This window comes from Pseudomonas sp. PDM10 (assembly GCF_014852295.1).
Lineage (GTDB): Bacteria > Pseudomonadota > Gammaproteobacteria > Pseudomonadales > Pseudomonadaceae > Aquipseudomonas.
On record NZ_JACVBJ010000009.1, the window covers coordinates 170,678 to 226,647 of the forward strand.

Genomic DNA, 55,970 nt, shown 5'->3' on the forward strand with positions numbered 1-55,970 from the left:
CTTCTGGCGATACGTGGTGACGCAGGTGAATTTCACCGGTGGTTTTTTCTACAGACAGAGTGCTTGCCGTCAGGGCGTCGTGCGAACGACGCATGTCACGGGCAGAGCGGGATTTTTTGTTCTGCTGAACAGCCATAATTGATTAACTCCTAAACGTTTGGGTCACGCTTTAACTGCGCCAATACACTGAACGGGTTGGACCGCGTTACCTCGTCCTCGCTCGGTTCGGGCTCATCGAGACCCGCCGGCTGCTGGCATTCTTCCGGATGATGAGCAGGCACAATGGGCAAGGCGAGCAGAAGCTCCTCCTCGATCAGTGACTGCAGATCCAATGGATCTTCGCCCAGTTCCAGCACGTCATAACCTTTCGGCAACGACTGGGTATTCGCACCCTCCTTCACCACAGCATAACTGCATTCGCTATGGATCGGCAGGGTGACCAGCTCAAGACAACGCTGGCAAACCATTTTGACTTCGGTGTCGATAAAACTGTGGATTACCACAGACTTACGTTCATCTCGTTCAAAAACGAATTTAGCCTGCACCGTACCGACAGTGTCGGAAAGCGGGTCGCAGAGTCTCTCCAAATCGGCCAGCAGCATTTCACCTTGAAGGGTGGTGCCACGATCAGCCAATTTGCGCGGGTCAACGTGAGGTGGAATCGGGTCATTCAACATAGGCGCAGCATTATAGGGATGCCCCCAGCCATGTCAAAGGAAATTCAGCCCTGTCCGTCACTTGCAAGCCTCCGCTAGAATTCGCCCCTGCCTTTTGGAGATGCGCATGCTGCCTTTATTACTCGCTTCTAGCTCGGTTTATCGCCGGGAATTGCTGGCCCGCTTGCAGCTGCCGTTTACCTGCAGCTCGCCGGATATCGACGAAAGCCACCGATCGGGCGAGTCTGCCGTCGTGCTGGTAAAGCGCCTCGCCGAGGAAAAAGCACGCGCGCTGGCCAGCAGCCACCCCGCTCACCTGATTATCGGCTCCGACCAGGTCGCGGTACTTGGCGATCGGATTATCGGCAAACCGCACACCTTAGAAAAAGCCCGCGAACAATTGCTGGCTTCGAGCGGCGCCAGTGTGACCTTCCTTACCGGCCTGGCGCTGCTCAACAGCCAGACGGGTGAATGCCAGGTCGACTGCGTGCCGTTCACCGTGCACATGCGCACGCTCGATGAGGCGCGCATCGAACGCTACCTGCGCGCTGAGCAGCCCTACGACTGCGCTGGCAGCTTCAAAGCCGAAGGCTTGGGGGTGAGCCTGTTTCAAAGCACCGAAGGCCCTGACGCCACCAGCCTGATCGGCCTGCCATTGATTCGCCTGGTGGACATGTTACTGGCCGAAGGTGTGCAGATACCTTAAAGATCTTTTGACTTAAAAAAACCGGCAAAAGCCGGTTTTTTTATGCAGCCAGAAAATCAGCGCAACGAAGGCCCCTGAAAGCCCATCCACATCGCCAGATGTTCAGCCACGCTGGCACCGAGTTTTTTCGAGAAGCGGTCGAAGGGCGATTCCTGAACGGTGAAATCCACCAACTCTTTCTCGCCGATCACATCACGCGCCACCGAACTGGCATTCCCCAGACCATCGATCAGGCCCAGCGGCAACGCCTGCTCGCCCGACCAGACCAACCCTGAGAACAACTCCGGATGTTCCTTGTCCTTGAGGCGGTCGCCACGACCTTTCTTGACGCTGCTGATGAACTGCTGATGAGTGGTATCGAGCACGCCCTGCCAGAACAGAGTTTCTTCAGGCTTCTGCGGCTGGAACGGATCGAGGAACGATTTATGCTCGCCGGAGGTGTAAGTGCGACGCTCGACACCCAGCTTCTCCATCGTCCCGACAAAGCCATAACCGGCCGCCGTCACACCAATGGAACCCACCAGGCTCGCCTTGTCGGCGTAGATCTGATCCGCCGCACTAGCGATGTAATAAGCGCCGGAAGCACCCAAATCCGAGATCACCGCGTAAAGTTTGGTGTCTGGATGCAGGCCGCGCAAACGGCGGATCTCGTCATAGACGTAGCCCGACTGCACCGGACTGCCGCCCGGACTGTTGATTCGCAGGATGACACCCTTGACCTTTTCGTCCTCGAACGCTGCACGCAGACTGCCGACAATGTTGTCAGCGCTGGCAGGCTCCTTGTCGGCGATCATGCCGGTCACGTCGATCAGCGCCGTGTAGTTGCCACTGCGGGTGGCAGCTTTTTCCATGTCCATCAAAGGCGAGAACAGGATCAACAAGCCAAACAGGTACACAAAGGTCAACAGCTTGAAGAATACCCCCCAGCGACGGGACCGGCGCTGCTCCTGCACGCTGGCCAGCAAGGTTTTTTCCAGCAGCTTCCAGCTTTTCTCGTCACCGCTCTCTGCGCTCGCCTTGGCGGGCGCTGTCCATTCGTCGGTCATGACATTTTCCCCAACAAAAACCTATTAAGCCCGCTGACTCAGCCAGGCACGCAATTCTGAAAAACGATTAATAGCCAGTACCGGCTCGAATAATTTCAACGCTTCGATCGATTGCGCACCATAGCTGACGGCCACCGAATCCATGCCAGCATTACGTGCCATCTGCAAGTCAAAGGACGAATCGCCCACCATCAGCGCCTGCTCCGGGCGAACCTCGCAGTGAGCGAGGATCTGCTCAAGCATTAACGGATGGGGTTTGCTGGCGGTTTCGTCGGCCGCGCGGGTGATATCGAAATAATCCTCCCAGCCGTGAGACTTCAGCACCCTATCCAGACCGCGACGAGCCTTGCCGGTCGCGACCGCCAAGTGATAACCCTCGGCACGAAACGCCTCCATCGACTCGACCACACCTTCGAACAACGGCGAAGGCACGGCTTCCGAGGCGATGTAGTGATCAGCATAGTACTGACGGAAGGCCACCAGTTCGTCGTCACCAATTTCCGGATACAACGTGCGAATCGCTTCCGGCAAGCCAAGACCGATGATGCCCTTGACGGAAAAATCATCGCGCAACTGAAAACCGGAGCGCTCGGACGCGATATGCATCGACTCGACAATCCGACCAATGGAGTCGGCGAGCGTGCCGTCCCAATCGAAAATCAGCAGCTTGTAATCAGATGGGTGCACTCAGGCGCTCCACGGTTTTAGCCCACATCTCGTCGACCGGCGCCTGCAACTTCAACTCACCGCCATCAGGCAGCGGCACGGTCAGCAGGTAGGCGTGCAGGAACAGGCGCTTTCCGCCCAGGTCACGAATTTCTTTGCTGAAGCCTTCATCGCCGTACTTGGTGTCACCGGCGATGCAATGCCCGGCGTGCAGGGTGTGGACGCGGATCTGGTGAGTCCGGCCAGTAATCGGCTTGGCTTCGATCAGGGTGGCAAAGTCGCCGAAACGACGCAGGACCTTGAACACGGTCACCGACTCCTTGCCCTCCTCCTCGTCGACCTCGACCATACGCTCGCCGGAGCGCAGATTGCTTTTGCCGAGCGACGCCCGGACTTGCTTGATCGAGGCCGCCCAGTTGCCGCGAACCAGCGCCATGTAGCGCTTGTCGACGCCATCGCCGCGCAATGCCGTGTGCAAGTGACGCAGCATGCTGCGCTTCTTGGCGATCATCAGCAGGCCGGAGGTGTCACGGTCGAGACGGTGAACCAGCTCGAGCTCCTTGCAATCGGGACGCAACTGACGAAAGGCTTCGATCACCCCGTAAGTCAAGCCGCTGCCGCCGTGAACCGCGATACCGCAAGGCTTGTTGATCACGATCAACGCCTTGTCCTCGAACACAATCGAGGCTTCGAGGCGCTGCAGCAGGCCTTGGGCCAGTGGCACCGGCTCGTCACGCTCAGGCACGCGAACCGGCGGCACGCGCACGATATCGCCCGCCTGCAGCTTGTATTCGGGCTTGATCCGACCTTTGTTCACTCGCACTTCGCCTTTGCGCAAAATGCGGTAAATCAAGGTCTTGGGCACGCCTTTGAGCCGAGCGAGAAGGAAGTTATCAATACGTTGGCCGGCATATTCCGGCGAGACCTCCAGCAGTTGTACGGCTGGGGTCGAAGGGGCAGTAGTCGTCATGGTGCGGATGATAACAATTTTTTATGGAATTGAAGCACTTAATCATTGCTGCTATAGTCGCGAACGCCGCCAAAAGTGGCCTGGACAGCGGACTAACGGTCAAAAACCGGCCCTGACCAACGCAATTCACGAGGACGAGAGGCCGTCCTACGGGGCTTTCGCTACGAAACGGTAGAGTTTGCAGTTGTAACGAGCGCAGGTGACATGAGGCCTGAAGCATGCCGCAAAGCAGAGTTTTCACTCGCCTTGCGAGCAAATATTCACGGCCAGTTCACAAAGTGCAGTCAGCTACGAACAACCCCGAGCGAACGCTTCGGAAACAACGCCTAAATTAGCCATGATGCGTGACCTCCCCTTTCGGAGCTCACGGTAAATGCCAACCCGCTGCGGATTCTGCGCGCGGCAGCACCCGAATTATCAGGGATACGTGTAGGGTGGAGATGCACAACCGCTGGACTGTGTAGCAATAGGCTTTATCAAGACGCTTCATCTCGTCCACAGCCGCTGGTTGATTCCTCCTCCTGACTGAGTGCTTAAGTAGCCACAGCAAGCAGGACGCGTACGTCGCGACGCCGGCCCACATTGGCCGCCATCGCTAGACACTGGAGTGTCCAACCACTCCTGACGCACCTGACACCGACCATGAGAAGTCGTGTGTGCCGAACGCCGTTTCCGGCAGCCCGGAAACCGACGGTACTACATGAAAAGAATGCTGATTAACGCAACTCAACCCGAAGAGTTGCGTGTTGCACTGGTAGATGGCCAACGCCTCTACGACCTGGACATCGAATCCGGTGCACGCGAGCAGAAAAAGGCCAACATCTATAAAGGCCGGATTACTCGCATCGAACCAAGCCTTGAGGCTGCCTTTGTCGATTTCGGCTCTGAGCGCCACGGCTTCCTGCCCCTCAAAGAAATCTCCCGCGAATACTTCAAGAAAGCCCCCGAAGGCCGCGTCAATATCAAGGACGTCCTGAGCGAAGGCCAGGAAGTCATCGTTCAGGTCGAAAAAGAAGAACGTGGCAACAAGGGCGCAGCCCTGACCACCTTCATCAGCCTGGCCGGTCGTTACCTGGTTCTGATGCCGAACAACCCGCGTGCCGGCGGTATTTCCCGTCGCATCGAAGGTGAAGAGCGCAACGAACTGCGTGAAGCCCTGAACGGCCTGGTTGCTCCAGCCGACATGGGCCTGATCGTTCGCACTGCCGGCCTGGGCCGCAGCAGCGAAGAAATGCAGTGGGACCTCGACTACCTGCTGCAACTCTGGACCGCCATCAAAGAAGCCTCGCTGGATCGCTCCGCGCCGTTCCTGATCTACCAGGAAAGCAACGTGATCATCCGCGCCATCCGCGATTACCTGCGCCAGGACATCGGCGAAGTGCTGATCGACAGCGTTGAAGCCCAGGACGAAGCCCTGACCTTCATCCGCCAGGTGATGCCGCAGTACGCCAGCAAGATCAAGCTCTACGAAGACAGCGTTCCGCTGTTCAACCGTTTCCAGATCGAAAGCCAGATCGAGACCGCTTTCCAGCGCGTCGTTGAACTGCCTTCCGGTGGCTCCATCGTTATCGATCCGACCGAAGCCCTGGTGTCCATCGACATCAACTCGGCGCGCGCCACCAAAGGCAGCGACATCGAAGAAACCGCTCTGCAGACCAACCTTGAAGCCGCCGAAGAAATCGCCCGTCAGTTGCGCTTGCGCGACATCGGCGGCCTGATCGTCATCGACTTCATCGACATGACCCCTGCCAAGAACCAGCGCGCCGTGGAAGAGAAAGTCCGCGAATGCTTGGAAGCCGACCGCGCTCGCGTGCAAGTCGGTCGCATCTCGCGCTTCGGCCTGTTGGAAATGTCCCGTCAGCGCCTGCGTCCATCGCTGGGCGAAAGCAGCGGCATCGTTTGCCCGCGTTGCAACGGCACCGGCATCATCCGTGACGTTGAATCGCTGTCGCTGGCGATTCTGCGCCTGATCGAAGAAGAAGCCCTGAAAGACCGCACTGCCGAAGTTCGTGCCCAAGTGCCGATCCCGGTCGCCGCGTTCCTGCTCAACGAAAAACGCAACTCGATCACCAAGATCGAACTGCGCACCCGTGCCCGCATCGTCATTCTGCCGAACGATCACCTCGAAACGCCGCACTTCGAAGTGCAGCGTTTGCGCGATGACAGCCCGGAAGCCGCAGTCGGCCAGTCCAGCTACGAAATCGCTGCTGCCGCTGCCGAAGTCGAAGAAGTCCAGCCAGCCGCTGCGACCCGCACCCTGGTACGCCAGGAAGCCGCGGTCAAGACAGCTCCGGCCCGCGCCAACGCTCCGGTTCCGACCGAAGTCGTCGCTGCCGCTCCTGTTGCCGCACCGGTCGCCGCGCCGGAGCCAAGCCTGTTCAAAGGCCTGGTGAAGTCGCTGGTCAGCCTGTTCGCGACCAAGGAAGAGCCTGCTGCTCCGGTGGTGGTTGAAAAACCGGCAACCACCGAGCGTCCGGCCCGCAACGAAGAGCGTCGCAATGGTCGTCAGCAGAGCCGCAACCGTAACGGTCGCCGCGATGAAGAACGCAAGCCTCGCGAGGAACGTGCACCGCGTGAAGAGCGCGCACCACGTGAGCCACGCGAAGCCCGCGAGGAAACGCCAGCAGTAGCAGTCGCCCGCGAAGAACGCGCTCCACGTGAAGAGCGCGCACCACGTGAAGAGCGCGCACCACGCGCACCTCGTGAAGAACGTGCACCGCGCGCTCCTCGCGAAGATCGCAAGCCACGTGGCGATCGTGAAGAGCGTCCGGTTCGTGAACTGCGCGAGCCTCTGGATGCCGCTCCGGCCGCCGCTGCTACCGCTGCTGCCGTTGAAGAGCGTCCAGCTCGTCAGCCACGTGAAGAACGTGCTCCACGCCCACCGCGTGAAGAACGTCAGCCACGTGCCGAGCAAGCCCAAGCCGCTGCCGCTGTAGCTGAAGAAGAACTGGTTACCAACGAAGAGCAACTGCAGGAAGACGGTCAGGACGGCGCCGAAGGCGATCGCCCACGCCGCCGTTCCCGTGGCCAGCGTCGTCGCAGCAACCGTCGCGAGCGTCAGCGCGATGCCAACGGTAACGTGATCGAAGGTTCGGAAGAATCCGAGTCCGCCGAAGGTAACGAAGCTGCCGAAACCAGCCAAGCGCCAAGCGCAGCCGATCTGGCCGCCGGCCTGGCTGTTACCGCAGCCGTTGCCAGCACCGTGATCAGCGCTCCAGCCGAAGCACAGGCTAACGAGCAAGCCGAACGCGCAACTGCCGCCACCCTGGAAACGGCTCCAGTGGAAGCGCCAGTGGTTGAAGCAACGACTCCGGTCGAAGCCACCGCCGCTCCGGAAATCGAAGTGGCCCCGGTTCGTGAAGCACAGCCTGTATTCGAAGCTGCCGCTGAGCCAGTAGTTGCCGCAGAACCGGCAGCCGAAACAGCCAGCGAAACAGTCACCGAAGCTGTCCGTGAAGTTCGCGAAGAGCAAACGGCGTTCAACTGGGTTGCCGAGCCACCTGTCGCCGAAGCGCCAGAAGCCGAGGCCATGGTGTCCGAGCCAGTGGTTGCTGCTGCCGAGCCTGCTCCGGTGGTTGAAGCGCCGGTTGTTGCCGAAGTGGCCGCACCGCAAGTCGAAGCCGCCCCTGTCAGCGCCCTGACGCCAAGTGGCCGTGCGCCGAACGACCCACGTGAAGTGCGTCGTCGCAAGCGTGAAGAGGAGCGTCTGCAGAAGGAAGCCGAACTGGCTGCCGCTGCTGCTCCGGCGGCTGTCGAACCAGCACCGGTTGTCGCTGAAGTCATCGAGGCAGCACCTGCCCCGGCTGCTGAAATCGCTGCTGCCGAACCCGCTGAATCAGTGATCGAAGAAGCACCGCGCTCCGTTCAGGAAGCGGTAGAGCAACACGAGCAAGCCCTGGAAAAAGAACACGAGCCTAAACCTCTCGTCTGATTCCATCGGCCACTAAAAAGCCCCGCCTGGTGATCCAGGCGGGGCTTTTTTTATGCCCGTGTCCATTGCACCTTCCTGATGAGAAGCCAGAAGGTGTAAACCTTATTCAGGACTAGACACCGCAAATATCACCCTCTGTGGGAGCGAGCCTGCTCGCGATGGCGGTTTAACATTCGATACTTATGCAAGCTGATCGAACGCTATCGCGAGCAGGCTCGCTCCCACAGGGGATCTATGTCGAGGCTACTGGAAGGTCAATTTCTCCGGCACATCCACATCCCACAACACCCCAGGATCGTCCACGACCACCTCGACTACTCTCGCCTGCGCGAACAACGCCTTGGCCCCTCGATCGCCGGACAACGCCATTAACGCCGGACCAAAGCTGCGCCCAAATCCCACCGGATGCCCGAACTCGCCTTCATGCACCGGAACACTGACGGCGTCATCAGCAATCTCCGCCACCACACGCTCAATACTCGACGGAAGGATGAACGGCATATCCCCCAGCACAATCAGCCAGCCACCGAGCTGCGGACACGCCGCCACCCCGGCCGCGATGCTGTCGCCCATGCCGGTCGATTCAATCAGCACAATTTCGCAACCATAAGCCTTGGCCATGCGGATCACTTGCGGTCGATCCACCGTGGTCACCAGGACGCGCTTCTCAAGAGACGCTGGCAAATTCACCAGCACTTGCTCGATCATCGAATGCACAGCGCCGTCGCGCCCCGTGCAATCCGCCACCAGCTTGTCCCGCTCGGCACCGGCCTCCTGTCGAAACCGACGGCCCTGCCCCGCTGCCAGCACAATGACGCCGATGGATTCGCTCATACGCCCTCCTGCAACAGCTTCTTCTGCTTGAGCTCGACACCGTTCTTGATCGCGACAATTTCAGCCAGCAGCGACAAAGCGATTTCCGCCGGTGTGTGGCTGCCAATGTGCAAACCGATCGGACCGTGCAGCCGAGCGATAGCCTCTTGTGACAAGCCTAGCTGAGCCAGATTGTCCCGGCGCTTCAAGCTGTTGACCCGCGACCCCAGGGCACCGACATAAAACGCCCTGGAGTCCAGCGCCGTCAGCAGCGCCATGTCATCGAGTCGAGGATCGTGGGTCAGTGCGACGATGGCCGTACGCTCGTCAGTCTGGATGCTGAGTACCGCGTCATCGGGCATACCCGAAACAAATCGCCCGTGCTGCTCTTCCCAGCCGTAAACGAACTCGGTGCGCGGATCGCAGATCAGCACTTCGAAATCCAGCAGCCGTGCCATTTCGGCGACATACCGGGACAACTGCCCCGCACCGATCAGCAACAGCCGCCAACGCGGGCCGTAAATGGCCCGTAGCGTCTTGCCATCGAACGTCAGGACATCCGTCTTGTCAGCCGCTTGCAGCGTGACTTCACCCGTCTCGACACTGAGCGAGCGAGCCACGATTTCATGTTCCTCGCAGCGCGCCAGCAACTCGGCGACCCAAGCCGGATCGCCGACCCGCTCCTCGGTCAGGCGCAAGGTGCCGCCGCACGGCAAACCGAAGCGTGCCGCCTCCTCACGGGTGACGCCGTAAGTGATCAACTGCACCGGCGGCCCATCGGCGGGAATCCGACCGTCATGCAGCCGGGCAATCAAATCGTCTTCGACACAACCACCAGACACCGAGCCAATCACCACACCATCTTCACGCAACGCCAGCATGGCGCCAGGTGCCCGCGGCGCGGTGCCCCAGGTCTGGACCACGCTGTACAACACCACCCGCTGACCGGTGCGGCGCCATTCGAGCACGCTGCGCAGGACGTTCAGATCGACGCTGTCCATCAGGCTTGTGCCTTCTGCCAACCTTGCAGCTGATAGCGAACCGGCAAGTTGCGGATGCGCTTGCCGGTGGCGGCAAAGATTGCGTTGCACAGTGCTGGCGCAATCGGTGGCACGCCCGGTTCACCGACACCGCCCAGTGGCACATTGCCTGGCGGCGTGACCAGATGAACCGCGACTTCCTTCGGCGCCAGGGACATGCGCGCCACTTCGTACATGTGGAAGTTGTCCTGCTGGACCTTACCGTCCTTGAAGCTGATTTCCCCCAGCACCGCGTTGCCCAGCCCCATGACACAGGCGCCTTCGAACTGCGAGCGAATCCGCTCGGGGTTGATCTGCGGACCGCAATCCACTGCGATGTCGGCCTTGTGCACGATCAGCGTGCCGTCGTCTTTGACTTCAACCTCGATCACCGCCGCCACATAAGTCACGAAGCTGTAATGCACCGCCAGCCCCAGACCTCGGCCCTTGGGTAACTCACGACCCCAACCGGCGGCTTTGGCAGCGGTTTCCAGCACCGTGCGCATCCGCGCGGTATCGATCGGATAACGCTCGGGGGATTCGCCGTAGTTCCACTCTTCACTCAAGGTGCGCGGATCGATCTGCCGGTCCGGGCCCAGCAATTTGATCTGGTACTTGAGCGGGTCCTGGCCGGCCTTGTGCGCCAGTTCATCGACAAAGCTCTGAATCGCAAAACCGTGAGGAATGTTCGACACCGAGCGATACCAGCCGACCCGGGTGTGAATCGCCGCTTCCGGGTTTTCCAGGCGCACGTTGGGGATCGCGTAAGCCATGTTGGTGAAACCCATGCCCAGTTCGAAGGCTGCCTCGTGGTTCATGCCCGGCGCAAACAACGCGGTGATGCTCGGCGCCACGGTGCGGTGCAACCAGCCGGACGGCAGGCCGTCCTTGTTCAGGCTGGCTTTCAGGTACTCGGCCGACACCGTGTGGAAATAGGAGCAGTGGATGTCGTCTTCACGGGTCCATTGCACCCGCACGGCCTTGCCGGGGAATTCCTTGGCGAGGATGGCCGCTTCGATGATGAAGTCCGGTTTGGATTTACGCCCGAAACCGCCGCCCAGCAAAGTGACGTTAAAGGTGACGTTATCGAACGCAATGCCGAGGCGTTCACCAATGCGTTCGCGGGTGACTTGGGGGGCCTGGCTTGGGGCCCAGGCTTCGCACACACCGTCCTTGAAGCGGGCGATGGCGACCATCGGTTCCATGGGGGCTTGCGTCAGGTGCGGCAGGTAATAGGACGCTTCAAGCGTGCTGTCGGCGCTGCCCATTGCTTCGTCGATGCTGCCGGTATTGCGCACCACTTTGCCGGGTTTGAGGGAGGCTGCCTCAATTTCCTTGCGGTAGGCGATCGAGTCGTAACTGGCGTTAGGGCCATCATCCCACTCGATTTTCAGCGCTTCGCGGCCCTTGATCGCCGCCCAGGTATTATTGGCGACCACGGCCACGCCGCCCAATGGCTGAAACTCCGACGGCAGCGGATGACCTTCGATCTGCACGACCTTGATCACGCCCGGGACTTTCATCGCGGCACTGGAATCGACGGACTTGACCTTGCCGCCGTACACCGCAGGGCGTGCAATGGTGGCGTAGAGCATGCCGTCGAAATGAACGTCTGCGCCGTAAATGGCGCGGCCATTGACGATGTCGGCACCGTCGATGGCCTTGGTGCCTTCCTTGCCAATGTAGCGGAACTCCGACGGCTGCTTGAGCCGCAGGCTGTCACGCGCCGGCACTGCCAACGCACCGGCCGCGGCGGCCAAGGCGCCGTAACCCAGCTCACGACCGCTCGGTTTATGGATGACTTTATGCAATTGCGCATGGCATTCGCTGACCGGCACTTTCCACTGTTCGGCAGCGGCTTGTTCAAGCATGGTCCGCGCGGCAGCACCGCAGCGACGCATCGGCTCGTACCAGTGGCGCATGCTGCGCGAGCCATCGGTGTCCTGGTTGCCGAAGCGCACTTCGTCGCCCGGCGCCTGTTGCACCTTCATCATCGCCCAGTCGGCGTCCAGTTCATCGGCCACCACCATCGTCAGACTGGTGCGCACACCCTGGCCCATTTCCGAACGGTTGCAGACCACGGTCACCCTGCCGTCAGCGGCAATGCTGACGTAAACCTTTGGATCGTCGATCCAGCCGTTGGGCATGCCATCGGCGCCGAATTTCTTGTCTTTCTCCGCAGCCAAAGCATCTTGCCAGCCCCAACTCGCCACCAAAACCAACGCACCGGTGGCGCCAACGCCTTTGAGGAAACCGCGACGACTGAGGTTGCTCAGCGCGAAATCATTCGGTAACTGGCTCATGCCTTGGCCTCCTTCAGGTGAGTGGATGCCTGGCGGATGGCGGTCTTGATGCGGTTGTACGTGCCGCAGCGGCAAATGTTGCCGACCATCGCCTCTTCGATCTGTTCGTCGCTGGGGTTCGGGTTGGTCTTGAGCAACGCCGTGGCGGACATGATCTGCCCGCCCTGGCAGAAACCACACTGGGCCACGGCGGTGTCGAGCCAGGCTTGCTGGACGACTTGCCCGACCGGGTCGGCGTGCAGGTTATCGATGGTGGTGACGTTCTGGCCGACCACTGAACCGATCGGCGTGATGCAACAGCGCGCCGGGGCGCCGTCGATATGGATGGTGCAGGCGCCGCACAGGCCCATGCCGCAGCCGAATTTGGTGCCGTTGTAACCGGCCACGTCGCGGATCGCCCAGAGCAGCGGCATGTCCTCGGTGACATCGAGTTGATGGTCTTGACCATTGAGCTTCAGGGTAATCATGGGCACGCCCGCATATTATTGGTTATGGGGTCGAGCAATCTGCCGCCCAGGGTTGGCGGTTGGTATCACGCAGATCGGCTCAGGCTAAATGGGCTCTCTTATACGGACGGTAGCGTCTGCATCGGGCCTTTGGTGGAGCAAACGTTTGCATCGTTAGGTGGCTAAGTTAACCCAGCATTAACAAAAAAGCCCTGCACCGTTAAACGTGTGCAGGGCTTTTAGATCATTCTTGAAAGCGTAGCCTCAATACCGATTGGGCTCCATTTCCAGGTCGACATGAAAACGTTCTGAAATGTCTTTCTGGATGCGTTGCGCCAGGTTCAGCAATTGCAGACCGGTCGCGTTGCCGTAGTTGACCAGCACCAATGCCTGCAATTTATGCACGCCGGCATCGGCTTCACGGAAACCTTTCCAGCCGGCCCGCTCGATCAGCCACCCCGCCGCCAGTTTCATCTGCCCGTCGGGTTGCGCGTAGGCCACCAGATCCGGGTATTCACCTTTGAGTTGCGCGACGAGCGCCGCTGGCACCAACGGATTCTTGAAGAAGCTGCCGGCATTGCCGAGCACTGCCGGGTCCGGAAGCTTTTCGTTGCGAATGCTGCAAATCGCCTGGCTGACATCGGTGGCGGTCGGGTGATCGATACCTTGCTCGGTCAGGCGCTGACGCACCGGGCCGTACTCCAGATGCAGGTGCGCGGCGCGGTCCAGGATGAAACGTACCCGCAGGATCAACCAACGCCCCGGTTCCTGTTTGAACAGGCTGTCGCGGTAGGCGAAGTTGCATTCTTCCAGGGTGAAATCCCGCAAGTCACCGGTCTGGCGATCCAGCGCGGTCAGGCCGGCGAACACGTCCTTGATCTCCACACCATAGGCGCCGATGTTCTGCATCGGTGCCGCACCGACGGTGCCGGGAATCAGGCTGAGGTTCTCCAGTCCCGACAACCCCTGCGCCAGGGTGTGCTGCACGAACGGATGCCAAGGCTCACCGGCCTCGGCTTCGATCACGACTTTGCTGCCGTCATCGCTCAGGATGCGAATCCCACGGGTGGCCATGCGCAGCACCAACGACTGGATATCGGCCGTCAGCAGCAGGTTGCTGCCACCGCCAATCACCAGCAGCGGCACGTCATGTTCCACCGCATAAGCCAGGGCTTCACGCACGTCGGCATCGTTATGGGCCTCGGCAAACAGCCGGGCCTGAACATCGACGCCAAAGGTGTTGAACGGCTTGAGCGAAACCCGGGGTTGGACCTGCAAACTCATAACCGTCCCTTCAATTCGATCACCAGCAAATCACTGGCGCGCTCGATCAGGTCCAGTACCTGCTCAAAGCCTTGGTCGCCGTCGTAGTACGGATCCGGCACTTCATCGATTTCCGACTGATAGCGACGCAGGAACAGGTCCAGCTCGGCTTTGCCCTTGGCCGGTTGCAAGGCCTCGAGGTTGCGCAGGTTGCTGTGGTCCATCGCCAGAATCAGGTCGTAGGTGGCGAAATCGGCGCGGGACACTTGCTGGGCGCGCTGGGCGGACAGGTCATAACCGCGCAGCTTGGCCGCCGCCTGGCTGCGCTTGTCCGGGGCCTTGCCGACGTGCCAGTCACCGGTACCCGCGGAGGCGACTTCGATTTGATCGGCCAGCCCCGCTTCGCGCAGTTTATGTCGCAACACGCCTTCGGCCGTGGGGGAACGGCAGATGTTGCCCAGGCAGACAAACAAAACCCGCATCAGGCCTCCAGCAGGCGACGAACGCGCTCAAGGTCTTCGACGGTGTCGACGCCGGTCGGCGGTGCGATCAGCGCGTCGGCGACGTGAATCCGCACGCCGTGCCACAGGGCGCGTAGCTGTTCCAGGGATTCGGTATTTTCCAGCCAGCACGGGCCCCAGCTGACGAAGTCATGCAGGAAACCGGCGCGGTAGGCATAGATGCCAATGTGCCGACGATACGGCACGCCTTCCGGCAATTGCTCGCGGCTTTTGGCGAACGCGTCCCGGGCCCACGGCAAGGTGGCACGACTGAAGGTCAGCGCCAGGCCATTAAGGTCGCTGACAACCTTGACCACGTTGGGATTGAACAGGGTTTCCACGTCTTCGATCGGCTCGGCCAGCGTGGCCATGCGCGCTTCGGTGTGGGCGGCCAGGTTGGCGGCCACCTGATCGATCACGCTCGGCGGGATCAACGGTTCGTCACCCTGGACGTTGACCACAATGGCGTCGGGCGCCAGGCCCAGTTTCGCGGCGACTTCAGCCAAACGGTCGGTGCCGGAATTGTGATCTTCGCGGGTCAGCACCACTTCAGCGCCAAACCCTTTGCAGGCCTCGACGATGCGCGCATCGTCAGTGGCAACCACCACGCGCTGAGCACTGCTTTTGCTCGCCTGTTCCCAGACGTGCTGGATCATCGGCTTGCCGGCGATCAGCAGCAGCGGCTTGCCCGGCAAGCGGGTGGAGGCGTAACGCGATGGAATGACAACGGTAAAGGCTGTGGTCATTTATCCAGACGCTCGTCGGTGGTCAGGGTGCGGGCTTCGGTTTCGAGCATCACCGGGATGCCGTCACGAATCGGGTAAGCCAGGCCTGCGCCTTTGCTGATCAGCTCGGTTTTGTCGGCGCTGAGCTTGAGCGGGCCTTTGCAGACCGGGCAAGCGAGGATATCGAGCAATTTGGTGTCCATGAGCATTCCCTGGATAAATGGATTTAAGGCAAAAGACGAGCCGGCAACAGGCGCATCAGCTGCGTATCGAACCAGGCCACGAAAGCCGGTGATGGCGCAGCATCGACCGCCAGGTACCACCAATCGGCGGCGGCGAAGGCACGGCACTTCACCGCGTCCTTTTCGGTCATCACCAACGGCAATGACGGTGTGAAATTCAAGGCCTGCACGCTGTATTCGGCGTGGTCGGCAAACGCATGCGGCACTGGCTGCCAGTGTAACGTTTCGAGGGTTGTGAAGAAACGCTGCGGATTGCCGATCCCGGCCACGGCGTGCAGGGCCTGGCCAGCGGGAAAGTGGTCGAGGGGACGCCGCTCGCCGCTGTGCAGATTGATCAATTCGGTGGGTTGAAGCTGGAAAGCAAAACCGCCGTCGCGATCGGCATCGGCACCGTTGTAGAGCACCGCGTCGACACTTTGCAGACGCTCGACCGGTTCACGCAACGGCCCGGCTGGCAGGCAACGCTGATTGCCCAGGCCGCGGGCGGCATCGATCAGCACCAGTTCAAGGTCGCGGGCCAGTCGGTAATGCTGCATGCCGTCGTCGGACAGGATCAAGTCCAGTGGTTCACTCGCCAGCAGGGCTTTGACGGCGCTGCTGCGGTCCGGGTCGATCATCAACGGAACGCCGGTGCGCTGGACGATCAACAGCGGTTCGTCGCCCGCGATCTCGGCGCTTTGATCCGCCTCAACCCGCCACGGCAGTTGTGGCGGCTTGGCGCCATAACCCCGACTGACCACGCCGACCCGCAAACCGCTGCGCTGGCAGTGCTGGATCATCCACAGAATCAGCGGCGTCTTGCCGGTGCCGCCGACGGTGATATTACCCACGACGATCAGCGGCACCGGCGGTTGATAGATCTCGCCCTCACCCGCCAGAAAACGCTTGCGCTTGTTAATGACCACGCGCCGATACAACCACTCCAGCGGCTGCAACAGCTTCAGGGCCGGATGACCTTGGTACCACGCGGCGAGCAAGCGATCGGACATGGCCATCAGGGCGCGGGCGGCGCCGCCTCGACAGTGGTCATGCGCAGGTGACTGAAACCGAGTTTGCCGGCGGCGTCCATGGCGGTAATGACGGACTGATGCTGGGTCTTGCCGTCGGCGCTGATGGACAGCGGCAGGTTGGTGTCGCCACTGGATTCTTTCTGCAGTGCGTCCATCAGGGTCGCCAGGTCGTTCTTGGGCAATACCTGATTATTCACCGAGAAGGCACCTTCGGCACTGATGGCAACGTCCAGGTGTTTGACCTGCTGGTCTTCGGCAGGGGAACCACTGACCGCTTCCGGCAGATCCACGCGCAACTGGGTTTCACGGGTAAACGTGGTGGTGACCACGAAAAACAGCAGCAGGATAAACACCACGTCAATCAGCGACGCGAGGTTGATGTCTACCGTTTCCCGCGGTTTACGGCGGAATTTCACGCTTTGCCCCCATTCAGGTCGACATCACGGTCACCCTGTACCACCTCGACCAGTTTGATCGCTTCCTGCTCCATGCCGACCACCAGTTCATCGATCCGGCGTTGCAGGAATCGGTGGAAGAAGACCGCCGGGATACCGACCATCAGGCCTGCGGCCGTGGTGATCAGCGCTTTGGAAATACCGCCAGCCAGCACCGCAGCATTGGTACCCATGCCCGTGCCCATGAACGCGCTGAAAATGTCGATCATGCCCAGCACCGTACCCAACAGACCCAGCAACGGGGCCATGGCGGCGATGGTGCCCAACGCGTTGATGTAACGTTCGAGCTCGTGAATGACCCGTGCCGCAGCCTCTTCGATGCACTCTTTCATGATCTCGCGACCATGCCTGGAGTTGGCCAGGCCAGCCGCGAGGATTTCGCCCAACGGCGAGTTGGCGCGCAATTCCTTGAGTTTTTCTTTATTGAGTTGCTTGTCCTTGATCCACACCCAGACTTGCCCGAGCAAATGCTCCGGGGTCACACGGCTGGCTCGCAGGGTCCAGAGACGCTCGGCGACGATTGCCATGGCCGCGATGGAACTCAAAATGATCGGCAGCATCATCCAGCCGCCGGATTTGACCAATTCCCACACAGTGACAGCCCCCTCGAAAAAGTGCGCCACTCTAACATAGGGGGTGAGCGCACCGAAGACCGTGATGTCGCATCCAGTCGGTGTTTAATCACTCCGGGTTACTGTGCAGAGCGCCAGAAACGCCGTTCTTGACGCATCGTCCATGGCGGCTTGAAGCGTCCCAGTTGCAGACGGATGGCACCCTGCTCGGCACTGTCATGGATCGAAATGCCTCGCTTTCGATAGCGCGCCATGATTGTGGGATGGGGATGACCGAATGAATTTCCCTGGCCACGAGAGATCAACACCGCCTTGGGCTGCAACGCGGCAAGCAACGCCATCGATGACGAACTGCGACTGCCGTGGTGCGGCGCCTGCAACCAATCAGTGGTGACGGCCAGTGGACTGTCGAGCAGCGCCCGCTCGGCTGCGGCGTCTATATCGCCGGTCAGTAACAGACGCTCACCGTTGGCTTCTATCTGCAGGACGCAGGATTTTTGATTGCTGTCGCTGGCCGAAGACCATTGCCAGAGCTGGAACCTCACATCATCCCAGACCCATTGCTTGCCGCTCTCGCAGCCTTCGGCCTGCAACTCGGGCCGCAGCGCCTGGGGATCGCCACTGACCACCCGTTTCACCGGCAGACCATTGGCAACGGCCCGGGCGCCGCCCGCATGATCGGCGTCGGCATGGCTGATCAACATCAAATCGAGCCCCTCCACACCCAGTTTGCGTAATGCCGGCAGCACCACACGCTCGCCCAGGTCGAAATCGCCGAAACGTGGCCCGGTGTCATACAACAGTGCGTGATGTCGGGTACGCACCAGGATGGCCAAACCCTGGCCGACATCCAGCTGCCAGACTTCGGCAATGCCTTCAGGCAAGCGCTCCCGGGGCGGAAAAACCAGCAACAGCAGCATCGGCCAACCCAACGTGCGAAACGGCACACCTCGAGGCATTAATAGTAGAAAGGCACCGAGTGTGCCGAGTGCCCATACCCACAACGGGACGGCCACCGGCACCCACGCGGGCAAGTACCCGGCCATCAGCGTCAGGCCCTTGAACAAAAGGTCGATCAAACCTCCTGCCAACCACAACAACCCTTCGCCCACGTAAGGAAGGGGTAAAAACAGCGTGCCCAGCAATGCCGGGGGCAGCACGACCACGCTGATCCACGGCACCGCGAGCAAATTGGCCACCGGCCCGCTGAGACTGATCGGCAACCCGAGCACCAGCAGCAACGGGCACAGGCCAATCGCGATCAGCCATTGGGCGCGGGTCCAGGTTTGCCACCAGCGCCAGGGGCCCAGCCGACCACCGAAAGTGAAGATCAACACCGCCACCGCCGCGAACGACAGCCAGAAACCCGGTTGCAGACTCGCCAGCGGATCCAGTAGCAAAACACCGTCGAGCGCCAGCAACAGCGGCCACCAGGCGCCGAGGTGACGAAATCGCAGGCGCCACAACAGCACCAGGCCGATCATCACGCAGGCCCGCCGCACCGGCACCTCGAAACCGGCCAGCAGCCCATAACCGAGAGCGGCCGCGAACGCGAGTCCACAGGCCCACGGCAGCCAAGGCAAGCGTTTGGGCCACAGGCCATAACGGGCCAGCCCGGCGATCAACAGATACACCAGCCCCGCCAACAACCCGATGTGTTGTCCGGAAATCACCAACAGATGGACGGTGCCGGTGTCTTGCAGCACCTGCCAGTCTTCGCGACTCAGTCCGGCGCCATCCCCCAGCACCAACGCCGTCAGCGCTCCCGTTCGCCCCTGGGCATCCACGGACTGCAAGCGCTGACGGATGCCGTCGCGCCAGGCCCATTGGGCTTCCTTGAGCTGCTCGCCAGCCTTGACCGTCCCGGTCGCGCCGATGCGTTGCGCCAACAGCCAGGCGTCGTAATCGAAGGCATGGGGGTTGAGCAGCCCCGCAGGACGCTTCAACTTGACCGCCAGTCGCCACTGTTCGCCGCTGTTGACCGGCGGCCCGTCATACCAGGCCAGGCGCATCAGTTGCGGCACCTTGCCGTGTCGCGACCGGGCGTCGGCCAACTCGAAACGCACGACGGCCTCATTGTTCTGTGGCAATCCCGTCACCCGACCTTCGACCCAACGGGTTTCGCCATCGAGGCTCATCGGCAGCCGATCATCCAGCGCCCACTGCGCATTCGCGCCTGCCCAACTGAAGCCGAACAGCAAAAATGCCAGTGGATAGCTGCGAAACGGCAGCAACATCAAACCGATGACCGGCAGCAACATCCATAACCAGACCGGCGGTAATACCGGTAAAAAACGCAGGATCAACAGACCCAACGCCAGCGCCATCATCCCTGTGCGCATACGCCCGTCCTTGAGAGTTCCCTCCTAGGCATAGCCGGCTAATCGCACAGGCATCGTTATTAATTGTCACAAAGTCTGAATGGGCAGCTCATAGAATCCAGACATACTTGCCGCCTTAACCGACCGAGAAGCCTTATGCCCCGGCGCTTATTCAAACGTTACATGCCAGACCCGATCAGCATCAGGGAACACAAGTCCTTACGCTTTCTCGGCACCCTGCTGCATGACCCGAACCTCTGGCACCTCAACCGCCATTCCGTCGCACGGGCCATGGCGGTGGGTCTGTTCGCGGCGTTCCTGCCGATTCCGTTGCAGATGCTGGTCGCGGCCATTCTCGCCATCATGGTGCGCGGCAACCTGCCGATTGCGGTCAGCCTGGTCTGGCTGACCAATCCGATCACCATGCCGGCGGTGTTCTTCTGCACTTACCAGACCGGAGCCTGGCTGATGGACGTTCCCACCCGCCATTTGCCGGACGAGCTGACCTGGGAATGGATCAGCGGCGAACTCTCGACGCTTTGGCAGCCGTTTTTACTCGGCTCGGTGGTGACGGGACTGGTGCTCGGCGCGCTCGCCTATTGCCTGACCATGATGTATTGGCGCTGGTGGGTAGGACGGCAGTGGCGGCGGCGCCAGAAACGACGGATGCAGTAAACGCAAAACGGCCTCCATTTTTTAGAGGCCGTTTTTTTGTGGTGTCTGGGCTGACGCCTTCGCGAGCAAGCTTTGCTCCTGTAGGAGCAAGGCTTGCCCGCGATGAAAGCGACTCGGTCTTCCTCAGGTACGCATCCCGCGACCACTGACCAGCAGCCGTGCGCAACCGATGTACAACACCACGGTCGCCACCAGCATGAAGGTGATCGCCACGCTGATCCTGATGTCCGAAACGCCAAGAATGCCGTAACGGAAGGCGTTGACCATGTGCAGCACCGGGTTGGCCAGGGACACGGTCTGCCAGAACGGCGGCAGCAAGGAGATCGAGTAGAACACCCCGCCCAGGTAAGTCAGCGGTGTCAGCACAAATGTCGGGATGATCGAGATGTCATCGAAGTTGCGCGCAAACACGGCGTTGATGAAGCCCAGCAGCGAGAAGATCGTCGCCGTCAGCACCACCACCAGAATGGTCACGCCCAGGTGATGCACCTGCAATTGGGTGAAGAACAGCGACAGCAGGGTCACAATGACCCCAACCATCAAGCCACGCAGTACGCCGCCCAGGGTGTAACCGATCAGAATCGTATGCGGCGACACCGGCGACACCATCAATTCTTCGATGGAACGCTGGAACTTGCTGCCGAAGAAACTCGAGACCACGTTGCCGTAGGAGTTGGTGATCACCGACATCATGATCAGCCCCGGCACGATGTACTCCATGTAGGTGAAACCACCCATGTCACCGATCTGCCGGCCGATCAGATTGCCGAAGATCACGAAGTACAGAACCATGGTGATGGCCGGCGGCAGCAACGTCTGCGGCCAGATCCGGGTAAAGCGCCTGACCTCTCGGTAAACGATGGTGTTGAGGGCAACGAGATTGGGTTGCAGCTCGGAACTCATACCGCCACCTTCGACAGATTTTTCTCCACCAGGGACACGAACAACTCCTCGAGGCGATTGGTTTTGTTACGCAGGCTCAACACTTCGATGTTCTGTTGCGCCAATTGGGTGAACAGCGCGGTGATGCCCATGGCCTTGTCGACTTGAACTTCAAGGGTGTGGCTGTCGAGCAGCTTGGTCGGGTAACCAAGCAACTGCGGCGCGGTTTGCACTGTGTTTTTGAGGTCGAGCAGGAACGTTTCCACATGCAGTTGGCTGAGCAACTGTTTCATGCTGGTGTTCTCGACGATGGTGCCGTGATCGATGATGCCGATGTTGCGGCACAACTGCTCAGCCTCTTCCAGGTAGTGGGTGGTGAGGATGATGGTGATGCCTTTCTTGTTCAGCTCAGTGAGGAACGTCCACATCGAGCGACGCAGTTCGATGTCCACACCCGCCGTCGGTTCGTCGAGGATCAGCAGGCGTGGTTCGTGAACCAGCGCACGGGCGATCATCAGTCGACGCTTCATGCCGCCGGACAGTGAACGTGACGGGACATCGCGCTTGTCCCACAGGCCCAACTGGGTGAGGTACTGCTCGGCACGTTCCTTGGCGATTTTCGGCGGGATGCCGTAATAACCGGCCTGGGTCACGACGATGTCGAAGGTTTTTTCGAACTGGTTGAAGTTGAATTCCTGGGGCACGACGCCGATGCAGCGCTTGAGCTGCGCAGGATTCTTGTCCAGATCGTGACCGAAAACATTCACCGTCCCGCTGGTCTTGTTCACCAGGGTCGAGAGAATGCCGATGGTCGTGGATTTGCCGGCGCCATTGGGGCCGAGCAAGGCGAAAAAGTCACCTTCGGCGACGTCCAGATCGATACCACTCAAGGCCTGGAAACCGTTGCCGTAGGTTTTGGTTAGCTGCCGGATGGACAGAGCGGAACTCATATCGGATTTACGCACCAAGAAGGGAAGAAAGGGACAAATAAGGGTGGGCGGCGACGAATACAACCGCGGCGCACGAGCGCAATGGTGCTTGCCGCCGCCACACAAGTACAGTCAAGCGTGTCGATAGTGAGTATTAAGTCAACGCGGTCATAACCGCTTTCTGATACGCCGGACGCTGTTTCAGGCGTGCATACCAGGCTTGCAGATGAGGCTGCGGTGCGCGCTCGATCGGCATCTCGAACCAGGCATAAATGAAACTGCCCAGAGGAATGTCGCCCATGCCGATCTCATCACCGGACAGGTAGGGTTGGGTCGCCAGCGCCTGGTTGGCCATGGACAGCAGGCCATCGCACTCCTTGATCGCGGCGTTGATTGCAGGCCAGTCCTGCTGGTCTTCCGGGGTACGCAATACGCCCCAGAACACCGTGCGGAACGGTCCGGCAAAACTTGAAGTGGTCCAGTCCATCCACTTGTCGGCAGAAGCCCGGGACTGCAGATCCTCTGGATACCAGGCCGTGCCGCTGGCGTGGCGAGCCATCAGGTAACGCACGATGGCGTTGGATTCCCACAACACGAAACCTTCGTCTTCAATCACCGGCACGCGGCCATTGGGGTTCATCGCGCGGTACTGCGGCGTATCGACGACACCAAAGGCGCCGCCGGCATCGATGGCTTCATAGGCCAGGCCCAGCTCCTCGGCGGCCCACAAAGGTTTTCTGACATTCGACGAGTTTTTCCGACCCCAGATCTTCAACATGACCGCCTCTTTATGGATGAATGCGCAGGCAGCATACGCCGGATCAGGCGCGACTCAAATCGCTCTGCATGTCACCCGGCAGCACGGGCGATTGGTCGCTGAACAGATGCGGATAGCACTTCTCCAGGTGCTCGAAAAAGAACGCTTCAGGCACGTCGGTGAACTGGCCGTGGTCGATCAGGTATTCCATCAATTGCTCGCCGTCGCGATTGAACGGATGGAAAACGCTGTCGTTGATGCCGTCGAATTCCAGCGGTGCGACATTGAACAATTCACACAAGCCCTGATTGAACGCTGGCGTGGCTTTGACCCAGCGGCCGTTCAGGTGAAGCTCTGTATAACCGTGCATGGCGAACACGTCGCTCTTGAGCAACTCGAGCAACCGCGGCGTCGACAAATGATTGCGCACATCCGCCAGCCCGATCCGCGCGGGAATCCCGCAATGCCGGGCGGCACCGGCCAGCAGCGTGGCTTTGGGTACGCAATAACTCTCCCCCGCTGCCAGCGCATAACTGCCGCGCAAGGTATTCGGGTCGAGACTGAAGGTGTAAGGGTTGTAACGCACGGCTTCGCGCACGGCGTAATAGAGATTGATCGCCTGCTCTAGAGGGTCACGACTGTTGCCGCGATGTTTTTCGGCGAACTCCACCACCGACGAGTGGTCACTATCGATGAAGCGGCCGGGACTCAGATACGCGTGCATGAGAACAATCTCCTGGGGAAGCCACGAGTCTAGCGACACGTTCAGCACAGAGATAACGACGTTTCGGCCAAACATGGGCGCTTTGCCGCCCGCCCAACGAACGATTTCCGCGGCCTGTTGCCCACCGGGCCTACAAAACTCATCGAAGGTTTCCCACGATTTCAATCACATCGCTCTGACCACCCTGTTTTGCGGATGCCGTCTAAGCTCTGAAAGTTGGTTTTGCCCTGGTTTCACGGAGGATTAAATATGCTGCTGTTGTGGATACTGGTTCTGGTTGTCGGGATTGCTTATTTAGCCCACCGTCGTGTCGCCCCGCTGCCCGCCCTGTGCGTCGTTGCCGTTTACGTGGTGGCGATGGGCGCTTTCAGCCGCGCGCCAGGCTGGTTGCTGCTGGTTCTCTGGGTGTTGATCGCGGCTGTGGCTGCGCCCTTGTTGTTGCCCGACCTGCGCCGCAAATTTTTCAGCGCGCCGCTGTTCAGCTGGTTCCAGAAAACCCTGCCACCGATGTCGCAAACCGAACGCGATGCAATCGATGCCGGCACGGTCTGGTGGGATGGCGAACTGTTCAGCGGTCGCCCGGACTGGAACAAACTGCTGGCCTATCCAAAAGCGCAGCTGAGCGAAGAGGAACAGGCCTTCATCGACGGCCCGACCGAAGAACTCTGCGCCATGGTCAGCGACTGGCAGATCGGTCAAACCATGGACCTGCCTCCCGAAGCCTGGACCTACATCAAGGAAAACGGCTTCTTCGCCCTGATCATTCCCAAGGAGTTCGGCGGCAAGGGTTTCTCCGCCTATGCCCACTCCCAGGTGGCGATGAAACTGGCGACCCGCAGCGGCGACCTTGCCTCTACCGTGATGGTCCCCAACTCCCTCGGCCCGGCCGAACTGCTGTTGCATTACGGCACCGACGAGCAACGCAACCACTACCTGCCACGACTGGCGCGCGGCGATGACATCCCGTGCTTCGCACTGACCGGGCCACTGGCCGGCTCTGATGCGGGCTCCATGCCCGACACCGGGGTGATCTGCAAAGGTGAATGGGAAGGCAAGGAAACCCTGGGCCTGCGCCTGAACTGGGAAAAGCGTTACATCACTCTGGGTCCTGTCGCCACCCTGCTCGGCCTCGCGTTCAAGGCCTACGACCCGGATCACTTGCTGGGTGAGGAGGAAGACCTGGGGATCAGCCTGGCATTGATCCCGACCGATACCGCCGGTGTCGAAATCGGCCGCCGCCACTTGCCGTTGGGCGCGTCATTCATGAACGGCCCGAACTCCGGCAAAGATGTGTTCGTACCGTTGGAGTTCCTCATCGGCGGCCAGGAAATGCTCGGCAAAGGCTGGATGATGCTGATGAACTGCCTGTCGGTCGGGCGTTCGATTTCGTTGCCAGCGGTCGGCACCGGCGCCGCCAAGTTCACCAGCCTGGTGACTGGCCAGTACGCTCAGGTCCGTGAACAATTCAACGTTCCTTTGTCGGCTTTCGAAGGTATTCAGGAAGCGATGGCCCGTATCGGCGGCAACGCCTGGATGATGGATGCCGCGCGGATGCTCACCGCCAATGCGGTGGATTTGGGCGAGAAGCCATCGGTGCTGTCGGCGATTCTCAAGTATCACCTCACCGAACGCGGCCGCGAGTGCATCAGCCACGCCATGGATGTTCATGGCGGCAAGGCAATTATCATGGGGCCGAACAACTACCTCGGTCGCAGCTGGAACGGCGCGCCGATTTTCATCACGGTGGAAGGCGCGAACATTCTCTCGCGTAACTTGATGATCTTCGGCCAGGGTGCGATTCGCTGCCATCCCTTCGTGCTTAAGGAAATGGCCCTCGCCGGTCGTGAAGACAAGGATCAGGCACTCACTGAATTTGATGGCCTGCTGCTCAAACACATCGGTTTCGCCGTGAGTAACGCCGCCAGCACGCTGGTGCTGAACCTTGGTTTCGGTCACTTCGAACACGCGCCAGGCGACAAGCTCAGCCAGGGTTACTTCCGCGCCCTCAATCGCCAGGCGGCTGCGTTCGCCCTGCTCGCCGACCTGAGCATGATGCTGCTGGGCGGCGAATTAAAACGACGCGAACGTCTTTCGGCACGTCTGGGGGATGTGCTCAGCAACATGTACCTTGCCTCCGCCGCGCTCAAGCGTTACCACGACCTCGATTCACCGGGGCACATGGCACCGCTGTTTACCTGGGCCATGGAAGAAAGCCTGGGGCAGTCGGAACGAGCACTGGATGAGCTGCTGACCAACTTCCCGAACAGAGTGTTGGGTTGCCTGTTGCGGGTGATCGTGTTCCCGTTCGGTCGTCGTCACAAAGGGCCATCGGACAAACTCGGCGCCGAAGTGGCGGCGGTGATCGGCCGCGCCAAGGGCGATCCGACCCTGGAAGAGTTGCTCGGCGGTTGCTACCGGCCGCAATCCACTGATGACCCGGTTGGCGCCCTGCAACATGCGTGTAACCTGCTGAGTGCCGCGCAACCGCTGCGCAAAAAGCTTCATGTCGCGCTCAAAAGTGGCCAGGTCAAACCGGTCGCTGGGGAGCACGTCATCGACGCAGCGCTTGAAGCTGGCGTGTTGCAGCCCAGGGAAGCGCAGACCCTGCGTGACGCCGAAGCGGCGCGACGCAAGGTAATTGATGTCGATGATTTCGACAAAAAGGAACTGGCGCTGGGCAAAGGAAAGGTCCGCTGATCCAGCAAGTCATGTAAAAAGGGGCGCGGGCGCTTTATACTCCCGCGCCCGTTTTGCTCTTGAGGACTTATCTCGTGTCCAATGTCGTTGCCGATCATCTTGTCTTGCTCGACCACCTGCGCAGCATCCTGGTCGCCGTAGGTGAGGCCGAACAGGTTCCCGAAGAAAGCCATGCCTTGTTCCTGGAGCGCTTCGACGAACTGCGTGCGTTGCTGCCGGTCGACCCGATCGAAAGCCAATACCTGGGCCAGGACATTCTGTGCCAGGTGATTACCCGCTACCCGCAAATCGCCCACCTGGTCCCGCGCGACCTGCTGTGGTACTTCGCCGGTGACTGCCTGCATTACATGCCCGACGATGAAATCGACTTGTATCAGGCACTGGAAGAACGTCGTTTCGAAGCTGAACAAAACGACGAACCGTTCGACTGGAACCAGGAAAAACAGCTGCTGGCGATGTCGAAAGACGACAGCAAGCACTGATCCTCGGTCAGAAATGCAAAAGGCCCGCATGGTGATTCATGCGGGCCTTTTTTGTGCCTTGCTTCAAGTGATGCAGTGGCTGGTCGGGGCCCTTCGCGGGCAAGTCGAACCGTCGCACCGCCGCTCCCACAGGGGGGCCGTGCCGATCACAAATAATGCGGCATACCTCAATCAACTGTGGGAGCGGCGGTGCGACGGTTCGACTTGCCCGCGAAGGCGTCTGTCAGAGCAATCCATCACTCTCGGGCAACTCATACTCTGCCACGCCCCTGCCCAATGCATTTGGCTTACCCGGCTTGCTCAGCGTTGGTTCCTTCTCCAGGCACTCCACCAGATAGTCGATCAGCACCCGTAACTTCGGTGGCAAATACCGGGTTGGCGAATGCAGCAACCAGGCACCGCCGTGGTAGGACGCCAGAAAGGTCCAGTCCGGCAGCACCTGCACGATCAACCCCTGCTCCAGCGCATAACGCGCGGTGAAGTACGGCAGGCTGCCAATCCCGATGTGCTGCAACACTGCGCCCAACCGCACGCCGGTGTGATTGGCCGCATAACGTCCGCGCACGCCAACGGTGACAGCCTTGGTGCCTTTCTTGAATTTCCAGCGTGCATCGCTCGGCGTTTCGCCCAGATAGATGCAACTGTGGTTGAGCAAGTCGTGGGGATGGGTCGGTGTGCCGTGTTCGGCCAGGTATTGCGGCGTTGCACAGAGCATGTGATCGATGGTGAGCAATTGCCGACCGACCAGCCCAGCAGGTGGCCGATCTGTAATACGAATCGCCAGATCAACGTTGTCGTCGATCAAATCCACCTGGCGGTCCTCAAGCAACAGCTCTACATCCACTTTGGGATAGCGACGCAAAAATTCCGGCATATGCGGATGAATCACGAAACGCCCCACCGCCTTCGGCACACTGACGCGCACCCGTCCTTCGGCTTCATGGGTGAACTGACCGCTGATCTCCATCACCGACTTGGCGGCGCTGACCATATCCTGGCAACGCTTGAACACCTCTTCCCCACCATCACTCAAGCGCAGCTTGCGCGTGGTTCGCTGCAGCAAACGGGTGGCGAGCGCCTTCTCCAGGCGCGAAATGCTGCGACTGACCGCTGAGGGAGAAGAACCCAATTGTCGAGCAGCCTCGGAGAAGCTGCCGGTCTCGACAACCTTGACGAAGATCGCCATTTCACCGAGCAGCGGTAGTGGAAGATTTATGCTCACAGCGCAACAGTCCTTTGATGTTTGAACGGATTATCACGCAATTCCACGCTTCATATAATAAAAATAGAATTGTTAATAAGGGCATGGAATATGACGCTTCGCCTCTTTTTCCATAGTGATGACCTCAAGGCTAATGTGGAAGTCCTGGATTGCACGCCCCACGAGAACGAATTTGCCGTGGTGCTACGCGCCACGTTGTTTCACCCCCAGGGTGGTGGACAGCCCTTTGACACTGGCTGGATCGGCGAAAGCCGTGTCCTGCGGGTTGTTCAGGATCCGGACCGGATCATTCATTTCGTCGACCATCCGGTAAAACCGGGCATGACTCAGATCCGGGTCGACGAACAACGCCGCCAGTTCAATTCACGCATGCATTCCGCCGGCCACCTGATCGGCCACTTCGTCCAGGCCATGGGCTGGATGCCGATCAAGGCTCATCACTGGCCAGGCGAAGGACGCGTGCAATTCAAACCGGCAGAGTCGGCAAAAGAGGTTGATGCCGAGATGATTCAGCACGGCATCGAGCAGTGGATCGCCCATGATCTGCCGCGCCTGACGTCGATGCGTGAAGGCGCCCGGGAAATCAGTTTCGGTGAACTGCCCGCCTACGGCTGTGGCGGCACCCATGTACGCAGCCTGAAGGATTTGGGCACGGTCATGATCGCTTCCCTTTCACTGAAGAAGGGAACGCTGTCAGTCCACTACAGCGTGGATTGAGCATTTGGGCGATGCCGTTCCTGTCATCGCCTGACGCCGGGGGAGCCTGCGGTCGCGGGCTCTGTTGACTATCTGATAGATGGACCTAAGACATGATGCTTGACGTCGAGCGTCTCGATGAGACGTGCATAAAAAAACTGGCCAATGAAGAAGTCCTCGCCGTGCGCGTCAAAGGCTTTCTGCCCCGACCGCTGGCGATTCAGATTGGCGACAAGATCCTCGCCCCTGGCTTCGAGGGTTACATCAACGCGCCGAGTATCGGTCGCATCGGCATGGCGTTTTATGAAGCGGAAAACCAGCCGCTCCTGATCGAAGATTACTTCGAGCGTGCCACCCGCAACATTGCGGAGTTGCGCAGTCGCTGTGCGCCCTACTCGTCCCCGGTCGACACCCTGCGCTGCATGCTCGACGAGTCCTGGCCGGCGGGTGCACACCTGGAAAATCTGTACGGTCGCAAGATGTACGTTGGGCTTTCACGGGTAGTGAAACCCGGTGTGTGCTTTCTGGCCCATCACGACATTTTCGCCAAGGACGCCCCGGACAGTTTCCAGGCGCGAAGTCTGGAGTCGCAGTTCGCCTGCAATGTTTACCTCAACATGCCGATCGAGGGTGGCGCGCTGCAGATGTGGGACGACGATATTTCCCCGGAGCAGTTCGACGACATGCGCGGCGACAGTTACGGCATCGATCCGTCCCTGCTCGGCCCGCCGACCCTGGAGATTCGTCCGGATCCGGGAGATTTCATCATGTTCAATTCACGCCGCATGCACTCGGTGACACCGGGCGTGGCCGATCCGCGCTTAAGCCTTTCATTCTTTGTCGGCTATCGCGGCAATGCATCACCCCTTACCTTCTGGAGTTGAGATGCAGCTTTCCAATTACCTGGGCGAGTTCCTGGCGCTGGCAACTATCCACTTTCTGGCCGTCGTCGCCCCCGGACCGGATTTTGCGGTCACCATCCGCCAGAGCGTGCGTTTCGGTCGATGGGTGGGGATCTGTACCGCGCTGGGCATCGGTGCGGGCATTTCCGTGCATGTGCTTTACACCCTGTTCGGCGTCGGTGCATTGATGCACACCACCCCTTGGCTGTTGACCGTGGCCAAGGTCGTGGGCGGCGCCTACATTCTGTACCTCGGCGTAAGCCTGCTGCGCAGCCAACCCAAATCCATGCCGGAGGGTGAAAAAAATGCAGAAGAACCGATGGTCGAGCAAACACTGCTAAAAGCGTTTACCACCGGGTTTCTGACCAATGCCACCAATCCCAAGGCGACACTGTTTTTCCTGGCAATCTTCACCACCATCATCAGCACCACGACACCACTCAAGATTCAGGCGCTATACGGTCTCTGGATGTGTTTCGTGAACGCACTGTGGTTTGTCATCGTTGCGCTGTTCTTTTCAAGCAACAAGGTGCGGTTGTTGTTCATGCGCCTGGGGCACTGGTTCGAACGGAGCATGGGAGTGATCCTGATCCTGTTTGCCGGTCGGTTGATTTTGTCGATGTAAATACCCGTGAATCGAGCAGGAGGCGGCTTTACAGCCGCCGTCCTCTCACACCACCGTACGTACGGTTCTACGGACTGGCCCCTCAGCATAACCCGTCAATATCAGGCAACGGCACTGCGCTATGACCTTGCCTGCACCGCTCTCCCGCCCGCCTTTCTCCAGTCTTTGCACCCGTGGTTTTTTTTAAAAATCATGGCACTTTGGTTTGATTGAACTAACGTTCAAGCAATAAGAAGTCATAACGGCTCGAGTTTTCACGTTAGCTTCAGTGATCAGATGGTGAATAGGCAAAAGGAGTTACCTCTCTATGATCCTGTCAGGCGTTTTCCGGCTCTGTACCTTCATTGCCGATTACTTTCCGGGGGAGCCACGTCGGCGGACAGTACCGTCCATAGCCGCAAGTTTCGCTCTGGCGAGCAGTCCAGGTAACCGGATCACTAAAAACCGTTTTAGCAAAGGTCGCTCGCTATCCAGCCAGATCAGCGAATTGCGCTCGCTCGTGTGTAGCACGTAAGGAATAACACCAAGACCATGGACAAGTGGTCTGACGCATTGGGGGGGATAGTCCGGTCCCCGTGAAGTGATCCGTGACAAATCAGTCAGCCTAAAGATGGCCTATCCAGTGAGGATGTATTAAATGAGCCTTCGTCCCGTGCCCGCTTTCAAGCGAATCATCCATGGCCTGTTCTGGACAGGCCTCAGCGTGAATGCGGCTCAGGCCGCGCCGAACAATTGTTCGCAACTGGACAGTTGGCCGACAACGTATGAGGTCGGCCAGGGGCTGCAAAGTGAATTGCGCAGCCCCGTTCCGATAACACAACTGGCGGTGGGTGACCCGAAAATTGCCGACGTGCAATCCAGTGCAAACAGTAGCAACAACGCCTTCATACTCACGGGCGTTGCACCGGGGACCACCAGCCTGATGGTCTGGACCGCCTGTTCGAAAACGCCGCGCCAAAGCATGGTGTTCGTCAAGGGTAAGGCCACCGCGGCGCTGACCAGCGTGCCGTCGGTGCCTTCCGACGACCCGCTGCTGCCAAGCCAGGTGCAGACCGATATCCGCTTCGTTGAAGTCAGCCGGACCAAGCTCAAGGAAGCTTCCGCCTCGATTTTCGGCGTCCGGGGCAACTTCCTGTTCGGCTCGCCGAGAACCCTGCCCACCATCAACGGCATTGTCAGGCCGTCGCTGCCCGTGAACAACGACATGTTCAACCTCAGTTTTGCTACCGGCAATACCCTGGTGGCGCTCAACGCGCTGGAGGGTAGTGGTTTCGCCTACACCCTGGCGCGGCCAAGCCTGGTAGCGCTCAGCGGGCAGAGTGCGAGCTTCCTGGCCGGCGGTGAAGTACCGATTCCGGTGCCCAGTTCAGGCAGCGATAACGTGTCCATCGAGTACAAGGAGTTCGGTATCCGCCTGACCCTGACGCCGACCATCGTCGGGAAAAACCGTATCGCGCTGAAGGTGGCGCCGGAAGTCAGTGAACTGGACTTCACCAACGCAGTGAGCATCGCCGGCACGATCGTCCCGGCCCTGACCGTACGCCGTACCGATACCAGCATCTCTCTGGCCGACGGCGAAAGCTTCGTCATCAGCGGCCTGATCAGCACCCACAACGATTCCCGGGTGAACAAGTTTCCGGGGTTGGGCGATATTCCGATTCTGGGCGCGTTTTTCCGCGACAACAGCATCAACCGTGAAGAGCGCGAACTGCTGATGATCGTCACCCCCCACCTGGTCCAGCCACTGGCTGCGAATGCACAACTACCGTCATTGCCTGGCGAGCAACTGCGCAATTACGACCCGAACTTCTACCGCATGTTCTTCCTGGAAAATGGCAACTTCGACAGTCTCAGTGGGCTCTCGCAATGAACCGAAGCCTGAACCAGACGTGCCTCGCCCTCACTCGTAACGGTGATGTTGAACACTTGCCAGGCCAGCTTCATTGCCATTGGCCAGGCGTTCAACGTGTTGTAGCCAGAGGACATTCGATGAAAGCAGTCATTGCAATAGCGGCGACAATAATGCTCGCAGGTTGTGCCAGCAATGGCCTGTCTTCGCGACCGGCGAGCTGTGCCAAGCCCGGCTCTGATCAAGAACTGGCCCTGAACCTGGCCGACAACATGGCCAACGAAGGCCGTTTGTATGCCAGCCTGGCGAATCTGGAAGGATTGCCCGATAACCTGGTCCAGGTTCGCCTGCGCAAGGCTCGAGTGCTGCGCTTGATGGGGCGTAGCGAGGCGGGGCCGTTGTATCAAAGTCTGCTCGGCACCTGTCTGGCTGCTGATGGGGAACATGGTCTGGGCCAGTTGGCCGCAGAAAAAAATGATAACGCCGCCGCTGCCGCTCACCTTGAAAATGCGGTGAAGATGGACCCCACTGACGACAGGATGCGTAATGACCTGGGGGTCGTCTACCTCAATCAGCGACGGATCCCGGAAGCGCGTTTTGAGTTCATGACCGCCATGGAACTCAAGCAGGCAAACACACTGGCGGCACTCAATATGGTGACGTTGCTGATCTACCAGGATAACTGGAAGGCGGCTTCCGAACTCGTGACCCGCGCCGACTTGAGCCCCAAGCAATTCGCAGAAGCTCAAATCCGCGCGGAAAAACTCAAGGCCTCCGCCAACAAGGTGGTGGCTTCCGAGGGGAATCGCCGGACTGAGGTAGCCGATGCCTCTTCCAGTGCGATCAAGTAGAACGTACGAGGAGTCGAGATGAAGACCAAAAGACTATTGATCGTGTGCATGGCGTGCCTGTCCACCACTGCCTGGGCCATTGAGCCGGGCCCCTCTTCGCCGTATCAACAAGGTACCGAACAGTGGATGCAGCTGCAGATTCGCGGTGTGGTTGCCTCCCCTAATCTGCAAACCGCTTCGGCCACCGAACGTGACCTGGCCATGCAGCGCTGGCTGAACAGCTTCAACTACCCGATTCCGGAGTTTTATGACCAGGATACAGCGGGGAAAATTACCTCCGGCAACTGAGGCCTGTCTATGGGTGATCAGCCTCTGGCGTAGTCCAGAGTAGCCTGGCTGCAAAGCCGGGCTTAATGTCGTGTGCAGGAAAGCATTGAAATTATCTAATCCTGGCCGGATTACCCTGGAGCTGGAAGGCTGCGATCCTTTGCTCTTCAGCGGTCCCTCAGCCATAAAAATCAAAAGATCGCAGGCTCCGACGCCTCCCGCGTCGGTGTTCCTTGAAGGGGCGCCTAGCAACCATTGCTTCCGCCTTGACCAGCCTGATCGCAACAATCAGCGCCAGGCCACATCCACCCGTGATTAATAGATGTACGCAATCTCTGGAGCAGCCGAAGGCTGCGATCTTTTGCTTTTTCTGGCAGGCAAACTTATTGCCTCAACAGATCAAAAGTAAAAGATCGCAGCCTTCTGCAGCTCAGGAGAGATGTAGATTTATGGCAGGACGTGCAAATCAGGCTTAGGAGGCAAGGCCATCTGACTCGACAGCACATGCCCCCTGTTCATATCAAAGCTTCCCGAACACTTTGAGTACCCCGATCAGGGCGGGGCCAATGGCAACCAAAAAGAAGCTCGGCCACAGACATAAAATCAGTGGGAATATCAGCTTGGTGCCGATTTTCGCCCCCATCTCTTCGGCGGCCTGCGTACGCCGGTCACGGAACTCATCGGCATAGATGCGCAGGGTATCGGCCACGCTGGTGCCGAAGCGGATACTCTGCGCCAACAGGCTGACCAAACCTTGTACGTCTTCCAGCCCGGTGCGCACAGCCAGCTGTTTCAGGGCCTCGGTACTGGGAATGCCAGCACGAATTTGCGCATTGACTAGCGCCAGTTCCTCAGCCAGCTCAACCTGGCTGACCGCCATTTCCTCAGCCACCCGCTCGATAGTCAGGGGCAAGGCCAGACCTGACTCCACGCAGACCACCATCAGGTCCAGGGCATCCGGAAAGGCGGTACGCAGCCGGAGTTGTCTAGCCTTCTTGCGCTTTTGAACATACAGCGCTGGCACTAGCCACCCGACAGCCGCAGCCATAAACACCAACAACAGCCCCATCGTCAGAGAAAGCCTGGGGATCATCGGCAACAGCAACAGCGCAAGGCCAACCAGTATCAGAGGTAACAGCAAGCGCACCGCCCAGTACATCTGGACCGCCGATGACGAGCGGTAACCGGCATGCATCAACAGGGTTGGGGTAACGGACGCCTTGGCCGCTTCAGTCGCGCCAAAGCGTTGACCGACTCGCTCCAGCAACAATTGCAGATTACTCGGCGCATCCTGTCCGGCTGCGCTCCCTAAATGACCACGCTTGATCAGCGCCAGACGACGCTGCACTGGATCCTGCAGCCCCAACAACAGCAACGCCACGGTGACGACCGCGAGCACCGTACTCAAACCGATCGCACTGACGAACAACAGGCGCGCCAGCACCTCATTACTCGTCACCCGACTGAACAACCCGAGCAAATAGTCCATGACCTGCACCTCCGCGTAGCGAATACCGCTCAAACCTGAATACGGATGATTTGGCGGATCCAGAAAATCCCGAGCAACATGGCGCCGAAAGCCCCGACGATCAGCTTATGACCGACCGGATCATTGAGCAGCAAAGGCATGTAGCTGGGGGTTGTGACCAGGATCACCGCCGCCAGCACGAAGGGAATGGCCACCAGCACCCAGGCCGACATTCGTCCTTCGGCCGACAAGGTCCTGACCTTGCGCTGGAAGCGAAAGCGCCCGCGGATCAAGCGACTCAAACGCTCCAGTACCTCGGTCAGATTGCCGCCGGTCTCGCGATGAATGAGGATCGACGTCACCAGCATCATCACCGTCATACTCGGCACCCGCTCCAGCAGGCCGAGCATGGCCCGGCGCACATCATTGCCATAGTTAATATCGGCAAAGGCCAGTCCGAATTCTTGAGCCACCGGGCCCTTGTGCTCCTCAGCCACCAAACGCAGGGTTTCATTGAACGGGTGCCCGGCGCGCAAGGCCCGGCACATGGCATCCAGCGCATCCGGCAAACCCTCCTCGAACTCGGCGAAGCGTTTACTACGGTCACGAGCGATTTTCATTCGTGGCAACCAGAGCACCCCGAAACCCACCACCAGCGCCATCCACCAGACTGACGAGATCATCCAGATCAAGATGCCCGCCCAGACGCCCAGTGCCAGCCCAAGCAGCAGTACCCGATAAGCCCGGTATTCGTGCCCGGACTGCTCGATCATTTGCGTCAGCGCCTCCATAAAGGGCAACTGCTCAAGCCTGGCCTCCAGCGGCGACAAGCGTGTCAGGTACTTCTGCCTCAGCACGCTCTGCATGTTTGGCAGATTGTTGGCCCTCTCCATGACATGCAAGCGGCTGCGGATACGCTTGCGCATCTTGCCCGCTTCACCGAACACCGGCACCGCCACCCCCTGAGCCAGGAGGAAGACAGCGATAAACACCATACCGAGGAAGATCAGAATGTATTCACCGGAAATATGGCTCATGACTGCCGTGCCTCCATCCACTCAGGCCTGAACATCGTCAGCGGCAACTCGATGCCGCGCTTGGCCAGCACATCGCGGAATGCGGGGATCATGCCGCTGGGCCGAAAATCACCCAGTACTTCGCCGTTTTCGCCTATGCCTTGGCGCACGAAGGAGAAGATTTCGGTCATGGTGATGATTTCGCCCTCCATGCCGTTGATCTCCTGCACACTGACCAGGCGACGCTTGCCGTCCTCCTGGCGTTCCAACTGGATCACCACTCCGATGGCCGAAGCGATCTGTTGGCGCATGGCCTTGATCGGGAAGGTCGCCCCGGTCATCGACACCATGTTCTCGATCCGCCCCAGCGCATCGCGTGCGGTGTTGGCGTGGATCGTGGTCAACGAGCCGTCGTGACCGGTGTTCATCGCTGTCAGCATGTCCAGCGCCTCGGCACCGCGCACTTCGCCGATCACAATGCGGTCCGGACGCATCCGCAAGCTGTTGCGCACCAACTCCCGCTGGCTCACCTCGCCACGCCCCTCGATATTCGAAGGCCGGGTTTCCAGGCGTACCACGTGGGGCTGTTGCAACTGCAGTTCGGCTGAGTCTTCGATGGTAACGATCCGCTCGTTGTGCGGGATGAAACTGGACAACACATTGAGCATGGTGGTCTTGCCGCAGCCAGTACCGCCGGAAATCAGCACGTTCAAGCGCCCACGGACAATCGCCTTGAGCAGCAGGGCAATGGCCGGGGTCAACGCCCCCACCTGGATCAGGCTGTCGGTATTGAGCAGGTCCACGGAAAAACGCCGGATCGACATGCTCGGGCCGTCGATGGCCAGCGGCGGAATAATCGCGTTGACCCGCGAACCGTCCTTGAGCCGCGCATCCACCAACGGCGAAGACTCGTCGATACGCCGACCCAGGCTGGAGACGATGCGGTCAATGATGTTCAGCAAATGCTGATCATTGCGAAAACGCACATCGGTGCGTTGCAGCTTGCCGAAGCGCTCGACATACACTGAGTCATGCCGGTTGACCAAAATGTCGGACACAGTGTGATCGGCCAGCAGCGGTTCCAGAGGCCCCAGACCGAGCACCTCGTCGGTGATCTGCTTGATAATCAATTGCCGGCTGGAAGTACTCACCGGTGCCGAGTGTTCATCGAGCAGACGCAGGCAAATATCTCGAATCTGCCGAGTAGCCTCGGCCTGCTCAAGGGAGTCCAGCAAGGACAGGTCCATGACCTTGAGCAACTGCTGGTAGATCTTTTCCCGCCACTCGGCCTCCACCGGGGTGACCTGACTTCTGGTTTCGTAAAGAACGTCCGGCGCTGCACGCTCCCACGCCATTATTTCCTCTACCGGATCCAACAGGTCGTCGCCCGGTTGGGCAGCGGCGGGTTTACCGGACTGTTTGCGCAAGCGGTTACGAAAGTCGCTGATCATGGGTCATCCCCCGAAAAAACGGTTGAAGGCACGTTTGAGCAAGCCTTTGTTGCCGGCCACCTGTTGACCGACCAGGTCCTCGGTCATGTTGCGCAGTGCAGTAGTGATCGCTGCCCTCGGCGCATGCAGCCCCAACGGCACGCCAGTGTTCTGACTCTGGCTGACCAGATTGAAGTCGTTGGGTAACGTCGACAGATTGGTGCAGCGCAACGCCTCGCCGATATCTTTGAGGCTGACCGCTGCCGCCTTGTCATAGCGGTTGACCACTATCTGCAATTGATCCCCACGCACGCCCAGGTCTTCGCGAAGAATCCGCACCAGGGAGCTGGCATCACGCAGATGGCTGACGCTCTGTTGCACCACCACGTACACCCGATCCACCTGCTCCAGCACAGAGCCGGTGAGGTGATCGATTTGCCGCGGCAGGTCGATCACCACCCAGCCATAGCTGGCGCGGGCCAACTGCAACAGGGTATCCAGTTGCTCGGGCTGGGTATCCTGCGGCAAACACAGCTCACCGGCCCGACCGCCCAGCACATGCAAGGTCGGGCTGAAGTGACCGCAAAAACCGCGTAACGCAACGCTGTCCATGCCGTCGATCTGGTGCAACACCTCCAGGTGGCTGTGCGTCTGCGCCACATCCAGATAATGCGTCACGCTGCCAAATTGCAGGTCCATATCCAGCAACAGGGTGCTGCCACCCTTGATGCTCAGTTGCTGAGCCAGGTTGCAGGCCAGCAGGGTTCCGCCAGAGCCGCCCTTGGCGCTCATCACGGCGATCAATTTTCCTTCTGCCCCGCTGCCGGTCCGAACTTCCGTGACCAGACGATTCAAGGCGGCGACCAGTTCGGTCTCGGCGATGGGCTCCGGCAGCACGTCCCGGGCACCGGCCTGCATCGCCAGGCGCATGGCTTCCTGTTCACTCAGCAGTCCGCACACCAACATCGGCGGACGCTCATGGGCCGGGTGCTGCAACAGTGCCGACAGCTCTTCACGCCACAGGTCGCTAACGCGCAACAGCAACAGATCGGGCATCCGGTCCAGACCGTAGAGCGGGTCGACATGCCCGTTGCTCACCAGGCGAGTACTCACCTCCAGGCTGGGCATGCGTTGGCAGACGCTCTGCAGGTCGCGCAAAGACGTGGCATCACGGCTGCTGATCAGCAACCGCAGCCCGGGTTTGCCGGTCGCAGTGGATAACGGGGCTTCTCTGGTACTCAACATTTCGTGATCTCCCCTGTTGGATTACGCCCGAGGCTTTCGCGTGGCAAGGTCGCCCTGAAGACGGGCAAGGTAATGGGCACGCCAAACCCAGGAATAAACAGATTGAAAATAAAATTTTGCAGGCTCAATTGGACATAACGGATGGCACGAAACCCGGTGGTACCGGGGTTGGCCACCAGAGCACCGTTTGCATCCAGATAGGTCAGCGTCAGGTTGCTGGTGTTCAGATTGCCGATCAGTTGGCTCGCACCCGTGTCGCCCGACGCATTGAAAATCGCCCGTTGCAGGACCACCGGATCGCTGATATTGCACACCGCCGCCAGGCGCGCGCCGCGCCGTACGGCTTCATCGAGGGCATTCATCGTGAAGTACAGGCGGCCCATTTCCAGCACACCGAACAACAGCGTGAACACCAGCAGGCCAACGATGGCGAACTCCACCGAATAAGTGCCGCGCATGCCTTTGCGGTTCATCACAGCGCCCTCATGACAGTGGTGGCAACCAGCGGAATGCTCAGCGCAATCTGATTGCCAAAGAGCGCCGGAATCGCTCCGGTACAATTGCCGCCGCCAATCACCGGGCAGAAGGTATAGGTGATGGTGACCCGCACATGGTCGGGGTGGGCGGGGTCGGTGCCCTCCGGGACGACGGCCACGTCAGTGGTCTTCAACCCTGACACCACTGCAGCCCCGGTGCTGGCAGGCACGCCATACACCGCAACGTTTTGCGTTTGGGTCTTCAGCGTGCTGCTCAGAGTGACAGCGCCGAGCGTCGAGTTCCAGGCCTGGCTGGCGACGAAGCGGCCGGCATCACGGCTGGCCTGTAACAGGCTGTTGTACTGGTAGAGCATGCGGCCGAACTCGCCGAGGGTCAGCAACAGCAACAGCAACAACGGCAGGACGATAGTGAATTCCACTATTGCCATTCCTTGCTGGCCCTTGGGCTGTATAAATGTGTGAAGTCCCATGACGCCTCCTAAGAGTCAGTGCTCGGAGTGCCGCTATTGGTATAGGTTTTGTAGAGCTGAATGATCTGCGGGCCGAAATCGCCCGAAGGATTGGGGCCTGGCACATTGTCACCTTCGCACTGCCTCACGAACTGGCCAAAGATCTGCGATTCCTGCCCACCGCCATCAAGCGGCTGCACCACGAAATAGCAGCCAAATCCCAGGACTGGAATCGAGGTTGAACCGCTATTTTTCCCGGTACAGTCGCCAATCACTACTTTCAGCATCCGGCGCTCGAATACCCCATTGCTCTGACAGCCACTGCCCGCGGCGACACAGGCAGCGGAACTCGCCAACCAGTCGTTGTAGTCCAGCAGCGCCTGGCCGCCAGCGGAGAGATCGCCGTTGCTCGCCGTGACAGGCTGGCCCTTGTACTCCGCCCGCGGCGGTGTGCTCTTGTCGTTCCAGGTGATAGCGGGTGAGCTGGAGGTCGTCACCAGGTCCGACGGATAGTCCGAAGTATTAAGTGGCCCGTTGTAGATGCCGAAGCGAGTATTCATACCTTGAGACGTAGGGCCAGCCTTGTTGCCAGGGGCGGTTTGGACATTGTCCCCCACATTGCGGCATACCTTCCCTCCTCCGGCCAAGTCCTCCCTGACCGTGCTACCGCCCGAACCGAAATCGAGCAATTGAAAATTGCCCGGGCCAATGGGGGAGGAATTACCAGCGGCGGTCTTCAATACCTGCAAATCACCGAAGCTGAAGCCGAACGGGCTGCTTTTGGTCGGGTCGCCACAAATCATCAGCGGCGCGAGATCACAGGGGCTGGTCGGACTGGGTCCAGCGGTGGCGATCGCCGCCACCGCCTTGTTGCCCGGGCCACCAGTGCCGAATGACTGGACGAAGTTCCAGAAAAATCCTGTCAGCCGATAGCTCGGTACCGATACCCGAACGTATTTGGCATTCGTCGGCCCGGGATAGGCGAAAGGTCCACCTATAGTGCTTGCCAGCTCCACCACAGCGAATGTGCCCACGCTGCCGCCGATGGCCGTTGCCAATTCGTTGTTACCCGTGGCATTGGCATTTTGCGTCAGCGTATTCAGCGCGGCCGTGCGCGTTGTGCTGGCAACATTGACCCCCCCTGTCACTTCACTCAGGGTTTTGGCGCCACTCAGGGCCGCAGCGTCCACAGCGTTCTGCAGGCGCGCCTTGTTCAGCAATATGTGACCGCCGTCCAGCGCCAACGCCGCCATCATGAGGATCGCCGCCAACGCAATCACCATCAAAACACTCACCGATCCTTCCTGCCGCCTTGGCGTCGCAGTGAACGGCCGCTGAATACGAATATTCATCATCAAGCCCTCGTTTGCCGATACTGATCCGGATCGGCTCCGCCAATACTTTGGTGCCCAGGCACCCCTACCGCCCTGTCAACGTTTGACGACACTGGCTTGGGTCCCGCGGATAACGGTAATAGACCCGCCACCCTCGCCACTGCTGCGCTGTACCACGCGTTTTGGCACCGCGACGGCGGCCAAAGCCATGGCTGGCGCAACAGGCGCAACGGCCGCGGTTTTCTTCTCGAGGTTCAGTGGGTTACGCAGCGCCAGTTGCAACTTGCCTTCCGTCTGCGCCGTGACCAGGGCTTCCGCCTCAGAGGCCGACATCTCCAGTGTCACTGCGCGCACCACCACCGGTTGGGTCTTGTCGGTACCTGCCGTCTGATCCACCGCCAATACCCGCAAGTTCTCGAGGATGGTCCTGGACACGGCACTGTTACTGCCAGCATTGGTGGTTTTGGTCGCCAGTACATCGACCCGGTTACCCGGCAACAGGAATCCGCCGACACCGACCACATCGTCCACACGTACCGATATGGCGCGTTTGTCGGGGGCAATCAAAGAGGCCAGGGTGCTGCCACCCAGGTGCTCACTCAAACGCGCACCGCGCACAATGTCGCCCCGCAAAATGTCGAACGTAGCGATCTTGCCCACTGCTTTTTCGCTGGAATCGAAGGCATCGTCCGGGATCGTGTCCATGGGCATGCGTACGGTCGTGACCTGCTGGGCCTCGACCATCTGCCCGAATGGAATCTCTACCGTGGCGACCACCACGCTTCGAAGGTGGTCATCCGGGCTGGCATTGAGCCGTGCGCTCAGCCAGGTGTTGGCCATCCATGCAGCACCCAGGCCCAGGACCAGGGAAACACCAATCAGGGTGACAGTACGAGAACTCATGTCTGTATCTCCTACTCAAAGAAAGTCGAGCTGGACGAAGTAGTTGTGCCAGGCCCATTCCAAATCTTGCGGTGACAGCGGTCCGGAACCGCCCATATAACGCTGACGATCGAGCGCCATGTTCAGGAGATCGCGGGGATGGCAAGGCACTAGGGGCATGCCTTCACTTGCATAAAGCCTTTGCAGCACATAACGCAACAGCAGCTGGTCATAAGGCATGCCCAGACGCTCGCTTTCCTGACGCCAGATCTTTTCGTACTCCTCGGGCTTCAGGTAACCGAACTGCAGCTTGTAGCCAATCCGGCGAAGGAAGGCCTCATCGGCCAGTTCCAGAGGATTGAGGTTGGTGGAAAACACCAGAATCAAATCGAACGGCAGTTCGCAATGCCGACCGCCGCCCAGGTTGAGGAAATCGCGTTTCTCTTCCATCGGGACGATCCAGCGATTCAACAGCTCGGCGGGTGCCATGCGCTGGCGCCCCATGTCGTCGATGATGAACAGGCCATTGCTGGCCTTGAGCTGCAAGGCAGCCTGGTATTGACGGGTAGAGGGGTCATAGCGAACGTCCAGTTGCTCCATGCTCAATTCACCGCCGGTAATGACGATCGGACGTTTGCAGCACAGCAGTCGACGGTCGATCCCTTCGTTGAGCATCAGATTGTTCGTTTGACTGTTGTCATTCAGACGCTGATGCACCTGCGGGTCATAGATCTCGATCACAGACTCGTTGATGACGATGGCATGAGGCACCCAGATGGCCTCGGCAAACAGACGAATCAGCCGACTGCTGACATAGGTCTTGCCGGTACCCGCAGGGCCATAAATCATGATCGCGCGCCCGGAGTTCATCGCCACACCCAACTGATCGAGCATTCCCTCCGTGAGCACTACCCCCGCGAGGGCATTGCGCATGTCGTTGGCGTTGATGCGACCATGGTGAATGGTCTGTAGTTTGATCAGAGACCGGTAGGTACTCACCGGGAAGGGTGCCGCACCGATATAGCCGCTGCGCGACAGGGCATCGCGGGCGGCACTGCGACCGCGCTCGGTCAAGCCATAACGCAACATCTGCCCGCCTGTTTGGCTCCCTTGGCCAAGCACTTCGACACGACCATCCTTGCGCAGAAACGCCAGGACCTCTTCAAGTACCGCGCCGGTCAGCGCCAGGCGCTCCACCAGCCGCGACATGTCCAGCACGCCGGCATCAAACAAATGCTTGCACACCAACTCACCGAGAAAACTGTCGGTCAGACCCGTCTCGCGGATTGTGCACGGCTGAGGAGCCAGTCGTTGCACCGCTTCCCGCTCATTGGGGAAGGCATCAGTATCAACCATGACGTGCATGACTAATCTCCCAATCCACCGGCAACGAGTTGCCAGTAGATGCTGCCCAGAGTGCCGAGCAAGATTGCAACAGCGTAAGGAAAGGGCTTGCCGGCTGCCTCATCTGCGGTCGGCGCAAGATAAGCCCGAGCCTTCAGAATCAGCCAATAACGCCCCAGGGTCTGCAATAATTGACCGCGCACCAGCACTATCAGAAAACCGCACAGGCCGCCGGATATCAGGCTGAAGACCCCAGCCCACAACGCGTAATGGGCGGGTAGAAAACTGCCGACTACGGACATCAACTTGACGTCGCCAGCGGCCATGCCGCCCAGGGCATACATGGGCAGGAACAGCGCAAAGCCGATCATTATGCCCAACAGGCCGTCTCCCAACCCACTTACCCCACCTGAGTAAATATGGCCTGCCAATCCCAGGACCAGGCCCACCAGGATCAGCAGGTTGGGAATGCGGTGGTGACGAAGATCACTCACCACCGCTATGCCCAACAGCCCTAGCAGCACGACAATGGCTAACAGACTCTCTGCTGACATTGCTGCATCCCCCCTATGGGGTTTAATTACTGGGGCCCCGCGGGAGTTAACGAGAGTTAACGGCGCCAGTCAGCGCAGTGATATTTGTCTGTACTGCCGTGCCCAATAATTGGAAAGCTCCTACTACAAAAAGAGTAATCAACCCTCCCGCCACCGCATATTCCACAATGGTCAGGCCGTCTTCGTCTTTGATGAACTTCACTACCGAAGCCTTGATTGTTTGCATGATCATTTTGCCCACCTCACTCGAAAGTTGTTTTTTCTGAGGCAGTACGTTCTGCGCTGCCTGATGCAACCTTAGTCAGGGTGAAGGCATAGCCGTTAGGAGGATTTTGCACATCACTAGGACTTTTTTGCGGAGCGGCCAAATAGGGGTCATTGGCCTTGCAGAAGTAACGGGAGGGGGTAAACAAGGCATGACAGGGCAAATGCGATTGTCATTAATTCACAAGCGATAAGCGGTTAAACCCGGGCTCATCGAAAACACACAGGCAAACAGCCGCCCGCGGCTGCTTTCCAGTCAATACATATAGCGAATAGAACTAAAAACCGTCTTTCATATCGAGATTAAATCTGCAAGGTGATGGCACATTGACGATACTGCTTAGCGTAAAGAGTCGCTAAGAATCCAAGAGTAGAGACATGACGTCCAACTTGACCAAAAGGCCAACGCTCCTATGGTTCGATCTGACTCATGATCGATCCACGAAAGAACTCATCGCGCAGTTCGAGGGTACCTGCGACGGCAAACTGGCGAAAAACTCCGTGCTGCCCATCGGGGAACACGCAGACATGATCTGCATCCATTTCGATCGCCCCGACACACAGGGCCTGAGGCTGTTGCTGGAGATCAAACGCAGCGCACCGACCATCCCGATCACCATGTTCACCGTGCAGCACTCGGAAGAACTGGCCGTCTGGGCCATGCGTTCCAGCGTCTGGGAATACATAGTGCTCCCACTCTCGGTCAGTGAGAGGAGTCGCTATCTGACTGCTGTAGTTCAGCTCTGCGAGTTGCGCCGGAATGTTGTTGACCACCGCAAGACACGGCTCATCGATCACTCCCCGACCCTGCCGGACAGCATCCGGCTGACCTCCGGGCACCAAAAACATCAGGCGCTGAGTAGCATCATGCTGTACATCGAGCAGCACTTTCGGGACAGCATTGATCAGAGAGATTTGGCGCAGCGCTGCGGTATGACGACATTTCGCTTCAGCCGCCTGTTCAAGGAAGCCAATGGACTTGGCTTCACGGATTACATTTTGAACAAGCGCATGAACTTCGCCAAAGAACTACTCGACAACAGCCAGATGCCTATTACCAGCATCGGCTATGAGGCCGGCTTCAAGGATCCTTCCTACTTCGCTCGTGCCTTCAAGCAGTTCGCAAACTGCACGCCCAGCGAATACCGCTTGGCACGCCAACTCAGAGCGACTGCCGCTGCGCAAATGGTGCACGATGAAAAAACCACTGAAGCGCTCGAAAGCCTGGTTCAAAGCCTCAGCGGTTGATGCGGTTTTATACGCGCACACAAAAACGCCGCTCATTGAGCGGCGTTTTTGTTAAATATGGAGCGGGAAACGAGACTCGAACTCGCGACCCCGACCTTGGCAAGGTCGTGCTCTACCAACTGAGCTATTCCCGCAAATGGCGTCCCCTAGGGGACTCGAACCCCTGTTACCGCCGTGAAAGGGCGGTGTCCTAGGCCACTAGACGAAGGGGACACGCTAACTGAAACACATGGTGTGTATTTCAGTGCCCAAATCCGCATCCGAAGATGCTGGTTCTGGTTTCACTCAGCCCTGCCCGAAAGCAACGCTGTTTAAAATTGGAGCGGGAAACGAGACTCGAACTCGCGACCCCGACCTTGGCAAGGTCGTGCTCTACCAACTGAGCTATTCCCGCATATGGCGTCCCCTAGGGGACTCGAACCCCTGTTACCGCCGTGAAAGGGCGGTGTCCTAGGCCACTAGACGAAGGGGACACACGTACAACATTCACTTCCTACCGCGTTTCGCTGTGTGCTTTACGCTGTAAGTGGCGCGCATTCTATGGATGGATTGAGGGGTCGTCAACCCCCAGATATAAATTTATTTAAATCAATGACTTCGCCCTGCTTTGAGACACTAATCGGGCTTTTCCGTCGACCGGGGTTTGACGCCTATATTCTGACACCCGCCAAGACGTTATAGTCCACCCACGCCCAAGATGATGGCAATGTGCACCTCGCACGCTATTACTTATATAAGCAGGAACGCGGCCGATACAGGCAGTGCAGTAGCCGATTCAACTTGCCGAGCGGCGCTATGCGTCCCAATGCCAAGCCACTACACTCGCACGCGAACCCCATAAAGAGGTCTTACCGGTGACACCACTCATGATCACCCTGCTAGTCGTAGCCGGGATCGCACTATTGATCGCCATTGGCTACATGAACCATGTGGTGGAAAACAATAAGCTGGAAAAGGCCCGCGCCAAAGTTGAGCTCAACGATCGTCTGCGTCGTTGCGGCGAAATCACCGAGACCTTCCCCGGCCAGTTGATGACACCGGCACTCAAGCTGCTGTTGACCCGCCTGGAATTGAACGTCTGCCAACGCCTGCTTCATCTGGAAAAAACCAGCGCCAACCTCAAGGCACGGATTGGCGAACTGAGCGCCTTGGTCGGCCAGGGCGAATCGATCCCGGTCAACAACCCGCCGGCACCGATCCAGACCGAAGCCAAAGCCAAGGACGTACGCTTCCTGCTCGAAGCCCTGCACGGCCAAATCACCCGCGCCGCACAGGACGGCTTCCTGCCAACCAACGAAGCCAAACGCTGGATCCGCGAAGTTCGCCACATCCTGGTCCTGCTGCACATCGAGTTCTTCAACAACCTCGGCCAGCACGCCCTGCAACAGAACCAGCCCGGCCAGGCCCGCCTGGCGTTCGAACGCGGCGTGCAATACCTGCGCAAACAACAGGAACCCCAGGTCTACGCCGAACAGCTGGAATACCTGGAAAAACTTCTGGCTCGCGCCAACGCACAAGTCATGGACAACATCGCCCCGGTAGAAGGCGAAGTGAACCAGCTGACCGAAGGCCTGAAAGACGTCGAGGCCGATGCGGACTGGAAGAAAAAAGTGATCTACGACTGATCAGAGAAAGCAGAAAAGCCACCTGAACAGGTGGCTTTTTTTTGCGTTGAGTTTGGCGTGTACATCCAGGAAAGACAGGCCGGCTGTCAGGCCGTCATCGCGAGCAGGCTCGCTCCCACAGGGGAATGGTGTACACCTGCGAGTAATTGGTCGGCTGTCAGGCCGCCTTCGCGAGCAAGTCGAGTCGTCGCACCGCCGCTCCCACAGGGGAATGGTGTACACCTGCGAGTAATTGGTCGGCTGTCAGGCCGCCTTCGCGAGCAAGTCGAGTCGTCGCACTGCCGCTCCCACAGGGGAATGGTGTACACCTGCGAGTAATTGGTCGGCTGTAAGGCCGCCATCGCGAGCAAGCCCGGCTCCCACAGTTGATCGGTGTACTCCTCAGAGCCGAAAGTGCCCCACCATCCCCTTCAACTCAACCCCCAACTGCGCCAACTCAATACTGGAAGCCGCATTCCCCTGCATCGCCAACGAAGACTGATCCGCACTGGCCCGAATACTCGTGACACTGCGATTAATCTCCTCAGCCACTGAACTCTGCTCCTCGGCAGCTGCTGCGATCTGCTGGTTCATCTGCTGAATCAAAGACACTGCCGCTGCAATACTCCCCAGCGCGCTCTCAGTCTGCAACGCATCACTCACCGCCAGCTTCACCAGCTCGCCACTGTTCTGAATCTGCTGAACAGAAGACTGAGCCGCAGAACGCAAGGCGCTCACCAGTCGTTCAATCTCCTCGGTCGATTGCTGAGTGCGCTTGGCCAGGGCTCGCACTTCATCGGCTACCACCGCAAAGCCCCTGCCCTGCTCGCCGGCTCGAGCCGCCTCGATCGCGGCGTTGAGGGCCAATAGATTGGTCTGCTCGGCCACACTCTTGATGACGCTCAGCACTGTACCGATGTTCTGGATCTCGGCACTCAAGCTTTCGATGCTTGAACTGGCCGAGGTGGCTGAATCCGCCAACTGTTCGATCCGCGCCATACTCTGGCGCACCACCTGCTGACCACTTTCAACCTTGCCGTCCGCCGTCTGTGCTGCCTGAGCGGCCTCCTCCGCATTACGTGCAACGTCGTGCACCGTGGCGGTCATCTGATTCATCGCGGTAGCGACCTGTTCGGTTTCTTCCTTCTGGCTGCTGACTTCAAGATTGGTCTGCTCGGTCACCGCTGACAGCGACTGCGCTGAACTGGCCAACTGTTCGATACCCGCCTGCAAACCGCTGACAATACTGCTAAGCCCTGCCCCCATCTGCTGCATAGCCTGCATCAACTGCCCGATCTCATCACGACGGGTCACTTCAATCGTCGCACTCAAATCGCCAGAAGCAATCTGTTGAGCAACACGGATCACACTGCGCAGCGGTGCCACGATCAATCGGGTAATCACCCAGGCCGCAATCAGCCCGACCAGCAGCGCCAGCGCCGAGGAACCAATGATCAGCAGCGAATTCTTTTTCAGCTCCGCCTGCATCGATTGGTCTTCGGCGACATAAGCCTGATCCACCCGCTCCACCACCTGAGAAGCGCGCTGATGGAGTTGCTCATAGACGGTTTTTTCCTGCGCCAGCAGGCCGGTGTACTCGGCGAGTTTTTCGCTGAATCCGCCAATGTGCCCGACCACTTCATTGAGGACCGTCTGGTAACCCTCATCCTTGACCGTGGTTTTCAGCTGCTCGGCCTGGGTCAGTGCCTGGTCGGCCTGCTCGATCTTGCCCTGCCCTGCGCTGTCGTCGCCCTTGCGGCTCTGGTCAAGACGCACACGCGCTTCATTCATGGCTTGCAACATCAACCGCGATACCTGGCTGACCTGATTGGCTTGTTCGATGAACTGCCCACCGTCCTTGCCTTCGGATTCCTTCAAGGCATAGGCGCCGTCATCGGCCAGCCCGGCCTGCAACACGTCGAGGTTGTTGGCCACGCTGGACACCGACCAACTGGCCATCTCCAGTGCCAGGTCCTTGGCCTGGCTGAGCGAAACGAACTCGTCGAAGGCCTTGCGATAAGCCCCCAGGGACTGCTCGACGTCATTCATCACCGGCACGTTGGCCGCAGACGCCGCTTTCAGTTGGGTTGCCAGGGCGATCAGGCCGTCAACGCCCTCGCGCAGCGCATCAGCGGTTTTCGGGTTGCCGTGCAAGGCGTATTCCTGCTCGAGCAGTCTCACCTTGAGCAAACCGCTGTTAAGCGACGACATCTGCTTGAGTCCGTCGAAGCGCTGACTGATGGTTTGCAGGGACCATACGCCGATGGCCGCCACCAAGGCGGTCAACAGCAGCACCAGTACAAACCCGACACCCAGTTTTTTCGCCATACCGAGGTTGGCAAAACGTCCTTGCACGGCCGAAATCATTGCACTTAGTCCCCTGACATAGTCTGTTGACGCAGATTCGCAACGGGCCTGTATCAACACAAGTCTCTGGCGTCGGAATAATGGCAAAAAGCTACGCTTGCGTCGTTTTCAGAACGCTTGAGGTCGATCCGGAGCGGTGGCCTGAAAAAACGCCCGGGCTCGCGGATCACAGGCATAGGCCACATTGATACGCTGCCAGTCACTGGCCTCCGCAGTGGGACTGAATGCCGTCGCAGAAGACAACAGGACACCGAAACGCTGGGCTTGTTTGCGCACCAGAGCGTAGTCGGACATCCGCGATCGCGCCCAGATGAACAAGCCACCGACGGGCTTGCCGAACACCTCCCACTCGGCGTCTTCAAGCACTTGCAACGCCGCCTCCCTATCATTGCTCAAACGCTGGCGCTGGCGCTGGACCAGTTTGCGGTAGGCACCGCTGGCTAAAAGGCTTGCCAGCACCGACTCGCAAAACCGTGAAGCACCCATGCTGCTGATCATCTTGACCTCGGCCAGCCGCGAAATGACCTCAGCGCCGGCCACGACAAAACCGACCCGCAACGAACTGCTGAGGGTTTTGGAGTAGCTGCCCACGTAGATCACGTTGTCATCGGTACCCAACGCAGCGAGGCGCGTACCGGGGCCGCTGTGAAAATCCGCATAGACATCGTCTTCGATTACCAGAAGGCCATAGGTTTTGGCCAGTTGCACAACCCGCTGCGCCACCGCCGGCGCCAGGCTGCTGCCAGTGGGATTGTGATAGAAGCTATTGATAAAGATCCCGCAAGGCCTGTACTTAACCAGCAGTGCCTCAAGCGCTTCAATGTCCGGCCCGCGCGGGGTTCGAGGCACCTCGAACATGCTGACCCCGTGCAACCTGAGCAAATCGAACAGCAAGGAATAACCGGGATTCTCCACTACCACGCAATCACCCGGCTTGAACAAGGTCCGCACGATCAGGTCCAGCCCCTGACTGGCCCCGGCCGTTGTCAGGATCCGGCTTTCGTCCACCACGATATCCAGATGTTTCAGGCGTTTGTGGATCTGCTGGCGCAAGGCTGGTAGGCCCAGCGGCGTGCTGTAGTTGAACAGGCCGGTCATGTCGGTGCGACTGACCTGACGGATCGCGTAGCTCAGGTCGTCAGTTTCGCGCCAGCTCTCGGGTAGTCCGCCACACCCCAGTTTGAGTTCGCCCGAGATGCCGCCCTGCTTCACTTCTGCCCCCTCGAACCAGTGGCAATCCTGTTGCCCCTGAGCAGCCAGTGCTGGCATGGCGACAATGAAACCGGCGCCCTGACGCGACGCCAGCACCCCTTGAGCCACCAGGCGCTCACAGGCCTCAGCGACGCTGGCCTGACTGAGCAAATTGATCCGGGCGATTTGCCGCACGGAAGGCAAACGCGTTCCCGGCGGCACCTCGCCACGGCGAAGCCAGCAGGCTAGCGCGTCGACGATTTGCTGTACGACCGGCACCAATGCCTGTCGATCGATTCTCAACTCCATGAGCAAGCAAACTCCTGTCCGTTTTGCGGGAAACAGTTAATCACAGGAGCGGTCGATCTGATGTGCGACAACGCCACCAAAACCCTCAGTTCTAACCATTTGAAACACATTGTCCGGCGCCTTTAAGGAACCGAAAAAAAACCCGCACGAATGCGGGTTTTTTCCTACGTTTAACTGCCTGGTTTCAAAACGCCGTAACACCACCGTCCACCGCAAGCGAATGCCCCGTGGTGAACGCTGCGCCATCGCTGCACAGGTACAGCACCGCACTGGCGATTTCCTCGACCTTGCCGATGCGTCCGACCGGGTGCATGGCATTGGCGAACTCGCCTTTCTTCGGGTCGGCTTCATAGGCACGGCGGAACATGTCGGTGTCGATCACTGCCGGACACACCGCGTTCACCCGAATCTTTTTCTTGGCGTATTCGATGGCCGCCGATTTGGTCAGGCCGATCACCGCATGTTTCGACGCCGCATAAATACTCATCTTCGGCGCAGCCCCGAGGCCGGCTACCGATGCGGTGTTGACGATTGCACCGCCGCCCTGAGCCAGCAGTAATGGCAACTGGTACTTCATGCACAACCAGACACCTTTGACGTTGACGCCCATGATCGCGTCGAACTCATCGACTGTACCTTCGGCCAGTTTGCCTTTCTCGATCTCGATGCCGGCGTTGTTGAAGGCATAGTCGAGACGGCCGTAGGTATTGACCACCTCGTCCATCAGATTTTTTACATCGCTTTCCAGCGTGACGTTGCAGCGCACGAAGGTGGCTTCACCGCCAGCGGTACGAATCAGTGCCACCGTGTCCTCACCACCCGCCGCGTCCAGGTCGGCCACGACCACTTTCAAGCCTTCAGCGGCGAACGCCTGGGCGGTCGCGCGGCCAATGCCATTGGCGGCGCCCGTTACAACGGCGACCTGGCCAGAAAACGTCATGCTCATTGTTATGTCCTCGAAGAGAAGATGCGGGGGATCGTGTGTTCTCAATCTAGCCACAAGGGCTTGCGGCGCGGCAGCACTATCAGAAGGCCGGTTGGGCGCCCATGAGTGACAGTGATAAAACCGCCGGTTCGACTATCACTGCACTGGATCGATATGCATTCGCCGCATCAGCCAAACTTGCGGCATCGTTCATGAAGGTCTATCAACAAGTCTTCATTCATCTTGAGTGCCTGTCATGACTACCCAGACCAATCGCCAGTTCCTGCTCGCCAAGCGTCCGGTGGGCGCGGCGACCCGCGAGACCTTCACCTATCAAGAAGTACCGGTCGGCGAACCGGCTGCGGGTCAGATCCTGGTCAAAAACGAATACCTGTCCCTGGACCCGGCCATGCGTGGCTGGATGAACGAGGGCAAGTCCTACATCCCGCCGGTCGGTATCGGCGAAGTGATGCGCGCATTGGGCGTAGGCAAAGTCGTTGCATCGAGTCATCCGGGCTTCGCGGTCGGGGACTACGTCAATGGTGCCCTGGGTGTGCAGGATTACTTCCTCGGCGAGCCGCGAGGTTTCTACAAGGTCGATCCGAAACTGGCGCCACTGCCGCGTTATCTTTCGGCGCTGGGCATGACCGGGATGACCGCCTATTTCGCCCTGCTCGATGTCGGCGCGCCAAAGGCTGGCGACACCGTGGTGCTGTCGGGCGCGGCCGGTGCGGTGGGCAGCATTGCCGGGCAGATCGCCAAGATCAAAGGTTGCCGGGTCGTCGGCATTGCCGGGGGCGCAGACAAGTGCCAGTTCCTGATCGACGAACTGGGTTTTGACGGTGCCATCGATTACAAAAACGAAGACGTCCAGGCCGGCCTCAAGCGCGAATGCCCGAAAGGTGTCGATGTGTATTTCGATAACGTCGGCGGCGATATCCTCGACGCGGTGTTGAGTCGCCTGGCCATGAAAGCGCGGGTGGTGATCTGTGGCGCCATCAGCCAGTACAACAACAAGGAAGCGGTCAAAGGCCCGGCCAACTACCTGTCGCTGCTGGTCAACCGCGCGCGGATGGAAGGTTTTGTGGTGATGGACTATGCCGCGCAGTTCGCCGCCGCCGGACAGGAAATGGCCGGTTGGATGGCCAAGGGGCAACTCAAGAGCAAGGAGGATATTGTTGAAGGACTGGAGACGTTCCCGGAGACGCTGATGAAGTTGTTCAGCGGCGAGAATTTCGGGAAATTGGTGTTGAAGGTTTAACGCCAAACAAATGTGGGAGCGAGCCTGCTCGCGATAGCGGTGGATCAGCCAACATTGATGTCGACTGAAACTCCCTCATCGCGAGCAGGCTCGCTCCCACATGGGATCTTCAGTGCTTGGTTAAGCGAGTTCGGCGACTACAGCGGCCAACGCCTTGGCCGGATCCGCGGCCTGGCTGATCGGACGGCCGATCACCAGATAATCGGAACCGGCATCCAGCGCCTGACGCGGGGTCAGAATGCGGCGCTGATCGTCCTGGGCGCTGCCCGCTGGACGAATCCCCGGAGTGACCAGTTGCAGCGACGGGTGCGCCGATTTCAGCGCGTGGGCTTCCAGGGCCGAGCACACCAGACCGTCCATCCCGGCTTTTTCCGCCAACGCGGCCAGGCGCAACACTTGCTCCTGCGGCTCGATATCCAGACCGATACCCGCCAGGTCTTCACGTTCCATGCTGGTCAGCACGGTCACGCCGATCAGCAGTGGCTTCGGACCGGTGCGCTGGTCAAGCACTTCGCGGCACGCGGCCATCATGCGCAAACCACCGGAGCAGTGCACATTGACCATCCACACCCCCATCTCCGCAGCCGCCTTGACGGCCATGGCGGTGGTGTTCGGAATGTCATGGAACTTGAGGTCCAGGAACACTTCGAAACCCTTGTCACGCAGGGTACCAACGATTTCCGAAGCGCAGCTGGTGAAAAGTTCTTTACCGACTTTGACCCGGCACAGCTTCGGGTCCAACTGATCGGCCAGCTTCAGTGCGGCGTCACGGGTGGGGAAATCCAGGGCGACGATGATAGGAGTCTGGCAGGCGGACATGAGTGGGCTCTCAGGCAGGTCGAAATCGGCGCGCATTGTAGCGGAACCAGCGCCTCTGCGGGACCCGATGATCGGTAATTCGTCGAGACGGCTCAAGCAAGACTAGCCCTTGCACCCATTGTGTCGAGTCAGATACACACATGACACGCCTGCAACACCCTTCAACGTTACCTTCGGCAGCCGCAACACGTCCTACAGCACTTCCTGCCTCCGGGCCGGACGCCTATGCTGAAACCACAACCTCGCAGCCCATCTTTGTGGTTGGCAGCCTACCTGGCAGATGAACGCACGCATGCATAACCTCCACGCCCCTGTGAACGACGATCAAAAAGCGCCCGGCGACGACAAACGCTGGAGCATTCGCGCCCTGATCGTCGACGATGACGTCCCGATCCGCGAACTGATGATCGACTATCTGGCCCGGTTCAACATTCACGCCAGCGGCGTCACCGATGGCGCCGCGATGCGCCTTGCGCTGCAAGCGGAGCATTTCGACGTGGTGGTGCTCGACCTGATGCTGCCCGGCGAAGACGGTTTGTCACTGTGCCGCTGGCTGCGCGCCGAATCGGACATCCCGATCCTGATGCTCACTGCCCGCTGCGAACCGACCGACCGGATCATCGGCCTGGAACTGGGCGCCGACGACTACATGGCCAAGCCGTTCGAGCCGCGGGAATTGGTGGCGCGGATCCAGACGATCCTGCGCCGGGTACGCGACGATCGCACCGAACAACGGGCCAACATCCGCTTCGACAACTGGCGCCTGAACAGCGTGCTGCGCCAATTGATCGCCGCTGATGGCCTGGTGGTGCCGCTGTCCAACGCCGAGTTCCGTTTGCTCTGGGTATTCATCGAACGTCCGCGCCGGGTACTCAGCCGCGAACAACTGCTGGATGCCGCCCGCGGTCGCTCGATCGAAGCCTTTGATCGCAGCATCGACTTGCTGGTCTCGCGCCTGCGCCAAAAACTCGGTGACGACCCCAAAGCCCCGCAACTGATCAAAACCGTTCGCGGTGAGGGTTATCTGTTCGACGCCAGAGACATCGGCTGATGCGTGCGCGCTTCGATACGCTCTTCGGCCGCCTGTTTGGCATGCTGCTGGTGGCGATCATCCTGGCGCACGTGTTGGCGTTTTTCTGGTTTCACTATTACGGCCCACCGCCGCCACCGCCGCCGCCGGGGTTTTCCGAAAACGTCGACGGACAGCGCCCGCCGATGGACCCGCGCTTCGCAAGTCGGCCACCGCGGCCGTGGTTCGGCGGCCCCTTGGTGCCGCTGACCTTTCAGCTGGTCTCGCTGATCATCGCCGCCTGGTACGGTGCCAAACTGCTGAGCCGGCCGATCCAGCGCCTGAGCGATGCCGCTGAGCGACTGAGCGAAAACCTCGACAGCCCGCCTCTGGATGAGTCCGGCCCACGGGAAGCACGGCAAGCGGCACACACCTTCAACAAGATGCAGCAACGCATTCGTGAACAAGTGCAACAACGCTCGCGGATGCTTGGTGCCGTTTCCCACGACCTGCGCACGCCGCTGTCGCGGCTCAAGCTGCGGCTGGAGCAGATCGACGACAACAAATTGCAAGGCCAGATGCGTCAGGATCTGGACGACATGATTGGCATGCTCGACGCCACGCTCACCTACCTGCACGAGCAGCGCACCAGTGAGGCCCTGCAATGGATGGACGTGCAGGCGCTGGTCGAATCCCTGAGTGAAAACGCCCAGGACCAGGGCGCCGATGTTCTGACCAGCGGCCACTGCGCACCGTTGCAAGTGCAGCCGATGGCCTTGCGCTCGTGCATCAACAACCTGCTGGACAATGCCCTGCGTTATGCCGGGCAGGCACTGATTACGCTCGACGACACGCGCGAAACCCTGGTGATCCGGGTCATCGACCATGGGCCGGGGATTGCGGCGGATAAACGTGAAGCCGTGTTCGAGCCATTCTTTCGTCTGGAAGGATCGCGCAACCGCAACTCCGGTGGCGTCGGGCTGGGCATGACCATCGCCCGCGAGGCGGCCGAACGCCTGGGTGGACAGTTGAGCCTGGAAGAAACACCCGGCGGCGGATTGACCGCCGTTATCCGACTACCTCGATCCATGTAGCAGATCCGTGTGCTCTGTGTACCGCTCGGTACAAACTTCACATACCCACGACAACTTGCCCCTTGAGGCTGCATAAACCGGTGCACCCACCGGTTATCCATTCCAAGGAGTGAGCACAATGATCGGTAGCGTCAGCAATTATACGAGCTATACCAGCACCAGCAGCACCGCAACCAGCTCCGCCCGTAGTCAACAATTTCAGAAAGATCTGCTCGCCAAACTCGACAACAACAGCGACGGCGCGGTGGATCAGGATGAACTCAAGAGCGCCCTGTCGCAGAAAACCGACGACGGTCTGCTGGTCAGCCTGAGCAAGAACTTCGCTGACCTGGACAGCGACGAAAGCGGCAGCCTGAGCAGTGAAGAAATGGCCGCGATGGCCCCTCCGCCGCCGCCACCTCAACAAATGTCCAGCGAAGAACTGTTTAGCCAGCTCGATGCGGACAGCGACGGCAGTG

At 59.4% G+C, this 55,970-nt stretch carries 55 protein-coding genes, 4 tRNA genes and 1 pseudogene (2 of these 60 running past the window's edge); 18 read left to right on the top strand and 42 right to left on the bottom strand.

The window, feature by feature from the left end:
• Both rpmF and IB252_RS28520 read right to left on the bottom strand, forming a co-directional pair.
• Positions 1-136 carry the 5' portion of a 50S ribosomal protein L32 gene (gene rpmF / locus IB252_RS28515; protein WP_008152339.1) on the bottom strand. 47 nt of this gene lie to the left of the window's left edge, so the window shows 136 of its 183 coding nt (coding positions 1-136); the start codon lies at positions 134-136; its stop codon lies off the left edge, out of view.
• Between the two features lie 13 nt (positions 137-149).
• Positions 150-677, bottom strand: a complete 528-nt coding sequence (locus IB252_RS28520; protein ID WP_008152342.1) for a YceD family protein — start codon at positions 675-677, stop codon at positions 150-152.
• A 106-nt stretch (positions 678-783) separates the two neighbouring features.
• On the opposite strand from IB252_RS28520, the gene IB252_RS28525 reads away from it, so the two are divergent.
• Positions 784-1,362 (top strand): Maf family protein, encoded by a 579-nt coding sequence (locus IB252_RS28525; RefSeq protein WP_111451776.1) that lies wholly within the window; start codon positions 784-786, stop codon positions 1,360-1,362.
• A gap of 56 nt (positions 1,363-1,418) precedes the next feature.
• Here IB252_RS28525 and IB252_RS28530 read toward each other — a convergent pair whose 3' ends face one another.
• The 3 genes from IB252_RS28530 to rluC are packed head-to-tail and all read right to left on the bottom strand — an operon-like array spanning position 1,419 to position 4,044.
• Complete coding sequence (locus IB252_RS28530) at positions 1,419-2,408, bottom strand: S49 family peptidase (RefSeq protein WP_192411003.1); 990 nt, start codon at positions 2,406-2,408, stop codon at positions 1,419-1,421.
• 24 nt (positions 2,409-2,432) lie between these two features.
• A complete protein-coding gene (locus IB252_RS28535; RefSeq protein ID WP_192411004.1) occupies positions 2,433-3,095 on the bottom strand; it encodes an HAD-IA family hydrolase in 663 nt (220 codons plus the stop codon).
• Positions 3,082-4,044 carry a 23S rRNA pseudouridine(955/2504/2580) synthase RluC gene (gene rluC, locus IB252_RS28540; protein WP_008152351.1) on the bottom strand — a complete coding sequence of 321 codons (963 nt, stop codon included), beginning with the start codon at positions 4,042-4,044 and terminating at the stop codon, positions 3,082-3,084. Before rluC ends, IB252_RS28535 begins: the two co-directional genes overlap by 14 nt.
• A 700-nt stretch (positions 4,045-4,744) precedes the next feature.
• Between rluC and rne the strand changes: the two genes are divergently transcribed.
• Positions 4,745-7,975 (top strand): ribonuclease E, encoded by a 3,231-nt coding sequence (rne, locus tag IB252_RS28545; RefSeq protein WP_192411005.1) that lies wholly within the window; start codon positions 4,745-4,747, stop codon positions 7,973-7,975.
• A gap of 243 nt (positions 7,976-8,218) precedes the next feature.
• Here rne and IB252_RS28550 read toward each other — a convergent pair whose 3' ends face one another.
• The 12 genes from IB252_RS28550 to IB252_RS28605 form a co-directional block, all read right to left on the bottom strand.
• The gene (locus IB252_RS28550) at positions 8,219-8,809 is read right to left on the bottom strand and encodes an NTP transferase domain-containing protein (protein ID WP_192411006.1); all 591 of its coding nucleotides are present in this window, start codon (positions 8,807-8,809) and stop codon (positions 8,219-8,221) included.
• Positions 8,806-9,789, bottom strand: coding sequence for an XdhC family protein (locus IB252_RS28555; protein ID WP_192411007.1), 984 nt, complete (start codon positions 9,787-9,789; stop codon positions 8,806-8,808). The genes IB252_RS28550 and IB252_RS28555 overlap by 4 nt, the downstream gene beginning before the upstream one ends.
• Positions 9,789-12,110 (bottom strand): xanthine dehydrogenase family protein molybdopterin-binding subunit, encoded by a 2,322-nt coding sequence (locus tag IB252_RS28560; RefSeq protein WP_192411008.1) that lies wholly within the window; start codon positions 12,108-12,110, stop codon positions 9,789-9,791. The genes IB252_RS28555 and IB252_RS28560 overlap by 1 nt, the downstream gene beginning before the upstream one ends.
• On the bottom strand, positions 12,107-12,577 hold the full coding sequence (locus IB252_RS28565; protein ID WP_192411009.1) for a (2Fe-2S)-binding protein: 471 nt from the start codon (positions 12,575-12,577) through the stop codon (positions 12,107-12,109). The genes IB252_RS28560 and IB252_RS28565 overlap by 4 nt, the downstream gene beginning before the upstream one ends.
• Before the next feature lie 243 nt (positions 12,578-12,820).
• Positions 12,821-13,840, bottom strand: a complete 1,020-nt coding sequence (gene murB, locus IB252_RS28570) for a UDP-N-acetylmuramate dehydrogenase (RefSeq protein ID WP_102614838.1) — start codon at positions 13,838-13,840, stop codon at positions 12,821-12,823.
• Positions 13,837-14,301, bottom strand: coding sequence for a low molecular weight protein-tyrosine-phosphatase (locus IB252_RS28575; RefSeq protein ID WP_111451767.1), 465 nt, complete (start codon positions 14,299-14,301; stop codon positions 13,837-13,839). Before IB252_RS28575 ends, murB begins: the two co-directional genes overlap by 4 nt.
• Positions 14,301-15,065 carry a 3-deoxy-manno-octulosonate cytidylyltransferase gene (gene kdsB, locus IB252_RS28580; protein WP_008152377.1) on the bottom strand — a complete coding sequence of 255 codons (765 nt, stop codon included), beginning with the start codon at positions 15,063-15,065 and terminating at the stop codon, positions 14,301-14,303. The genes IB252_RS28575 and kdsB overlap by 1 nt, the downstream gene beginning before the upstream one ends.
• The gene (locus IB252_RS28585) at positions 15,062-15,247 is read right to left on the bottom strand and encodes a Trm112 family protein (protein ID WP_007945752.1); all 186 of its coding nucleotides are present in this window, start codon (positions 15,245-15,247) and stop codon (positions 15,062-15,064) included. The genes kdsB and IB252_RS28585 overlap by 4 nt, the downstream gene beginning before the upstream one ends.
• A gap of 23 nt (positions 15,248-15,270) precedes the next feature.
• Positions 15,271-16,281, bottom strand: coding sequence for a tetraacyldisaccharide 4'-kinase (gene lpxK / locus IB252_RS28590; RefSeq protein ID WP_192411010.1), 1,011 nt, complete (start codon positions 16,279-16,281; stop codon positions 15,271-15,273).
• Positions 16,281-16,712, bottom strand: a complete 432-nt coding sequence (locus tag IB252_RS28595) for an ExbD/TolR family protein (protein WP_008152382.1) — start codon at positions 16,710-16,712, stop codon at positions 16,281-16,283. The genes lpxK and IB252_RS28595 overlap by 1 nt, the downstream gene beginning before the upstream one ends.
• Positions 16,709-17,344 (bottom strand): MotA/TolQ/ExbB proton channel family protein, encoded by a 636-nt coding sequence (locus IB252_RS28600; RefSeq protein ID WP_165934036.1) that lies wholly within the window; start codon positions 17,342-17,344, stop codon positions 16,709-16,711. Before IB252_RS28600 ends, IB252_RS28595 begins: the two co-directional genes overlap by 4 nt.
• Before the next feature lie 98 nt (positions 17,345-17,442).
• Positions 17,443-19,665, bottom strand: a complete 2,223-nt coding sequence (locus IB252_RS28605) for a DNA internalization-related competence protein ComEC/Rec2 (protein ID WP_192411011.1) — start codon at positions 19,663-19,665, stop codon at positions 17,443-17,445.
• A gap of 135 nt (positions 19,666-19,800) precedes the next feature.
• Between IB252_RS28605 and IB252_RS28610 the strand changes: the two genes are divergently transcribed.
• Positions 19,801-20,319, top strand: a complete 519-nt coding sequence (locus IB252_RS28610; RefSeq protein ID WP_192411012.1) for a DUF2062 domain-containing protein — start codon at positions 19,801-19,803, stop codon at positions 20,317-20,319.
• A gap of 123 nt (positions 20,320-20,442) precedes the next feature.
• Here IB252_RS28610 and IB252_RS28615 read toward each other — a convergent pair whose 3' ends face one another.
• From IB252_RS28615 to IB252_RS28630, 4 genes are all read right to left on the bottom strand, one after another.
• Positions 20,443-21,222 carry an ABC transporter permease gene (locus IB252_RS28615; RefSeq protein ID WP_192411013.1) on the bottom strand — a complete coding sequence of 260 codons (780 nt, stop codon included), beginning with the start codon at positions 21,220-21,222 and terminating at the stop codon, positions 20,443-20,445.
• A complete protein-coding gene (locus tag IB252_RS28620; protein WP_192411014.1) occupies positions 21,219-22,151 on the bottom strand; it encodes an ABC transporter ATP-binding protein in 933 nt (310 codons plus the stop codon). The genes IB252_RS28615 and IB252_RS28620 overlap by 4 nt, the downstream gene beginning before the upstream one ends.
• Before the next feature lie 133 nt (positions 22,152-22,284).
• A complete protein-coding gene (locus IB252_RS28625) occupies positions 22,285-22,908 on the bottom strand; it encodes a glutathione S-transferase family protein (RefSeq protein WP_111451760.1) in 624 nt (207 codons plus the stop codon).
• A 43-nt stretch (positions 22,909-22,951) separates the two neighbouring features.
• Positions 22,952-23,611, bottom strand: coding sequence for a transglutaminase-like domain-containing protein (locus tag IB252_RS28630; RefSeq protein WP_192411015.1), 660 nt, complete (start codon positions 23,609-23,611; stop codon positions 22,952-22,954).
• Positions 23,612-23,860: 249 nt separating this feature from the next.
• Between IB252_RS28630 and IB252_RS28635 the strand changes: the two genes are divergently transcribed.
• Positions 23,861-26,308, top strand: a complete 2,448-nt coding sequence (locus tag IB252_RS28635; protein ID WP_192411016.1) for an acyl-CoA dehydrogenase — start codon at positions 23,861-23,863, stop codon at positions 26,306-26,308.
• A gap of 74 nt (positions 26,309-26,382) precedes the next feature.
• The gene (locus IB252_RS28640) at positions 26,383-26,790 is read left to right on the top strand and encodes a PA2817 family protein (RefSeq protein WP_008152400.1); all 408 of its coding nucleotides are present in this window, start codon (positions 26,383-26,385) and stop codon (positions 26,788-26,790) included.
• Between the two features lie 223 nt (positions 26,791-27,013).
• Here the strand turns inward: IB252_RS28640 and IB252_RS28645 are convergent, their stop codons facing one another.
• Positions 27,014-28,012, bottom strand: a complete 999-nt coding sequence (locus tag IB252_RS28645; RefSeq protein ID WP_192411017.1) for a LysR family transcriptional regulator — start codon at positions 28,010-28,012, stop codon at positions 27,014-27,016.
• A 90-nt stretch (positions 28,013-28,102) separates the two neighbouring features.
• Between IB252_RS28645 and IB252_RS28650 the strand changes: the two genes are divergently transcribed.
• The 6 genes from IB252_RS28650 (at position 28,103) to IB252_RS28675 (ending at position 33,223) form a co-directional block, all read left to right on the top strand.
• On the top strand, positions 28,103-28,729 hold the full coding sequence (locus IB252_RS28650; RefSeq protein ID WP_192411018.1) for an alanyl-tRNA editing protein: 627 nt from the start codon (positions 28,103-28,105) through the stop codon (positions 28,727-28,729).
• Between the two features lie 92 nt (positions 28,730-28,821).
• Positions 28,822-29,592: a 2OG-Fe(II) oxygenase gene (locus IB252_RS28655; protein WP_111451755.1), complete on the top strand. Its 771-nt coding sequence runs from the start codon at positions 28,822-28,824 to the stop codon at positions 29,590-29,592.
• A 1-nt stretch (position 29,593) separates the two neighbouring features.
• Entirely contained in the window at positions 29,594-30,235 is a 642-nt protein-coding gene (locus tag IB252_RS28660; RefSeq protein WP_192411019.1) for a LysE family translocator, read from the top strand.
• Positions 30,236-30,872: 637 nt separating this feature from the next.
• Positions 30,873-32,105 carry a type II and III secretion system protein family protein gene (locus IB252_RS28665; RefSeq protein WP_192411020.1) on the top strand — a complete coding sequence of 411 codons (1,233 nt, stop codon included), beginning with the start codon at positions 30,873-30,875 and terminating at the stop codon, positions 32,103-32,105.
• A 119-nt stretch (positions 32,106-32,224) separates the two neighbouring features.
• Complete coding sequence (locus tag IB252_RS28670; protein WP_192411021.1) at positions 32,225-32,935, top strand: tetratricopeptide repeat protein; 711 nt, start codon at positions 32,225-32,227, stop codon at positions 32,933-32,935.
• Positions 32,936-32,953: 18 nt separating this feature from the next.
• Positions 32,954-33,223 (top strand): DUF3613 domain-containing protein, encoded by a 270-nt coding sequence (locus IB252_RS28675; protein WP_192411022.1) that lies wholly within the window; start codon positions 32,954-32,956, stop codon positions 33,221-33,223.
• A 499-nt stretch (positions 33,224-33,722) separates the two neighbouring features.
• Here IB252_RS28675 and IB252_RS28680 read toward each other — a convergent pair whose 3' ends face one another.
• From IB252_RS28680 to IB252_RS28730, 11 genes are all read right to left on the bottom strand, one after another.
• Positions 33,723-34,691 (bottom strand): type II secretion system F family protein, encoded by a 969-nt coding sequence (locus IB252_RS28680; RefSeq protein WP_192411023.1) that lies wholly within the window; start codon positions 34,689-34,691, stop codon positions 33,723-33,725.
• A 29-nt stretch (positions 34,692-34,720) separates the two neighbouring features.
• Entirely contained in the window at positions 34,721-35,707 is a 987-nt protein-coding gene (locus IB252_RS28685) for a type II secretion system F family protein (protein ID WP_192411024.1), read from the bottom strand.
• Positions 35,704-37,137 carry a CpaF family protein gene (locus tag IB252_RS28690; protein WP_192411025.1) on the bottom strand — a complete coding sequence of 478 codons (1,434 nt, stop codon included), beginning with the start codon at positions 37,135-37,137 and terminating at the stop codon, positions 35,704-35,706. The genes IB252_RS28685 and IB252_RS28690 overlap by 4 nt, the downstream gene beginning before the upstream one ends.
• Positions 37,138-37,140: 3 nt before the next feature.
• The gene (locus IB252_RS28695; protein ID WP_192411026.1) at positions 37,141-38,361 is read right to left on the bottom strand and encodes an AAA family ATPase; all 1,221 of its coding nucleotides are present in this window, start codon (positions 38,359-38,361) and stop codon (positions 37,141-37,143) included.
• Positions 38,355-38,834, bottom strand: a complete 480-nt coding sequence (locus tag IB252_RS28700) for a TadE/TadG family type IV pilus assembly protein (RefSeq protein WP_140676340.1) — start codon at positions 38,832-38,834, stop codon at positions 38,355-38,357. Before IB252_RS28700 ends, IB252_RS28695 begins: the two co-directional genes overlap by 7 nt.
• Positions 38,834-39,328, bottom strand: coding sequence for a TadE/TadG family type IV pilus assembly protein (locus tag IB252_RS28705; RefSeq protein ID WP_192411027.1), 495 nt, complete (start codon positions 39,326-39,328; stop codon positions 38,834-38,836). The genes IB252_RS28700 and IB252_RS28705 overlap by 1 nt, the downstream gene beginning before the upstream one ends.
• Before the next feature lie 8 nt (positions 39,329-39,336).
• Positions 39,337-40,662, bottom strand: coding sequence for a Tad domain-containing protein (locus IB252_RS28710; RefSeq protein ID WP_192411028.1), 1,326 nt, complete (start codon positions 40,660-40,662; stop codon positions 39,337-39,339).
• Positions 40,663-40,737: 75 nt separating this feature from the next.
• Positions 40,738-41,544, bottom strand: coding sequence for a Flp pilus assembly protein CpaB (cpaB, locus tag IB252_RS28715; RefSeq protein ID WP_192411029.1), 807 nt, complete (start codon positions 41,542-41,544; stop codon positions 40,738-40,740).
• Between the two features lie 15 nt (positions 41,545-41,559).
• Entirely contained in the window at positions 41,560-42,888 is a 1,329-nt protein-coding gene (locus IB252_RS28720; RefSeq protein WP_192411030.1) for an AAA family ATPase, read from the bottom strand.
• A 2-nt stretch (positions 42,889-42,890) separates the two neighbouring features.
• Positions 42,891-43,421, bottom strand: coding sequence for a prepilin peptidase (locus IB252_RS28725; protein WP_192411031.1), 531 nt, complete (start codon positions 43,419-43,421; stop codon positions 42,891-42,893).
• Positions 43,422-43,467: 46 nt separating this feature from the next.
• Entirely contained in the window at positions 43,468-43,653 is a 186-nt protein-coding gene (locus tag IB252_RS28730) for a Flp family type IVb pilin (protein WP_192411032.1), read from the bottom strand.
• Positions 43,654-44,063: 410 nt separating this feature from the next.
• On the opposite strand from IB252_RS28730, the gene IB252_RS28735 reads away from it, so the two are divergent.
• Complete coding sequence (locus IB252_RS28735) at positions 44,064-44,933, top strand: helix-turn-helix transcriptional regulator (RefSeq protein ID WP_192411033.1); 870 nt, start codon at positions 44,064-44,066, stop codon at positions 44,931-44,933.
• Positions 44,934-44,991: 58 nt separating this feature from the next.
• Here IB252_RS28735 and IB252_RS28740 read toward each other — a convergent pair.
• From IB252_RS28740 to IB252_RS28755, 4 genes are all read right to left on the bottom strand, one after another.
• A tRNA-Gly gene (locus IB252_RS28740) sits at positions 44,992-45,067 on the bottom strand.
• A 3-nt stretch (positions 45,068-45,070) separates the two neighbouring features.
• Positions 45,071-45,146 (bottom strand) — tRNA-Glu (locus IB252_RS28745).
• Positions 45,147-45,251: 105 nt separating this feature from the next.
• Positions 45,252-45,327, bottom strand: a tRNA-Gly gene (locus IB252_RS28750).
• A gap of 3 nt (positions 45,328-45,330) precedes the next feature.
• Positions 45,331-45,406: transfer RNA gene (locus tag IB252_RS28755), tRNA-Glu, on the bottom strand.
• A 393-nt stretch (positions 45,407-45,799) separates the two neighbouring features.
• On the opposite strand from IB252_RS28755, the gene IB252_RS28760 reads away from it, so the two are divergent.
• Complete coding sequence (locus tag IB252_RS28760) at positions 45,800-46,558, top strand: hypothetical protein (protein ID WP_178082228.1); 759 nt, start codon at positions 45,800-45,802, stop codon at positions 46,556-46,558.
• 381 nt (positions 46,559-46,939) lie between these two features.
• Here the strand turns inward: IB252_RS28760 and IB252_RS30675 are convergent, their stop codons facing one another.
• The 4 genes and pseudogenes from IB252_RS30675 to IB252_RS28775 form a co-directional block, all read right to left on the bottom strand.
• The gene (locus IB252_RS30675; RefSeq protein WP_371317146.1) at positions 46,940-47,821 is read right to left on the bottom strand and encodes a methyl-accepting chemotaxis protein; all 882 of its coding nucleotides are present in this window, start codon (positions 47,819-47,821) and stop codon (positions 46,940-46,942) included.
• Positions 47,801-48,904 (bottom strand): annotated as a pseudogene (locus IB252_RS30680) (HAMP domain-containing protein); the annotation flags it as partial. The gene IB252_RS30675 and the pseudogene IB252_RS30680, both read right to left, overlap by 21 nt.
• A gap of 108 nt (positions 48,905-49,012) precedes the next feature.
• Positions 49,013-50,404 (bottom strand): PLP-dependent aminotransferase family protein, encoded by a 1,392-nt coding sequence (locus tag IB252_RS28770; protein ID WP_192411035.1) that lies wholly within the window; start codon positions 50,402-50,404, stop codon positions 49,013-49,015.
• Positions 50,405-50,588: 184 nt separating this feature from the next.
• Positions 50,589-51,350 (bottom strand): SDR family oxidoreductase, encoded by a 762-nt coding sequence (locus IB252_RS28775; RefSeq protein ID WP_150657097.1) that lies wholly within the window; start codon positions 51,348-51,350, stop codon positions 50,589-50,591.
• A gap of 101 nt (positions 51,351-51,451) precedes the next feature.
• Here IB252_RS28775 and IB252_RS28780 point away from each other — a divergent pair, with 101 nt between their 5' ends.
• On the top strand, positions 51,452-51,589 hold the full coding sequence (locus IB252_RS28780; protein ID WP_158539696.1) for a hypothetical protein: 138 nt from the start codon (positions 51,452-51,454) through the stop codon (positions 51,587-51,589).
• Positions 51,586-52,590, top strand: a complete 1,005-nt coding sequence (locus IB252_RS28785) for an NADP-dependent oxidoreductase (RefSeq protein WP_192411036.1) — start codon at positions 51,586-51,588, stop codon at positions 52,588-52,590. The genes IB252_RS28780 and IB252_RS28785 overlap by 4 nt, the downstream gene beginning before the upstream one ends.
• 120 nt (positions 52,591-52,710) lie before the next feature.
• Here the strand turns inward: IB252_RS28785 and pyrF are convergent, their stop codons facing one another.
• Entirely contained in the window at positions 52,711-53,409 is a 699-nt protein-coding gene (gene pyrF, locus IB252_RS28790) for an orotidine-5'-phosphate decarboxylase (protein WP_161990885.1), read from the bottom strand.
• Positions 53,410-53,701: 292 nt separating this feature from the next.
• On the opposite strand from pyrF, the gene IB252_RS28795 reads away from it, so the two are divergent.
• The 3 genes from IB252_RS28795 to xopAW all read left to right on the top strand — a co-directional run.
• Positions 53,702-54,460: a response regulator gene (locus IB252_RS28795; protein ID WP_033053235.1), complete on the top strand. Its 759-nt coding sequence runs from the start codon at positions 53,702-53,704 to the stop codon at positions 54,458-54,460.
• Positions 54,460-55,512: a sensor histidine kinase gene (locus IB252_RS28800; RefSeq protein ID WP_192411037.1), complete on the top strand. Its 1,053-nt coding sequence runs from the start codon at positions 54,460-54,462 to the stop codon at positions 55,510-55,512. The genes IB252_RS28795 and IB252_RS28800 overlap by 1 nt, the downstream gene beginning before the upstream one ends.
• Before the next feature lie 118 nt (positions 55,513-55,630).
• On the top strand, positions 55,631-55,970 hold the 5' portion of the coding sequence (gene xopAW / locus IB252_RS28805; RefSeq protein WP_192411038.1) for a XopAW family type III secretion system calcium-binding effector. It continues 287 nt past the right edge of the window; 340 of the gene's 627 nt are visible here — the first part of the coding sequence; it begins with the start codon at positions 55,631-55,633; its stop codon lies off the right edge, out of view.

Excerpts from the sequence above, each read along its gene's own strand:
- IB252_RS28520 (WP_008152342.1), bottom strand. The coding sequence starts at position 677 with ATGTTGAATGACCCGATTCCACCTCACGTTGACCCGCGCAAATTGGCT.
- IB252_RS28525 (WP_111451776.1), top strand. The coding sequence starts at position 784 with ATGCTGCCTTTATTACTCGCTTCTAGCTCGGTTTATCGCCGGGAATTG.
- IB252_RS28530 (WP_192411003.1), bottom strand. The coding sequence starts at position 2,408 with ATGACCGACGAATGGACAGCGCCCGCCAAGGCGAGCGCAGAGAGCGGT.
- rluC (WP_008152351.1), bottom strand. The coding sequence starts at position 4,044 with ATGACGACTACTGCCCCTTCGACCCCAGCCGTACAACTGCTGGAGGTC.
- rne (WP_192411005.1), top strand. The coding sequence starts at position 4,745 with ATGAAAAGAATGCTGATTAACGCAACTCAACCCGAAGAGTTGCGTGTT.
- IB252_RS28550 (WP_192411006.1), bottom strand. The coding sequence starts at position 8,809 with ATGAGCGAATCCATCGGCGTCATTGTGCTGGCAGCGGGGCAGGGCCGT.
- IB252_RS28555 (WP_192411007.1), bottom strand. The coding sequence starts at position 9,789 with ATGGACAGCGTCGATCTGAACGTCCTGCGCAGCGTGCTCGAATGGCGC.
- IB252_RS28560 (WP_192411008.1), bottom strand. The coding sequence starts at position 12,110 with ATGAGCCAGTTACCGAATGATTTCGCGCTGAGCAACCTCAGTCGTCGC.
- IB252_RS28565 (WP_192411009.1), bottom strand. The coding sequence starts at position 12,577 with ATGATTACCCTGAAGCTCAATGGTCAAGACCATCAACTCGATGTCACC.
- murB (WP_102614838.1), bottom strand. The coding sequence starts at position 13,840 with ATGAGTTTGCAGGTCCAACCCCGGGTTTCGCTCAAGCCGTTCAACACC.
- IB252_RS28575 (WP_111451767.1), bottom strand. The coding sequence starts at position 14,301 with ATGCGGGTTTTGTTTGTCTGCCTGGGCAACATCTGCCGTTCCCCCACG.
- kdsB (WP_008152377.1), bottom strand. The coding sequence starts at position 15,065 with ATGACCACAGCCTTTACCGTTGTCATTCCATCGCGTTACGCCTCCACC.
- IB252_RS28585 (WP_007945752.1), bottom strand. The coding sequence starts at position 15,247 with ATGGACACCAAATTGCTCGATATCCTCGCTTGCCCGGTCTGCAAAGGC.
- lpxK (WP_192411010.1), bottom strand. The coding sequence starts at position 16,281 with ATGGCCATGTCCGATCGCTTGCTCGCCGCGTGGTACCAAGGTCATCCG.
- IB252_RS28605 (WP_192411011.1), bottom strand. The coding sequence starts at position 19,665 with ATGCGCACAGGGATGATGGCGCTGGCGTTGGGTCTGTTGATCCTGCGT.
- IB252_RS28610 (WP_192411012.1), top strand. The coding sequence starts at position 19,801 with ATGCCCCGGCGCTTATTCAAACGTTACATGCCAGACCCGATCAGCATC.
- IB252_RS28615 (WP_192411013.1), bottom strand. The coding sequence starts at position 21,222 with ATGAGTTCCGAGCTGCAACCCAATCTCGTTGCCCTCAACACCATCGTT.
- IB252_RS28620 (WP_192411014.1), bottom strand. The coding sequence starts at position 22,151 with ATGAGTTCCGCTCTGTCCATCCGGCAGCTAACCAAAACCTACGGCAAC.
- IB252_RS28625 (WP_111451760.1), bottom strand. The coding sequence starts at position 22,908 with ATGTTGAAGATCTGGGGTCGGAAAAACTCGTCGAATGTCAGAAAACCT.
- IB252_RS28630 (WP_192411015.1), bottom strand. The coding sequence starts at position 23,611 with ATGCACGCGTATCTGAGTCCCGGCCGCTTCATCGATAGTGACCACTCG.
- IB252_RS28635 (WP_192411016.1), top strand. The coding sequence starts at position 23,861 with ATGCTGCTGTTGTGGATACTGGTTCTGGTTGTCGGGATTGCTTATTTA.
- IB252_RS28650 (WP_192411018.1), top strand. The coding sequence starts at position 28,103 with ATGACGCTTCGCCTCTTTTTCCATAGTGATGACCTCAAGGCTAATGTG.
- IB252_RS28655 (WP_111451755.1), top strand. The coding sequence starts at position 28,822 with ATGATGCTTGACGTCGAGCGTCTCGATGAGACGTGCATAAAAAAACTG.
- IB252_RS28660 (WP_192411019.1), top strand. The coding sequence starts at position 29,594 with ATGCAGCTTTCCAATTACCTGGGCGAGTTCCTGGCGCTGGCAACTATC.
- IB252_RS28665 (WP_192411020.1), top strand. The coding sequence starts at position 30,873 with ATGAGCCTTCGTCCCGTGCCCGCTTTCAAGCGAATCATCCATGGCCTG.
- IB252_RS28670 (WP_192411021.1), top strand. The coding sequence starts at position 32,225 with ATGAAAGCAGTCATTGCAATAGCGGCGACAATAATGCTCGCAGGTTGT.
- IB252_RS28675 (WP_192411022.1), top strand. The coding sequence starts at position 32,954 with ATGAAGACCAAAAGACTATTGATCGTGTGCATGGCGTGCCTGTCCACC.
- IB252_RS28680 (WP_192411023.1), bottom strand. The coding sequence starts at position 34,691 with ATGGACTATTTGCTCGGGTTGTTCAGTCGGGTGACGAGTAATGAGGTG.
- IB252_RS28685 (WP_192411024.1), bottom strand. The coding sequence starts at position 35,707 with ATGAGCCATATTTCCGGTGAATACATTCTGATCTTCCTCGGTATGGTG.
- IB252_RS28690 (WP_192411025.1), bottom strand. The coding sequence starts at position 37,137 with ATGATCAGCGACTTTCGTAACCGCTTGCGCAAACAGTCCGGTAAACCC.
- IB252_RS28695 (WP_192411026.1), bottom strand. The coding sequence starts at position 38,361 with ATGTTGAGTACCAGAGAAGCCCCGTTATCCACTGCGACCGGCAAACCC.
- IB252_RS28700 (WP_140676340.1), bottom strand. The coding sequence starts at position 38,834 with ATGAACCGCAAAGGCATGCGCGGCACTTATTCGGTGGAGTTCGCCATC.
- IB252_RS28705 (WP_192411027.1), bottom strand. The coding sequence starts at position 39,328 with ATGGGACTTCACACATTTATACAGCCCAAGGGCCAGCAAGGAATGGCA.
- IB252_RS28710 (WP_192411028.1), bottom strand. The coding sequence starts at position 40,662 with ATGATGAATATTCGTATTCAGCGGCCGTTCACTGCGACGCCAAGGCGG.
- cpaB (WP_192411029.1), bottom strand. The coding sequence starts at position 41,544 with ATGAGTTCTCGTACTGTCACCCTGATTGGTGTTTCCCTGGTCCTGGGC.
- IB252_RS28720 (WP_192411030.1), bottom strand. The coding sequence starts at position 42,888 with ATGCACGTCATGGTTGATACTGATGCCTTCCCCAATGAGCGGGAAGCG.
- IB252_RS28725 (WP_192411031.1), bottom strand. The coding sequence starts at position 43,421 with ATGTCAGCAGAGAGTCTGTTAGCCATTGTCGTGCTGCTAGGGCTGTTG.
- IB252_RS28730 (WP_192411032.1), bottom strand. The coding sequence starts at position 43,653 with ATGATCATGCAAACAATCAAGGCTTCGGTAGTGAAGTTCATCAAAGAC.
- IB252_RS28735 (WP_192411033.1), top strand. The coding sequence starts at position 44,064 with ATGACGTCCAACTTGACCAAAAGGCCAACGCTCCTATGGTTCGATCTG.
- IB252_RS28760 (WP_178082228.1), top strand. The coding sequence starts at position 45,800 with ATGATCACCCTGCTAGTCGTAGCCGGGATCGCACTATTGATCGCCATT.
- IB252_RS30675 (WP_371317146.1), bottom strand. The coding sequence starts at position 47,821 with ATGCAGGCTATGCAGCAGATGGGGGCAGGGCTTAGCAGTATTGTCAGC.
- IB252_RS28770 (WP_192411035.1), bottom strand. The coding sequence starts at position 50,404 with ATGGAGTTGAGAATCGATCGACAGGCATTGGTGCCGGTCGTACAGCAA.
- IB252_RS28775 (WP_150657097.1), bottom strand. The coding sequence starts at position 51,350 with ATGAGCATGACGTTTTCTGGCCAGGTCGCCGTTGTAACGGGCGCCGCC.
- IB252_RS28780 (WP_158539696.1), top strand. The coding sequence starts at position 51,452 with ATGAGTGACAGTGATAAAACCGCCGGTTCGACTATCACTGCACTGGAT.
- IB252_RS28785 (WP_192411036.1), top strand. The coding sequence starts at position 51,586 with ATGACTACCCAGACCAATCGCCAGTTCCTGCTCGCCAAGCGTCCGGTG.
- pyrF (WP_161990885.1), bottom strand. The coding sequence starts at position 53,409 with ATGTCCGCCTGCCAGACTCCTATCATCGTCGCCCTGGATTTCCCCACC.
- IB252_RS28795 (WP_033053235.1), top strand. The coding sequence starts at position 53,702 with ATGCATAACCTCCACGCCCCTGTGAACGACGATCAAAAAGCGCCCGGC.
- IB252_RS28800 (WP_192411037.1), top strand. The coding sequence starts at position 54,460 with ATGCGTGCGCGCTTCGATACGCTCTTCGGCCGCCTGTTTGGCATGCTG.